This is a genomic window from candidate division WOR-3 bacterium (assembly GCA_029858255.1).
Taxonomy (GTDB): Bacteria; Hydrothermota; Tepidihabitantia; order SM23-42; family SM23-42; genus SM23-42.
The window spans coordinates 1-57,671 of record JAOUFJ010000013.1 but is presented as its reverse complement, the minus strand read 5'-3'; the positions used below and the strand labels follow the sequence as shown (position 1 = coordinate 57,671).

Genomic DNA, 57,671 nt, shown 5'->3' with positions numbered 1-57,671 from the left:
TTGATTGCGGGCTTATGGAAACCAGTAGTTCGATCATCATCTTCCGGGCACTGACCACTCGTTTCGTATTAGTGCGAACACGAAGACCTTCTTCAATCGGATACGTGCAAGAACTGACAAGTTTACTGTTTTCGCCAGTGCCTATTTCGACGAGGCACAAGCGACAACCGCCATAAGGTTTCAAACCTTCGTTGTAGCAAAGGGTGGGTATTTCAATGCCATAGAACCTGCACGCCTCCAAAATTGTCGACCCTTCCTCGGTCTGCACCTCGAGTCCATTCAAAATGAAGCTTATCATGATTGCTCCTTTTCATCTTCTTCTTTTACTTCCAGATCGCATCGCAAACAGCGTTTCGCTTCTTTTATTGCTGAGCTTCTGTTTAAACCGAGATCAACTTCGGCAAAGTTCTTGCGACGGGCTGCAGATTTTGTTTTCCTGGAGTCTTGTCTGGTGCTTTCAAGTGTCTCTGCAACCGTCAATTTTACGGGCTCGACGTATACTGTTGGTCTTGTTACCTTATACTCTAACCTTATCGGTCTGTTCTTCAAATATTGATCGATGGTCTCGGCAACTCTTTTGCCGTCAGCCATCGCTTCGATTACTGAGCTTGGTCCGCGTATCGCATCACCACCTGCAAAAATACCCAGGACATTTGTTGACAGCGATTCCTTTTCAACAACGAAAGTATTCCATCCCGAGATTTCAAAATCGTGTTCTTCTTCAAGGAATGACAAGTCAGGTTGTTCGCTTATGGCTGATATGAGAGTGTCGAGTTCGACAACAAACTCCGAATCCTTTATTGGTATGGGTCGGCGCCTTCCACTCTGGTCTACAGTGCCGAGCTGCATTCTTGTGCATTTGATTCTGGTGACGTGTCCGTCCTTCACGATGATTTCGGTCGGCGCGGTCAGGAACTGGATATCGATGCCTTCTTCCAGCGCGCTTTCGATTTCTTCCGCGTATGCCGGCATTTCGTTGCGTGTTCGACGGTAAATGATCGTAACCTGGGTGACTCCTGGCAACCGGTTGGCTACACGGGCAGCATCAACTGCGGAATTACCGCCACCGATTATGCCCACTCGACTGCCGAGCGTGACTTTCCTGCCGAGGCTGACGTCGGTAAGAAAACGCATTGCCGGGATCACGCCACTTGCTTCTTCATTCGGTATTCCTAGTTTTATGCTCTTGTGCGCACCGATTGCTATGTATACTGCCTTGTATCCCTGCTGAAGCAACTTGTCCAGGGTGAAATCTCTGCCCAGTTTTTGTTCCGTTTTTATATCGACGCCGGCATTGAGCACTCGTTTTATGTCCTCCTTGAGGGCTTTGCTGGGTAATCTGTATTCAGGGATGCCGACCGCGAGCATGCCGCCGACTATGGGTAGGGCCTCGAAAATAGTTGGAGCATAGCCCTTGTGCGCGAGCGCGTGTGCGGCCATCAGTCCGGAAGGTCCAGAACCGATGATCGCGACCTTATCGCCGGATGGGGTTTTTGTTTTCGGACGTCTCCTCCCATCGCTGTGCTCGATTGCTGCCCGTTTTAGTTCACGGATGGCAATCGGTTTGCCGCCTTGACCAGCCCGGCACTTTGTCTCACACGGATGATGACATACACGTGCGCAGACATTTAGCAGGGGATTGTCCTTGAGAATAATCTCATAGGCTTTGTCAAAATCACCGTGCGCGATATAGGCTATATATTGTGGCGCTTCGGTTTCAATCGGACACGTATGCTGGCAGGGTGAGGAGATAATACTTTTGCACACTACGGCGGGGCACTTCTTGTATTTTATATGCGCCTCGTACTCATCCATGAAATAGTTGAGCGTGCTGAGTACCGGGTTTGCCGCGGTCTGTCCGAGCCCGCACATCGAAGCGTCTTTGGTAGCCTGGGCAAGCTCTTGGAGCAGGCCGATGTCGTCCTGCGTGCCTTTGCCTTTTGTGATTCGTTCGAGTATTTCCCATATCCTTTGTGTACCCTCGCGACATGAAAGGCACTTTCCGCAGGATTCATCGCGCAGGAAGTTCATGAAATACTTGGCTACGTCAACCATGCAGGTATCCTCATCCATCACAATCATACCGCCGGACCCCATCATCGACCCGGCTTTTCGTAGACTTTCGTAGTCAATCGGAAGGTCGAGCATGTTCCTGGGTATGCAACCGCCCGAAGGGCCGCCGGTCTGCACGGCTTTTATCTGTTTGTTATGAGGTATACCGCCGCCAATTTCATATATGATATCTTTCATGGTGATGCCCATTGGTACCTCGACAAGCCCGGTGTTGTTTATCTTGCCCACGAGCGAAAAGATCTTGGTTCCCTTACTTCCTTCGGTTCCTATCTCCGAATACCATTTTGCGCCGCGCAGTATGATGTGAGGTACATTTGCCCATGTCTCAACGTTGTTAATATTTGTCGGTTTTCTCCAGAGGCCTTTTTGCACGGGATACGGCGGGCGTTGTTTTGGAATACCTATTTTCCCTTCGATTGCTGCCAGCAGGGATGTTTCTTCGCCCGAGACGAAGGCTCCTGCACCACGTTTGACTTCGATGGAGAAATCGAAACCAGTACCCAATATGTCTTTGCCGAGCAATCCGTACTTTTCTGCGTGCTCTATAGCTATCCTTATTCGTTGCAGGGCGAGCGGATATTCGGTACGAACGTAGATAAAGCCTTTCGTCGCACCGATTGCCCTGGCGCCGATGATCATGCCTTCGAGCACGGCATGTGGATCTGCCTCCAGTATGCTACGGTCCATGAATGCTCCCGGGTCACCTTCATCGGCATTACATACTACGTATTTGTCGTCACCGGGTGTTCTACGGCATAGTTCCCATTTTAACCCAGTAGGAAAGCCGGCGCCGCCGCGTCCCCTGAGACCTGCTTCTTTGATCTCTTTTATGATCTCTTCGGGATTCATTTCGGTCAGTGATTTTTCGAGTGCCTGGTATCCTTCAAACGCTATGTACTCGTCGATGTTCTCGGGATCAATGCGGCCGCGGTTCTTTAGCACGATCAGCCTTTGATGGCTGAAAAAGCCAATATCCATCATTTTTGGCACGGGTTTTTCTCCGGCCGGCGGAACATACATTAGATTTTTGACGGGTCGTCCTTTGAGCAGATGTTCCTCCACGAGGTGAGGGATATCTTTGAGCTTGAGCTTCTGGTAGAATATGCCATCTGGTTGAACAACAACGATCGGCCCCCGTTCACAGAAACCGTTGCAGCCAGTAGCGATCACTCTTACCTCATTATGCAGTTTTCTTTTCAGTATTTCTTTCTCCAGTGTTTTCTTGATATCGTATGACCCTGCTGCTACACATCCTGTTCCAGCGCACACCAGCAAATGTGTTCGAAATTCTTTCAAACTAACCTCCTTATCGGCCGCAGGTTAATGCGTTCTCTCGCTGCCAACAGCAAGTGCGTATTCGTTGACGATGGTACCCTTTATGATATGCTGGTTCAATATTTTCCTCATTTTTTCGGTCGTCAGGTCCACATACTTAACCGGCGGCTTGCCCGTGACCTCTACCGTTGCCATTGGCTCGCGACTGCACAGCCCGGCACATCCTGATGTTGTGACGATCAAGTCATCGAGTTTCTTTTTCCGGATGTCCTCGAGTAGATTCGAGAGTATCTCGCGTGCACCTGCTGCTATGCCGCAAGTTCCCATGTGTACCGTGATTTTCGCCCGCGCTTTGCCTTGCCGTAGCACCGCGGTCTTTCTGACTTTGTCGCGGATCTTGGCTAAATCGCCGATCTTCAATTTTTTCATTTTCTGCTCCTTTCAGAAATCTCATTCAAACCGCCCTGAATGTAATCCTTCAGAAATGCAATTACTTCGGGGTTATTAATTGCCACACCTTCAAGTATTTTTTTGACTTCTATCGAGCTGAAGACGAATTCGTTGCCGTTCTTGTGGTGCCGGTAGATCAGGTCAACTTCCGTACCGCTACCGACGATGAACGCCGAAATCGTCTCTGCCATATTGCCAAGTGGTTTTCGGTCAATATGATCGTATACAAAAATAGCACTGATGTTTGTGCCTTTGCCGAGTTCGGAATCTATCTTGAAACTGCCTCCGGCTTCTTTCGCGGCCTGCGCCAGCATGGACAGACCAAGTCCGACTCTCCTGACAGTTTTTTTAGTGTAAAATGGGTCGAGTACTTTTGTCAATGTTTCTTTGTCCATACCTTTACCATCATCCTTTATCTGTATGATAAGGCGATTCTTTCCTGTCTCTTCTCTGACCTCAAGACCGATCATCTTTGCACCCGCGGTTACAGAATTTTCCATGATATCCAGAATGTGTAGAGAAAGGTCGTCCAATATCAATTCTCCAGTACAATACCGCGTCCTTCCCTTTTCTGAAAAGCGTTTCTTATCTCATCTATCGTTGGCTTTTCTATCCAGAATCTTGTTGTTCTCTGGCCGATGTCCTCGAGGTTGTGAGCGTCGGAAGATGTTACTACGGGGTAGTGTGTAAGTTGGGGTATTCTGCGGGCAGCCTCATCATATGTAACCAGTGACGATATCTCAAGGGCATCAAGATCCAATCCGTCTGGGATGAAGCCCAATTGTCCGATTATACTATATACTTCCCGGTCGACATGTGACGCTATGGCTAAGCCTTGGAGATCGTGAATTTCCTGTACGACCTCTTCGATCGAGAAGTTAGTAGCGCCAATCAACAGCCTGTGGTTATAACCTTCGACTTCGTCAATTTCATTAGCGATTATCTGTTCGCCGAAGAGGTCCTCTTTGTTCTCCCCCGGCGTGAGCCTGGCGTAAACCGATTCCTGTATGGACAAGATCGCATCATAACTCGGGAATATGCCAATGACATGTACTTCTTCGACAGTGGTGATCTCCATCCCAGGAAGTACTGTCAGTACGGTGTTGTGTGCAACTTTCAGAGCGGCGCTAATATTTTCTGCGGAGTTATGGTCGCATATGGCGATCATATCCAGACCTTTTTTGACGGCCATTTCAACAATTCTCTTGGGTGACATCATCAGGTCGGCGCATGGTGATAAACAGGAATGGATATGGAGGTCGGCGTCCAAACATTTGAGCATCAGAGCGTTCCACGCAAGCCCATACCATAGAGATGACCGATAAGGTCGAAAGCCGATGACTCGCTTGTCAGGAGAGGAACGTTCTCGGATTGAGCCTTATTGATCGTCTCCTCATCAGGTTTGCGTCCGTTTACCAGCACGATGGCAGACAGTTCCTTGAGCACCGCCACGGCGATGATGTTGGGATGTGCCTGCAGAGTGATCCAGATATTTCCTTTTTTGCTATGAGCCATCACGTCGCTCAGGAGGTCACTGGAATAGCCCCCAGTTACCTCGCGGTCAAGCGATGTCTCTCCGGATCCTAATTTCAAATTGCATTGCTTAACGATTTCTGCGAGCTTCATTTTTATCTCCGGTACTATTTTTGTCCTTCATCACAATTTTATTATAATGAATACAATCCTCAAGTTTTGCTTCACCCCTTACGATATCCTCGGCCAGCGTTTGGCAGTCCGGTGCACCACATACACCGCAGTCGGTGCCAGGGAGTTGCTTTATTAATCTCTCTTTATCCTTCAATTTCTTGATCGCTTTATCGCGGTCTTTGTCAAGCGGTGGAAATGACTTTGGCTCGACCGCCCACTTGAAGGAAAAGAAATTCTCCTTGTACAGTTTTCGTACCATTTCAGTATTTACCCTCTTCTTACCACCGAAATGTCTGATGAGTCTCAAGACATTGCTCTTCGCGATGAATCTATTCTCGACGGTCAGCGGTCCTCCGATACATCCATCGGGGCATATCAAGCATTCGAGGTACTCGATGTTCTTAAGCCGACCCGACTCAACATCTTCGAGGATTCGTATTGTGTTGAGAACTCCTGATACCGAGACCGAATTTGTGTATTTGAGTCCCCGAATCTCGCCACCTTCAAATGCCCAGCCAATACCGATGCCGCTGATACGATTTTGCGTCTGCATCATAGTCATTGGCAGATTCCGTTTCAGTTTCATCATGACTTTGTTGTATATTTCCTTTATCGATATCGCGCCGTCGAGGTTTGATTTTTCCATGGTCTCAGGTCTGGTTATCGAGACCATTTTCGCAGAGCATGGGGTGATGTCAATAATTCCGATCTCTTCAGGTGCGTAACCCTTTTCTCTATTTACTTCAATGCGAAGGTTCTTGGCCGCGATTTCACGCGGTGGTTCAAGGGGCAAAATATTCTTACACAGACTGGGGAAGAGTCTCTGGATGAGCCTCACAACGACCGGACATGTGGAAGATATTATCGGACGCGGTGATTTGTTTTCGTCGAGATATTCTTCGATTGCTACACTGATCATTTCACAAACCAACGCTTCATCATAGACGTGGTCAAAACCTATTTCACTGATTATTGTCAGGATTTCGTTGGGCATTACCTGTTCACCAAATTGAGTATAGATCACTGGTGAGGGTAGTGCGATCTTGAATTTGAACCGATCGAGGTCAGAAGATGCGGTTGTGATAGGTATTATGGCTCCATACGGGCAGACACGCAGACATGCTCCGCAATCGATGCACTTCTCAAAGTTGATACGTGCTTTTTCCCGGCGTATTCTTATTGCTTTGGTGGGGCAGGTCTTCATGCATGCAACACAGCCTATGCATTTTTCCTCGTCGACCTTTATTGAGTGAATGAAGATCTGTTCAGGCATTGTTCCCGTTGAGAAATATTTTAATCTCTATCCTCGTGCCCTTGCCGACGCGAGAGGTTATTTTGAAGACATCAGCATTCTTCTTCATGTTGGGAAGACCCATACCAGCGCCAAAACCCATCTCCCGCATTTCTTCGGTTGCCGTCGAATAGCCTGGTTGCATGGCAAGGTCGATGTTTTCGATCCCTGGGCCTTTGTCATCGATAATCAGTAAGATATTGTCCCGGCATACATTCACCTGCATTGTACCCCGACGGGCGTACATTACTACATTCATTTCAGCCTCGTATGCCGCGATCGCCACGCGTCTCACAAGATCACTCTCGATACCGATCTCGCGCAGTGTATTCCTGACCTTACAGGATGATTCACCTGCATTGACGAAATCCCCGCCTTCGATCTTGAACTCCTGTTTCAATAGTACCTCGGATCGCATCTTATTTGTTCTCAAAGGCATCCGGGGTAGCGCCGATGATGCCTTCTGTGTACAGAATGCCGCAGGCTTCAAACATCTTCAGTTTGGTGGTAAGCAGTGGAATGTTGCACTGCTCGGCAAGTTCTATTGTTTCCTCTGTAGGGTTCTTACCACGGACGAATATGATTGCTCCAACACCTGCGATCTCACAAGTTCTGACCACTTGCTTGTTGGTCAGTCCAGTTACGAGGAGTGTATTTCGTTCAGAATATGGTTTCGAGAAAGCAAGAACATCGCTCATAAGGTCTGATGCTTTGGCGTATTTTATATCAAGATGTTGGGCTGTTTGTCCGGATATGAATTCTGCATTCAACAGTATCTGTATTTGGGAAAGGATCATGTGCTACTTTTTTCTTTTCCTTGTTGTTGATTTTTTCCTGGGTTTCTTTTTGTACTTTTCAAGGATTTGATCGACCTTCTTGATTGTGGTCTGGCCGTGATAGTTACCATCGACGACCACGATCGGTGCTAATGCACATGCCCCAAGGCAGTTTACATTCTCCAGAGTGAATCTCCTGTCAGGCGTGGTGCAGCCGGGGTCGATTTTAAGTAGATTTTTCAGCCGGTCCTGGACAAGGGGTGCCCCACGTACATGACAAGCCGTGCCCAGGCATACGGTCACAACGTGCTCACCCCGTGGTGTTAGGCTGAAAGCACGGTAGAAGGTCGCAACACTGTAGACATCGATGAGCGGGACGTTGAGTTTATCGGCGACGAATTGGAGGGTTTCGGGGGGCAGCCAGTGATACTTTTCTTGAACATCCTGCAGGACGGCAATCAGAGATGCTTTTTCTGCGTGATATTTGTCAACTATAGTTGATAGTTCTTTCGTGTTGATTTTCATATCACTCCTTTCTCGGGCTATTATTATACTTAGTTTTCGTCGATAGTCAACATGTTGTTGCCATATGCACTATTGCAGAATGCAGTTGTTTGAGAGCGGTTTTCTGCTGTCCGTATGTTGATATTCTGAGTTGAATGTGATAACAAAAAAGCCGGGTTCTGAAGAACCCGGCTTTATCAAGCTACTGGAAGGACTAATTTCGACCGATCTTTCCGAACAGTCTGATCGAATCAGCGACTCTTTGAACGGCAAGGATGTATGCAGCGTGCCGCGTGTTTGTTTTGTGCTTGTCAGAGACACGCACAACATCCCAGAACGCTTTCTGCATCATTCTCCAGCACCGGTTCTTGACTTCTTCTTCGCTAAAGAAGCACTTTTGAAGGTCCTGTATCCATTCCAGGTATGATACCGTAACGCCACCGGCGTTGGCGAGGATATCAGGGAGCATGAAGACATCTTTTTCAGCCAGTATCTCATCGGCATCGGCAGTAGTGGGTCCATTTGCGCCTTCACATATTATCTTAGCCTTGATCTTGTGGGCATTTTTCTCATTTATCATGCCTTCGATCGCGCATGGGAGGAGGATATCGCAGTTGAGCGCCAGTAACTCTTCATTTGTGATCGAATCGTATTTCTTGAATCCTTTGACAGTTTTTGTTTGGTTGACGTGTTCACACAGACCAGGGATGTCGATTCCATTTTTGTTATGGATGCCGCCGTACATATCGGTTATTGCGATGATTTTGCAGCCATACGGGTGGAGCAATTCTGCTATGGAGCTGCCAACGTTACCGTAACCGATAATGGCAACACGTTTTCCCTCGAGCGGATATTCAAGGTGCTTTGAGGCCTCAAGCAGGGAGAAATACATACCAAGACCTGTGGCTCCAGCCCGTCCGAGAGAGCCCCCGATTTCCAGTGGTTTTCCCGTAACCACGGCTGGTTCAAAGTGACCGACATAGCGACTATATGCATCGCATATCCAGGCCATGGTTCGGGCATTGGTCCAGACATCTGGTGCCGGGATGTCCCGGTTCGGTCCAATGATCTCTTTTATGGAATATGTGTATTCTTTCGTGAGTTTTTCCAGCTCACTTTCGGTCATCTCCGGGGGATTGCAGATCACCGCGCCCTTAGCACCGCCAAGTGGCAGGTCCATAACGGCTGTCTTCCAGGTCATCCACGCGGCGAGCGCCTTGCACTCGCTGAGCGACGCGTCTGGACTGTAACGAATACCGCCCTTACCCGGACCACGCACCGTGCAATGCTGTACTCGGTAGCCGGTATAGGTTTCGACATTGCCATCGTCACGAGTGATGGTCATATGCACGGTCAGTTCTTTCTCCGGGAACTTGAGCCGGTTATATATCCATGGCTCAAGATCCAGGGAGTATGCCGCCCTTTCGTATTGCATCGTTGCTTCTATGAAAGGGTCATATTTTTTCTCTCTAATCTTTGTCTCATTTATTTTTACCATCAATAACCTCCATTGAAGAAATGTATATGCAATAAGTGTGCCTGGGAATTATGTTGAAATTATGAGACTTCTATTCTGGAGGTGAATCTTTATGCTATTAAGCATAGCATAATGCTATAGTGCAAAAAGAACTTGCCATTTTTGGATGCAGTTTATGCTGAATAACCTACTTGCTTTTCTTGATTTTTCTGAACAAAGATGTTGGATGTATGCCCAATATTCTAGCTGCGCGGGTTTTGTTCCCACCGGTATAGTTGAGCACTTCTTTTATGTATTTTTCCTCGAGTTCTTCAATAGTGACGAAAGTCTTCTTGTCGATCTGGTCCTTGATGACCGGTTCTATTGCCCTGGTAACGGTTATCTCTGCCGGTAAATACTGGATATCTATTTCTTCAACCTGATACAAGGCCATGACTCTTTCGATAATATTACGTAGCTCGCGGACATTACCCGGCCATTTATGATTGACCAGCGCGCTTGCAGCTTGTTCCGATATACCCCTGAATGATCTATGGAGTTCAACATTGAAGTCCTTCATGAATGCGAGTGCCAGGGGTATGACATCTTCTTCTCTCTCACGAAGTGGAGGAATTGCGATCGGTACGACGTTAAGACGGTAGAACAAGTCCTCCCTGAAATTATCTTGTTCCATCTCAGCCTGCAGGTTTTTATTGGTGGCGGCGAGGATACGCACGTCTACGGTTATCTGTGTTGTACCGCCAAGACGGGTGAAAGACTGTTCTTCAAGTACCTTGAGGATTTTCGCCTGAAGGGGAAGCGGCATATCAGCTATCTCATCGAGGAAGAAAGTCCCGTGATCGGCCTTTTCCAACAGGCCTATCTTGCGACGGCGCGCATCAGTAAAAGCACCTGGTTCATAACCAAAGAGTTCGCTCTCCATGAGGTTGTCCGGCACAGCTGCACAGTTGAGCTCGATGAACTGTTCCTCGGCGCGGCCGCTATTGTAATGAATCGCACGGGCGAGGAGTCCTTTGCCAACGCCGCTCTCTCCAGTAAGGAGGATTGTTGTTTTCTCAAGCGGCGCAACGCGGCGTGCAGTTCTCACGGCTTCGATCATTTTTTTGCTTTGGGCGATTATGCGGTCAAAGTAGTATTTCCCTTTTTCAGTTTCAACGGTATCTGAGACCCTGACCCTTAACGATTGGAGTTCCAGTGCCCGCGCGATGCTGGCTTTCAGCTCGGTTATCTTGAACGGTTTCATCAGGTAATCATATGCACCCAGTTTCATAGCTTCAATCGCTTTTTCAATTATCTCGTAGGCGGTTATCATGATTACCGCAGTAGTGGCTTCCGAACTTTTTACTTGTTTGAGGACTTCGATGCCATCGATACCAGGTAGCATCAGGTCAGCAAGCACTATGTTGGGCCGATGCCTTCTGAAGATCTCTAAGCCGGTTTCACCCGAGTCTGCGACCAGCACCTCATAACCTTCCTTTATTAGTGCCCGCTTCAAGTTATTTAAAGTCAACACTTCATCATCGATTATCAGTACGGACGCTGCCATTATTCCAATACCTCAGTTTTGGTTCTCGTTTCTTGCCTTATGGGAAGCATTAATGCTACTTCCGTGCCCTTGCCTGGACTACTGCTTATCGCGATCTGCCCTTTGTGGCTTTTGACATAACTGTAGCTTATGCTCAGACCCAGTCCTGTGCCCTCGCCTTTTTTTGTGGTGAAAAAAGGATCGAATACGCGCTTTAAGTCTTCATCTGAAATGCCCACTCCGGTATCGTTTATTCTGATCTCTATCTGCTCTTCGAATTTGACCTTGTTGGTCATTACTGCTATGATGCCGCCTTCAGGCATGGCCTGGCCAGCGTTGAGAAAAATATTCAGCAGTACCTGGCGGACTTGATTGGCATCTGCGGTGATATGGGGCAGGGAATCAGCGAGCTGCTTCTGAAATTTGATTTTCCTGAACAGCGGCTGGTGATTGAGAAAGGAAATTGTTTCGGAGATCAATTTGTTGATGTTGATCTTGGTGAACGAAGGCGGCGAAGGTCTTGCAAAGTTTAGAAGTCCCTTGATCGTTTCAGAAATGCGGTACGCACTGTCCAGAACCTGCTTGGCCTGTGTTCTTCTCTCCACATCCTTCTCTTCTTCGATCAACAGTTCAATATATGACGTGATGCCAAGCAGAGGATTATTTATTTCGTGCGCCGCGCCGAGGGCAACCTGGCTCAGCGCCGATAGTTTTTCATAATCCGCCATCTGGGCCTGCATCTTCACTTCTTTTGTGATGTCATTCATCAGAAGTGTTGCCCCGGAAATATCGGTCTCATGCCTTATCGGGAATCCGGATATGCTGAAGATATAATCACGGTCGTCACTTGAGACCGATGTTTTCATAATATAAAAAGGTTCCTTGTGGGTGAATATGTCGTCTATTGCCTTGGTGATGACGTCATTCTTCAACAGTGGCAGGGCCTCATAAAGGTTTGTATTTATCTCTATGTCTTTCATACCGGACAATGTTCGCACGAAATCATTGTAATAGGTTATCCTGAGTTCTCGGTCAAAAGCGACTACACCGCTCGATATACTGTTTATGATATTCTTGATGTATTCTTCTGAAACGCGTAACTGCTTGCTCAGAGATTCACAATCGCGCAGACGCTTGCGTAGTTCAGCGTTTATTGTATCGATTGTTGTTTTCTTCTGATGGGCATCGTCGAGTGCTGACTTCAACGCTCCGGTCAGATTTTTCAACACATTGGTTACTTGCCGGGAGAAGAATACCGACGAGAAAACCAGGAAACCTCCAAATATCAAGAATATATAGAAAATAACGCTCTTCAGCCGCGCTACCGGTGCGAGTGCCTCGTCGACATCCATCTCTGACACGAGGTACCCGTGGAATTCCTCGAAGCTTCGGTAGGCGCAGATTACATTCTCGCCGCGATAATCACGATGAATGAGCACTCCGCCGCCGTCGGCATGGGGGTTCGCGTCTTTGCTGTAATATCCGTATTCCTTGAGTACCGTGCCGCCGAGCCTGGAAGGGGAGAGGAAAATACCATTCTCGTCTACCAGGAAGATTTCGCTCGTCCGGCCGATGCGCAGGTCCAGAATAAGGTCGTAGAGCGCCTTCAACGAAATGGATGCGAGTATGACGCCGATCTGCCGGTCATTGCGATTGTAGAGCGGTGTAGAAATTATCATCGCTGATGTATCGAGGATGTCCGAGTAGAATATGCCGCTGTTGTAGAACTCACCGGTCATCGATTTTCTGAAATATATGCGTTTGTCTACCGTGCCTCGCAGATCATTGGTTGAGAAGATCATTTTTCCGGACGGGTCTGCAGCAGCGATGAAGTCGAATGATGGCTTTTCCTTCAAGAATCTCTGCAGGAATGTTCTTCTGGTACGGACATCGGTTATCTCGGCTACATCCATAGTAGCGATAGAGAGGAGATCATGTTTACGTTCTTCGAGGAAGGTCTTTATTGCCCGGGCGTTTACCTCAACAGAGTAGCTCAGTTGCTGCTTTACCAGATCTTCGAAGTGCCTTGACGTCTCAAAATTGAGAATGTAGAAGAAGATGACGAAGGGGAGCAGGAACAGACCTAGGGTGATGAGTGTGTTACGGAGTTGGAGTCCCCTGTAATAATCATGATATAATTCTTCGCCACATTTGACACAATGTGTTGTGCCCTCAGAGTTTTCAGTGCCGCACTTCTCGCAGATTACGATTTTTGGGATTCCTTTGTTCATTCTCTTGATAATTCTAGATAGATTGCATTTTTTGTCAATGATATGATGTATTATCGATACTCTCTCTCTGGAGGCGCGGTCACCATTATGTGAGGGTGGTGTAGACGTACGTGGTAGAGTGACTACTCAAAATAGATATCCGCTCTCCGGTCACCGAAAAGGTCATTGTGCATGTTCATCTTCTTGTCGAGTGCCAGATCTGGCTCGATGTCGACGATCCTCACACAGATTTCCTCTCCCGCACGGACCAATATGTCGCCGTTTGGGGCGACGACCTGGCTTTTGCCGATGAAGTGGAATTTTTTATCACCCCGCGCTTCGTTGCCGACACGGTCCGCAGTAATGATGAAAACACGATTCTCAATAGCCCGTGTCTTCATAGCGTCGGGACAGTATGGTGTCACAAGATTCGCGGCATGGAGAATTATCTGCGCTCCCTTTAGCGCCAGCGTTCTCATGGCTTCCGGGTAGATCCAGTCCCAGCATATGAGCATGCCGAATTTTACGCCGCTGTATTCGAAGATGGTGAAACCGGTATCGCCAGGTTTGAACAAGAATTTTTCTTCGAAAAAAAGATGTGATTTTCGATAAGTGGCGATAATTCCTGTCGGGGTGACAAAAGACATGGAGTTGTAAAGAGAATCATCCACTATTTCAGCAAAACCATATGCAAACGAACAGTTTGCGTCATGTGCCAGTTTCTGCATGAAACGGCTCGTTTCTCCATCGGCGGGTTCGGCCAGTTCCATCAATTCCTTTTTATCTAAAAATGCATAGCCCGTGTTGAACAGTTCGGGGAGTACTACAATGTCCGCGGTCGTGCCTCTCAACAGTGCCTTGACATCTTCGAAGTTTTTTTTCTTGTTGCCGAATGACGGATTGAATTGTAGAAAACCGACCTTCATACTAGTAACCCAGAATCTCATTAACGAGAATGACCTTGATATTCGTTTGCCATGGTCGGTATTGCATTATCGTCGTGACCCGGCATATCCTGCCCGGCGCATTGCAGTTAACACAATTGCCTGTCTCGGCACATGGTGTCTTGGCGCCGACTCTCTTTGCATTGATGACTCCAGCGATTTCTCTGCTGCGTCTGACTCCAGAGTCGATATCGGGAACGATCTTGTTGTATCCGGCAACGATAATGACATTGTCAGGACCGTAGATCATGTGGGCGACACGGTTCCCTATGCCATCGATATTGATTACATCACCTTGCTCGGTTATCGCGTTGGCACTCGTCAGATAATAATCCGCCGTTCCTTCTTTTTTTCTTATTTCACGGTTTGTTTCTTTCGTGGCCTCGGGCTTCCAGTGGTGGGTGACTTCGTTGCCGCGTTTCTCGAGTTGCCCGATGATACGGAGTTCGCGTACGGTAACCGAACCACCGATACCAACGGTTGCTTTTTCCGGTATAACCTTCAGCAACGCTTCATTCGCACCAGCAGCATCAGGGAAATATTCGGCATCGAAATCCCTCTTTTTCAGTGCCTTGACAACCTGCATAAGCGCATTTTCGCTGTGCCATATTCTGAAATCATTGAATTCGGATGTCATTTCAAACCACCTTTTTTCAGCTCGTCCCAGCTCGCGTAAGCCCTGCGGAGATGAGGTATCGTTATCGAACCGCCGGCAATGAGCCCGACCGTCATGGTTTCTGCGAGTTCTTCATCACTGACTCCGTTTTTATGGCAATTCACCAAATGATAATCTATGCAGTCCTCGCAGCGCAGGACGAGCGAGGCGACCAGGCCCAGCAATTCTTTGGTTTTCGCGGGCAAGGCGCCAGCCTCGTAGATCTGTGAATCAAGATGAAAGAATCGCTTTGCATTTTGCCCGCAGTATCTGGACATGTTCTCGATCAATTCATCGCGTTCCCGGACAAAATCCTCGATTTTTCTCCTGGACATATTTTGACCTCCTTAGATTTTCTAAAATGGCAAGGTTCTTTTAATTGTCTCCCGCAGATTATAGCGTGATTGTTGTTCGTGTCAATGAAGATAGGCTGAAAAAGTGAGCAAATCATTGGTGTATTTTTGTTTCAAGAAAAAAAGGGCCGGCGCAGGCCGACCCTTTTCGTCTGTTTTGATCTTTTGGTTTCCTACGCGAGTTTTTCTGGTGTGATATAATCGCCGTGTTTCTTTTGTGCCTCCAACAATCTTTTGCGCTGTTCTTCGAGAACGTCGAATAGGATTTTTGGTGTATCATTGACCTTGGTTTCGTAGATCTCCTTGATGCGGTCGATCTTAGCGAGGCTCTCGGGCACACGTACCGTAAACTGCTTCCTGTAATCTTCCTCGGTGTAGTCTTTGTTCAGAACTTCCTTGAAGAGTTTCTTGAGGTCTTCGTATTTGGGGATGCGGCCTGTTGGTGTATCGATCGCTCCGACATCTTTGTGAGCTCGAAGTTCCATCCACTTATACCATACTTTCTTATCGGTTTTTGCATTGAGGAAATTACCTTCTTTATCTTTAAGGAAATAATTCACCGAGAAAATGAGCGGTGTCGTTTTCAGACCTTTGGAAAAATCCAGGTTGTTTTGAATGTACTGCCCGACCGGGATCGACAAGAAGTCGAGATTCGACATGAGGTTGAATTTTCTCACACCGGCCTGACCCAGGGTTGCGGCGGTCGTTTCTGATTCAAGGGAGGCACCTTTTGTAATTATGCCGTGCGCCCAGTCGAATGATTCTTCGACTGGTACCCAGGTGTCCGAATCACGTCCGCCATAGACCATGCCACCGACTACGACTCCCTTAGGGTCGTGGAGGGTCTTATCGAGGTTTTCAAGATTCTCGAGTGAAAGCGTGAACCTTGCATTGGGATGCGAAGGGGGAATCTCATTGCCTTTTGCATCCTTCTTGCCCGGGGTCCAATCACCCGCATGATTACAGCCTTTAGGCGGTAGGTCGCCGTCTTTGCCGATCCAGTGCACGTCTTTTTCAGGTGTTACTAACACATTGGAAAATATGAGTTCACCTGGAGTATGCAAAGCCTTCCACTGGATTGGATCATCTTCAGAGTTGATCCCCTGGATAATACCGAACATACCTTTTTCAACGTTTACCGCACGGACCTCGCCGTCTTTCTTTCTCAGATAGGCGATGTCATCACCGACGATTGTCTCGCTGTCGAGCATGGCCGTTGACGTTTTGCCGCAGAGAGAAGGAAACGCACCAGTGAAATATGTGACACGATTTTGTGGACCATGAATGCCCATGACGAGCATATGTTCAGTGAGCCATCCTTCTTCTGATCCTCTCTTTATCGCTAATCGCATCGATAATTTTTTCAGGCCGATTGTATTACCACCATACTGTGTGTTGCAGCTGTAAACAAGATTCTCGAGGAGGTCAATGTAAACACGCCGTTTGTCGAGGTTCTTGCAGGTCTTTCGCTCGTCCAGCTCACCTGCGGAATGCACTACTTTGAAGAACTTGGCGTTTTTCCCCTGGCGCACGAATTCCTCAAATCCCTGACGGTACAGGATATCTTCACTGTGAGCGACATATGCGGAATCAGTTATTTGAACGCTCGGGAGAGAGAACTCAGAATTGGTGGGGCCGAGGCAGAAGAATCGGACGTATGCTTCACGGCCTTTCATGATATCCTTCATTATTTCATGCACTTCCTTGAGGCACTCGTCGCGGTTTCCTGTTTTGATCGTTGCTCCCAGGTCAGTACCCTTCGGTACAAGAATTAGCGTATGCTCTTTGTCGCGGGCCTGGTCTTTGGAGTTGTCAAAGTGAATTGTATGACCCTCGGTGGCAAGTGGTTCTTCCTCACCGTTCTTGAGCGCCGCTTCTCTCACGTATTTGAGGTCGGCAGGGTCATCTGTACAGATGAATACCTTATCCGGATTGCAGTGCTCTACATACTTGGCAACGAATGCATGCAGACCAGGATTGTCAATTCGTGATAGCTTTCCATAGCCCTCATCCCCTAACCGTTGTTTTAGAAAATCACTGACTTTTGCGTCCATCTTATTAGCCTCCTTAAAAGTCTCATCCCTTAATACAAACTAGTGTCTTTGAACTCTCATTTGAATCATGTGTAAAGAATGATTGATCTGGCAATTATACACACTTTTGATTTGAATGCAAGAGAATAGTGCTGTTCCAAGTCGAGGACCGTCTCAGCCGTTACGCTATTGGGTCTTTCTCGTCAACACTTGCTGACCTTGGTTCCCGTGTGAAAGAAAGCATTTCTACGCATTTTTATGCATTTGTCTGCTTCGATGCCGATGAGATTACCGCATCGGCATAAGACCTCACTTCCTTCACGTATGCTGTAATCTCTCGAAATCCGGGACTTATAACAGCGGAGCACGTGGCCCTTGCCGACCTTCAGATACCGGAAAATCTTCCCTTTACATCTGGCGCACTTTATGGTTAGCACGACGGACCCGTTATCCCCGCTCAGTCAATAACGACGATCTTGCACGGACGCATCTCTTGATTTTCCGCAATCATAAAATAGACGCCACGTTGCAGATCGCGTAAATCAACCGTTTCGCGTTGATTCACGAGTTCCAAACTCATGATCAATCGGCCTGAAATATCATACAGTTTGATTTGCGCTGGTGTCATTTTCGTCGTGATATGCATTGTGCCGCGGGTTGGGTTTGGCCGTATGATGAACGCCGGATTCATCCAACTGACGATTTGTGATATCCCTGTTTCCACACCGAAGAACGTTGTGCCGGGCATACCGGGTTGACCATTACCCCAACCCCCTATTCCGCCCTCACCGCCCCCATATGTGATCTGTAGATCCGATGTATCCAGAAAAGAATGGTAGAACACCTTGAGGCGTCCTCCTCCAGCGCCACCGCCTCCGTAGCCGCCGTATTCGTCAGTGTCGCCACCCGGACCGCCTTCAATGGCAAAGGTGTCTGCTCTGAGCGCTACACTATCAGCCCTTATCATGATTCCGCCGCCTGATCCGCCACCGCCGGCCGCGATGACCGCATCGTATCCGGCCGCTCCCATTGAGGTGATCGATGAGGAGTCTATACGCACACTATTCGCTGTTATAAGTACACTGGCGCCACCGTTGCCGCCGAAGCCTTCCACACCACCGAGTCGCCCGGCACCTCCTCCAGAGCCGATCAGTGTGATGGTATCATCGCTGGTGCCGTAGGAGATACCGCCATAGCCGGGAATGCCGCCACCATTGCCGCCTGTGCCTCCGTAGCCAGCGCCGCCGCCACCACCGCCGCCAAGGTTTCCAGCCCCTCCGTATCCTTGACCATAGCCATCTGCATGGGCATCGGTGCCTCCCCAGTAGCCTGCTCCGTCTGCTGTGATCATTGACAAACCTGTGATATGGATGTCTGGAGCATTGAGTACAAGCCAGCCTGTGGAATCTGCACTGCCGGTCCAGGACGTGATAAACAACCTGGCAGTGTCTGCAGCGTGTATCTTGATGTTGTAAGTATGTTGGCCGCAGATGTTAAGCGTGTCGTTGTATACAATGAGGCTGTCGCTATCTTCGTAAATATATCCGAGGATAAGCGATATATACAATAAAATATTCATCTTTTCCTCCGCAGTAAGTATAGTCGCACACCAGACGTAGTCAATAATTGATTAGGTTGACAATAATAGCTAATTAAATATAATTTGACCGTGTTACAGGATTTAAAAGAATTGAGCGAATTGAATGGCGTGAGCGGCGACGAGATCAGGGTCAGAGAGTACATAAAGAAAAGAGTCAAAAAGCATGCCACTCAAATATCTGAGGATCCGTACGGCAACCTGATAGTCAGAAAAGGACCTGAGAAGGGACCCAGAATAATGCTTGCCGCGCACATGGATGAGGTTGGCCTCATGATAACCGGAATCGAGAAGAGTGGTTTGCTGAGATTCCATGCGATCGGCATGATGCCCAACGTCCTGATGGCAAAACGTGTCTTCATCGGCAAAGACAAGGTCCTCGGTGTCATGGGCCATAAACCGATCCATCTGGCAAAGGAAGAAGAATTAAAGAAAATGCCAAAGACGAAGGATCTTTTTATCGACATTGGCATGTCGTCCAAGGAGGATGCCAGCAAGGTCGTTCAGGTAGGGGATTATGCAAGTTTCGGTACCGAATACAGGGAGAATGGTGATTCTGTTCAGGGCAAGGCGTTCGATAACAGAATTGGCTGTTTCATCTTGCTCCGAATGATAATGGAATCTGACCTACCTGCATTTTATTCATTTACGGTGCAGGAAGAGGTCGGCCTGAGGGGTGCACGTATTGCTGCTAATCGAGTTAAGCCGGATGTTGCGATCGCAGTTGATACAACTTCGTCGGGCGAGTGGCCCGACGATGGCGACACTCCCCAGTATCCGGCATTGGGAGCGGGTGCGGTTGTGACCACGGCCGATCGTTCGGTGATATGTGATGAGAAGCTTGTCAGGACAATACGTGAAACCGCTGAGCGGGAGAAGATTCCTTATCAGGACAAGAGACCGATGATCGGGGGCACAGACGCCGGGTCCATGCACGTGGCAGGGCCCGGGGTCCGGAGCGCGGTGATCAGTGTACCGGCACGATACATACATTCGCCGCTCTCTTTTGCGTCCAGAGGAGATATTTTAGCTGTTGAGAAGTTACTGAGGTGCAGCATAAACAACATCATGGGAAAGGAACGGGAATGGGTTTGATCGAAGTATTATGTAACGCGTACGGTCCGACAGGTCGCGAACATCGCGTTCGGGGAATAATAGAAAAAGAACTCAAAGGTCTTTGTTCCGACGTTTACACCGACCGATTGGGTAATTTGATCGCACACCGACCAGCAAAATCCAAACGCGGGCAGAAGATCATGCTCTGCGCGCACATGGATGAAATAGGGTTGATCGTTACATACATAGACAAAAACGGATTTCTGAGATTTACGAATGTCGGAGGGGTGTTCGCCGAGCGGGTGCCTTATCAGCGAGTTGTTTTTGAGAACGGGACGACCGGTATTGTCGGAATCGAACCCTCAAAAGATGAATCCAAATCTTCGGGACGGCCGAAATTCGAATCGATGTTCATAGATGTCGGCGCGCGCGACCGGGAGAGTGTCCAGAGAAAGGTGCGGGTAGGCGACATAGCATCTTTCAGCCAGCAGTTGGTATTCATCAATAAGAAGTGCATCGCGGGCAAGGCGATTGACGACCGAATTGGATGCTACTGCCTGATCGAGGTGGCCAAGCGACTGAAGAAGAGTATTCACGACATCTATTTCGTTTTCTCGGTACAGGAAGAGGTTGGCGGGCGCGGCGCAAGAACCGGTGCTTATGCGATTGAACCAGCCTACGCGCTTGCAGTCGATGTCACCGACACCGGCGACACCCCTGAGGCATATAAGATGCAGGTGAGCGTCGGCAAGGGGGTGGCGATAAAGGTAAAAGACAGTGGTTTCATAACGAATCCGATTATCATGGATAAACTCGCTGAATACGCGCGAACCCTTTCAATACCTCACCAATTCGAAATTCTTGAGCACGGTAGCACTGATGCTGCATTCATACAGCTGGTGAAAGGTGGGGTCATGAGTGGGGTGCTGTCAATACCAACCAGGTACATACACAGCACGAGTGAAGTCTGTGACCTGGACGATGTCAATGGTACGGTAGAGCTCCTCGCGCACGTCTGTGAAAAGGGTTTGGATTAGGCAATGAAAAAAGGCTACTCAATCCTCGTTGTCTCGGATGATTCGAGCCGTTCAAGGAACTACTTCTTATCCAGGAATTTCCTTATCATTGCCGGAGCGATTGTTGCTGCGGTCCTGCTTGTTGCGATCATTGCCGGGTTGAACTACGCTGCAGTCTATGTCCGCGCCATGGAGGTGGAGATGCTGAGACGTCGCAATGCGCAGCTTGAAAGGGAATTTACAAAGATCGAGGAGATCAAAGAGAACTTGCAGGTCGCGGAAGCTAACAACCGTAAGATCAAAGTCATGCTGGGTATAGAAAAGACACCCGAGCCAGTTGAACCCAGTATCGTAGAAATAAGTCCGAACTACACGGATATTGAGGTTCTTAAGGACATGCCCGAGAACATTCCGGCGCTCCTGCCGACAATGGGGCAGATATCCAGAGAATTCCATCTTGGGCATAATGGTCTCGATATTGCAGCGCCGCAATTTTCGCCGGTCATTGCCTCTGCTTCTGGTATTGTGGAAGGCACTGGATGGGATTCACTTTACGGTAACTATGTCGTGATCGAACATAATAAGAATTATTCCACTTTTTATGGACATCTCAATTCTATTGATGTTCTCAACGGAAGTCGAGTTAGTGGAGGTCAAGTCATTGGAACGGTCGGTTCCACTGGCAAATCGACATCTCCGCATCTTCACTATGAAGTGAGGTTTCGGGGCGAGCCAGTTGACCCGATTGGCTATCTTCCCTTTTTTGTTAAATTTTAAGGAGAGCATATGAGGATACTAATAACCGGCATATCGGGGTTCGCGGGTAGTCATCTCGCAGACTATTTCCTTGCTGAGGGTAAACATGAGATCTTCGGCACGATCAAATGGCGTTCAAGGCGTGAGAATATTCTGCACATGGAAAAAAAGGTGAGCCTCGTCGAGTGTGATATCACAGACGCGTTTGCGGTGAAGTCTGTTCTCGAGAAGAGCAAACCGGATTTGGTTTTTCATCTGGCCGCTCAGAGTTTTGTACCTTTTTCCTGGCACGCTCCAAAGGCCACATTGGAGACGAACATTATCGGAGAGTTGAATCTCTTCGAGTGCGTGCGTGAGCTCAAGTTGGATCCGATGATACACATAGCCGGATCAAGCGAAGAATATGGCATGGTGCATCCAGATGAGATACCGATAACTGAAGGCAATCCGCTGCGTCCCTTGAGTCCCTACGCGGTCAGCAAAGTAGCCCAGGATTTTCTGGGTTATCAGTATTTCAAGAGCTATGGTCTGAGGATTGTCCGCACCCGTGCTTTCAATCACACCGGACCAAGGCGCGGTGAGGTATTCGTGACATCGACTTTCGCGAGGCAGCTGATTGAGATCGAACTTGGTCAAAAAGAGCCTGTGTTACGTGTGGGGAATTTGAACGCAGTGCGCGATTTTTCGGATGTCAGGGACGTCGTGCGCGCCTACGCATTCGCCCTTGAAAAGGGCACACCAGGTGAGGTTTATAATATTGCATCAGGCGAAGGCACGAAGGTCGGAGATCTGCTCGATAGATTGGTTGCATTGACAAAGGCCAACATAAAGGTTGAACAGGATCCTGCCCGGATGCGTCCGTCAGATGTCGAATTACTCATTGGATCTGCCGAAAAATTCAAAAAAGCTACCGGGTGGAAGCCTGAGATCCCATTCGATAAGACACTCAGCGATTTGATGGATTACTGGCGCAGCGTAGTTAAATGAAGACGGTTCTTGTGACGGGCAGTGAGGGTTTTGTCGGCTCTCACTTGATCAAGGCGTTGGATGAATCGAAGTATGATGTAGTCGGGACATGCTTACCGCAACTGCTTCCGAAAAAAGGAAAATACGTAGCGCTGGATATCTTGAATCTGGACCTCACGGTCGAGATATTCAAACAATATGATCCTGATATCGTTTTTCATCTTGCTGCGATAAGTTCGGTGGCGAAATCCTTCCGCGATCGCCCGATTGCCTACAGCACCAATATCGTAGGTACGGCAAATCTGCTCGAGGCGGCGAAATCACTGAATAAGGAAATGCAATTCTACTTTGCCTCGACCTGCGAGGTATACGGTGGCGGCGAATGTTTGTCCGAAGATGCATCCATCGTTCTAAAGAACCCCTATGCCATAAGCAAATATGCGGCAGAACTGATTTGCGCTGATTATCAAAGCGATGGTATGGATTGCATCATTCTGAGACCCTTCACGCACACAGGTCCTGGACAGGCCGAGAGTTTTGTTTTGCCAACGATTGCCAAACAGATAAGTGAAATTGAAAAAGGCAAGAGGGCGCCCTTGATCGAACTTGGCAATATTGAAGCCAAGCGTGAGTTTCTGAACATCAATGATATCGTTGGTGCTTATGTTTTGACCCTTGAAAAATGCGTCGGTAAGGAGACATATAACATTGCTAGTGGCATTGGCTATACGATATCAGAATTGGTCGGGGTCTTTGCGGCTCTTTCAAAGAAAAATTTCAAGCTCAAAGTAAATCCGACAAAAATTAGAAAGAACGATATTCCCATTCTGTTAGGTGATGGAGCCAAATTCTCCCGACTCACTGGTTGGTCTCCTAAGGTGAAAATAGAGAAGACTATCGAGGATATCCTCAATTACTGGCGCGCCAAGGTGTAGCGTCTCAGTATATGAATATCCTTGTCGTTAATTGGCAAGACTGGGCGAATCCTTTTGCTGGCGGCGCTGAGGTCTATCTGTACGAAATTTTCTCGCGCATAGTAAAAAGCGGAAATAGAATCATATTACTTTGTAGTCGAGGTAGAGGACAGAGTCGTCATGAATTCATCGATGGCTTTGAGATCTTCAGGGTTGGTGGCCGGGCGAATTTCAATTTCGTTGCTCCTTTCGCGTTACGGTCAATATTGCGGCACCGGCCTATTGATGTCGTGGTGGATGATCTCAACAAGATCCCTTTCTTTTCAACGCTCGTAACACGGAAAAGGGTTTTGCCTACGTTGATGCATCTTTTTCGTTCGACAATATTCCGAGAGACCAATCCTATTTTCGCTAGTTACGTTTACGTCGCCGAAAGGCTGATTGGCATATTCTACCGCCGGGTCAATTTTGTGGCAATTTCGAAGAGCACCGCGCGGGATTTAAGAGATATTGGCATAAGGCGCTGCATCCATGTTGTATACAGCGGTATCCCCCAGCGCCGGGGTAGTGGTTTCAGAAATCGAGAAAATGACCTTGTCGCATACGTGGGTCGTGTGAAGGCTTACAAGTCGATCGATCATTTCATCCGAGCCGTGGCGATAGTGAAGAAACGCAGAAACATCAGGGCGAAGATCGTGGGGGACGGGGATGCATTGGATGATCTGAAGTCTCTGGCAAGAGAACACGGCGTGGATATTGAATTTACCGGTTTCGTTTCCGAGGATGAAAAGTATCGGGTCTACCGTTCTGCGCGCATAGTTGTACAGCCGTCGATAAAGGAAGGTTGGGGTCTGACGGCGATTGAAGCTCAGTCGTGCAGCACGCCGGTCGTGAGTGCGAATTCACCTGGTTTGCGCGAGGTCGTGGTTCACGGGCAGACCGGCTTTCTCTATGAATACGGTGATATCGCGGAGATGGCTGAGCGCATAATCGAATTGCTGGATGATAAGAAAAAGTGGACCCGTTATTCCTCTGCGGCCAAACATTGGGCACGCCAGTTCTCTTGGGAGAAGTCGGCAAGAATGTTTGAAGAGGTACTGAGAAAGGAAATCGATTTCAATGAAGGTTGATCATATCGCCTTTGGGATATTACTGTGCGTTCTTGTCATGACAAACATATATGCCGCCGGAAGTAGGGAGTTCGACCTTGCGGTGGATGCATACAAACGGGGCGACTATGCCATTGCACGTATCTATTTCGAAAATCTCCTTGATGATGGCGGCAACCGTGAATTCTTTCCCGATGCTGTATATTATTTGTTCATGATTCATAACCGCGAAGGGGATTTTGTTGGATTTCTGTCGTCTGCCAGCCGTTTTCTGGAGAGATATAGTTACGATTCGCGGGCAAATGAGGTTATCACACTGCTCGTGCGCGAACTGGTCGAGAGAAGTGCCTACCTCGTTGCATATGAATACGTTCTTAAATACGATTTTCTGATAAGCGATCTTCCTGCTCTGGAAGAATTAGGTCGGCGTCTTTTGGACCACGGGGAACCTGCATCGGCTGGCTATATCCTTTCTTTCTGTGGTCAGACTGATACAATAAAGATTCTTCGTGCGATGGCGAAGAGTGATCTCCATGAGCGCGTTAAGATACTGGAATCTTTGGATGGTATGACTCGTGATCTGTATCTGACGGAGAATCTTCTACTCATGGGCGATACGGTGAATGCCTTCCTTTCCTTTCGAAAGATATCTGGAGACCGATTCCAGGGTGATGCTTTTTACCGCTACACTAAGATTGCGCTGCTCTTTGCCGGCAGTGATATTTCACGCCATATCAAAAGACTCGGGACGATGAATGGATTTGACCGTAAGGCTGACCTCTTATATGCATTGGTCCGTGTGCAACCGCTACCACGGTTTCTGCCTGAAGATGATGATGAGCGCTCGCTCTTTGTGCAGATATTCAGCCTTGACACGATATCGCGAGCACCACCCCAGGATGTTCCCGTCGATTCAATCCTACAGTATGCCGAGGATACACTGTCGCGAATCAGAGAACTCAGAGGAAAATTCAGGAACAACTATTATTTGGATTCGTTGTATTGCCAGCATTTGATGGCGCGCGGTGAATACGAGCAGGCGAAAAAGGTAATTGCGGGTTATTTGAGGTACAAGAATGCCGAGCCTTACGCGCGAAAGGTAATGGGATTCCATCAGTTTGCGGAGGGAGATTATGAGTCAGCGGCCAAGAACATTATTCTATCCAACTACAGAAGCCCTGCGGTAACGTATGTCCTTGCAGAATGTTTGAGGTTCATGGGTCAGGGTGTTACGGATCTCTATGCTGATATAGCGACTCAGACCGCAGATTCTCTGCTCCTGAGAAAAGCCGTCAGGGGCTATTTATTGGAGAGTTATCGCGCCGAGTCTTATGGGGACATTCTTTCGGTCGATATCACCGAATTAGCGGGTGACACTGCTCTTGTTCGAATCTATGCGCGGAGTTTGGCTCGTTCTGGCAACATGGCTCGTGCCGATTCTCTATTCCACGCGTATCTTCAGGAAACCGATGATCAATTGTTGAACCTCTATGGTGAATATCTTATCAGTGCCAAGCAATACCGCCGGGCGAGAGCATATTACGATTCCATAATTCAGCATACAGCGACGGAGCCAGTTGAAGGTTTATACTACAATTGGGCGATGACTTCATTTTTGAACAACGAGATGGATACTGCTCTTTACAGGTTTAGATATTATGTCTCTAATTTTCGCCGGGGCGATCATTTCTATGATGCGTTGTTTAAGATCGCAACGTTGAATTATCTGAAGGAGGAATATGATTCGGCAGGCCACTATTATGGCCTGGCGTGTGAAGATGTTGCATTGACGTCAGACGCAATGCAGAATCAATTGATCAGTTACAAGAAGGCCGGCAACTGGCGTATGGTGATCAATACCGGTGAAAAGATGTTGGCCATGGTCTCTGATGAAGAACAGGCTGATGTTCATTTTGAGATCGGTTATGCTTTCTTGCGGGCAGGAAGGCCTCACGAGGCGATCGAGAATCTCAAGGTCGCGGTGAGGGCGAAGGCAGAACCATCATACTATTACTGGCTGGGTGAGGCATACCTTGGAAAGGGTGATTTTACACGTGCGTTCCATAGTTATCAGAAAATTGCTGATATCTTTCCTGATGATGAGATGTGGGCGCCTACGGCACGGTACAAGACCGGTATCACTCTGGAACTTCTGGATGAAATTGAAGCAGCGAAGAAAGTCTATGAACAGATCATACGTGAGCGAGGCATCAGTGATCCGATCGCCGCAGAGGCTAATTTGCGGCTCGAGCATCTCGAACCATAGAATTGGAGAACAAGCATGCGCATTGGAAAGGTTTATGATATGATTTTAATCAAGAAATCTGTAGCAACGGTCTGCCTGGTATCTGCGATTTTGATGCTCTCCTGCTGCGGATATTCAACACGCTCATTGATGCCTGGATACATGCAGAAAATATACATAGGTATCCTGGAAAACCGAACACTCAAGCCTGGTCTTGATGAATTGGCAACGAATACTGTGATCGAGGCTTTTCGTAGCGGCTCGAGTCTGCGTATCGTCGATGAGGGTAGCGCCGATCTCGTGCTTGAGGGGAGTGTATCGGGTTTTTCAAAAGACCCCTATACGTATACTTCTGACCAGACGATCCTTCAATACAAGATCACGGTCAGATACTCGATGCGCTGTGTCGATAAGGTCAGAAATGAAGTTTTCTGGGAGGGCGATGTATCAGACTGGGCTCTCTACGATACCGATGAAGAGCAGGGCATCAGGGAGGCCGCAAAAAAGGCCGCAGAAAGGCTCGTCACCAATATTCTTACCAACTGGTAGATGAAATTAAGTTCATTTTCCACAATTGACCTACCGCATCATGATGAGGAAGCGTTCAGCAGGATATTACTCGGAAACGGTCAACACCGGAAGATATTACAAGAACGAGATCCTGATGATGGAGCCCCGGGCTCTGTAGTTCAGCAACTGCTGCTCAGAGCCCACGACTGCTATTTTCGTGGGTTCTACGAGGATGGGCTGGCGTGCTACGCTCGGGTACTCTTTCATGATGAGCATAACCTCGATGCGTGGATCGGGCAGATACGGATTCTTGTCGATGTAGGAAGACATGAGGCAGCAACATACTGGTCGGACGAGGCTGCGAAAAGGCTGGGATGGGGCGACCTTCTACGGAATGCCAAGGCATTTGCTCTCGCCAGTGGCGGGATGATCGGTGAGGCGAAGGAGATTATCAATGTTCCGGTTGGAACTGATGAAACACCTATGATCTGGCTTTTGCGCGGCGAGGTTTTTCTGAAGATCAAGATAAATTTTTTCCAGAGATTGTTCACACCATACAAAGGAATCGGCAGGATGGGTGCTTTTTTTTGTTTTCTAAAAGCATTGAGTCCGGCCCCGAACGATTCTTTTCTTAATCAACGAGTAGGACTGGCGTACCTGCTGACGGGCGATGCAGTGCGGGGATCTGAACACTTGAGGTTTTCTTTGAACATGACGCCTGAAAACCCGTTGACTCTCTGCGGACTTGCGCAGTGCAGCAGGATGAACCATGACTATGAGCATGCCCTGTTCTACGTCAAGCGGGCAATTGCCGGCAATCCCAAATTGGATTGTGCATTCGAAATATTGCAGTGGCTCCACAAGCCACGTGTGACAAACATCAAAAAATTCATTGGCATAAAAGGAAAGAGGGACAAATGAGAAGAAAACATGTGGCAATCAGTGATCTGTACAGGATTGATTTCCTGAGGGAAATTGCCCTGTCACCCGATGGTAAAAAGGTTGCATACACGGTAGAGTGGATGGAAAGAAAGGATAATAAATACTACACAAATCTCTACGTGGTTAATGATAAGGGTAAGGTTCGCCATTTTGTCCGTGGGAAAAAAGATATCAAGAAAGTACGATGGTCCCCAGATGGAAAACTGATTTCGTTCATTCGAACTGATAAACAGAAACAGAATCTATGGGCGATTCCCTCGGACGGTGGTGAGGCTTACGCTATTACTGATGCAGAAGGGTTCTTTGGCAATTACGGATGGACTCCAGACAGCAAGAATATCGTTTGCGGGTTCACGGTCAAGAAAGAGGACAAAGACAGGGTACCGGATAAGGATAAACCGCCTCTATATCATCACATAAAGAGTATGTGGTATAAACTGGATGGGATGGGCATGTTGCCTCAGGAGAAACAACATGTCTGGAAGGTTAGTGTGCGCTCAGGTAAGATGAAACAACTGACACGGGGGCGTAATGGTGATGATTTTTCAGATATTTCACCCGATGGCAGGTATGTAGCATTCAGTTCAAACCGTAACGAGCATTTTGAGGAAAAATTCCAGTACTATGATATCTATCTTGTGGACATGAATACCGGAAGAGAAAGAAAGATCCAGACACCGGCCGGACCAAAATGGTCGCCCGTTTTTTCACCGGATGGTAAATATCTGGCATACCGGGGCAGGTTGTATCCGGAGGAATGGGTTGGCTGGCGCAATATTAACCAATGGTTGGTTGCGGTCAAGGGCGGCAAGGCAGTTAACCTGACAAAATCGTTCGACAACACTTTTGAGGCACTGATGGTTGACGATTTAGGAAACTATGCGTCCAACCGTCCTGTTTTTTCGAGTGATGGCAGGTTTCTGTACGATATAACGGTAGATCACGGCGATTATTGCGTCTATCGTATCGACATAAAGAATAAGAAAGCCAGCAAAGTGATGGGAGTCAATGAATGCATTTACGCCTTTGATCATGACGGAGTCGGTACCTGGGTACTGGCGATCAGCAATCCGGTTGATCCCGGCAACCTCTATATCTGCCGGGATGGTGTCCGTCAAAAGCTCACGCATTTAAACCGGGATTATCTGAGGGCACACAAGCTTGCCGTGCCAGAAGAGATCAGATGGAAGGGTCATGGCGGTGATGAAATACAAGGGTGGTTACTGAAACCTCCTGATTTCAGGCCGGGCAGGAAATATCCGCTCATCGTCCAGATCCATGGTGGTCCACACGCTGCATACGGTAATTCTCTGTTCCACGAATTCCAGGTGCTTGCGGCGAATCGGTATGTGGTGTTCTACTCGAACCCGCACGGCAGTGTCGGATATGGCGAGAAATTCGCCAAAGACCTGCACAACCGCTGGGGCATACCGGATACGCGGGATATCATCAAGGGTTTGAACGTGATAACGAGAAGGAAATACGTGGATCGCAAGAGAATGGGTGTTATGGGCGGCAGTTATGGGGGATTCATGACCAACTGGATCATCGGTCATACAGATCTATTCAAGGTTGCCGTGACTATGCGCAGCGTAGTTAACATGTTATCCTTCTGGTCATCGGATTTTGGCTTTGCGATGTCCAGAGAATTCAAGGGTCATTGGTGGGACAAAAGAAATTTTCAGTTCTACTGGAGCATGTCTCCAATTAAATATGTAAGAAGGATGAAGACCCCGTTACTGATAATACATAGTGAGCAGGACCATCGATGCCCGATCACCCAGGCTGAGGAGTTATATGCTGCACTCAAACTACTCGGAAGGGATGTGGAAATGGTACATTTCCCAGGCGAGCCGCACGGGCTTTCCAGGCATGGTTCGCCGCGGAGGCGCGAGAAGAGGTTGGAGTTTATTCTGAAATTCATCAAGCCCTATCTTAAGAAACAATAATCTTCGTTCCTTGGGGAAATGATACAACTCCTGGCAATATTTCTCATTGTTTTCGTTATCTACGTGTTGTGGAAATACTGGGCACTATCCGTCGGCGCAGGTTTTGACCCTGCACCCATGGATAAGGTGTATAAGATGCTGAGAATCGCCAAGGTTGGTAACGATGACATTGTGTTCGATCTTGGTTGTGGTGATGGACGTGTCTTGATTGCGGCCGCAAAACGTTTCGGCGCGCGCGGAGTCGGGATCGAGATCGACCCTTTCAGATTTATATTTGCATGGTTTATGACGATTATTTCGGGGCAGTCCAGAAGGGTTAGTATCATATTCGGCAATTTTTTCAAAAGAGATATTGGCGACGCGACGGCTGTAATGCTTTTCTTATACGGACCAACTAACAACCGACTCAAGGAAAAATTCAAACGCGAGCTAAAACCTGGTACGCGCATTGTTTCTTATGTCTGGGAATTTGACGGTTGGCAAATGGTTGACTGCCTACCCGAGGATAGAATATATATGTACGAAATATGATTGCATGCTACATTATTGACTTTGTCATTGGTTGACCTATAATTCCATGATGAAGAAGGACCTTTCCATTATCATTGTCAATTATAATGTCAAAGCGTTTCTCGAGCAGTGTCTTATTGCCATTGGTCGCGCACGCGGGGATTTGAATATCGAGATATTTATTGTTGATAATGCATCGGTGGATGGCAGCCAGGCCATGGTCAGGAAAAAATTCCCGGATGTCAATCTCATTGAGAACAACACCAATGTTGGATTTTCCACGGCGAACAATCAAGCGATCAGGGTCGCGCAGGGCGAATATATCCTCATTCTCAATCCTGATACATTGATCCAGGAAGATGCGTTGGCCGTACTCAAAAAGTACCTCGACGAGCGTCAGGATGTCGGAGCTGTTGGGTGCAAATTGCTCAATCCGGATGGCTCTTTTCAAATAGCAAGCCGCAGGAGTTTTCCAACCCCCTGGGTGGCCTTTTGCAGGATAATCGGATTGAGCCGCGTTTTCCCGAAGAGTCGTTTATTCGGGCAATATAACGTAACCTATCTTGATCCGGACGCGGAGGCCGAGGTGGATGTTCTTTCCGGCTCTCTGATGATGCTCAGAAAGAGCGTGCTTGATCGGGTCGGCTATTTTGATGAAGACTATTTCATGTACGGCGAGGACATCGATCTTTCCTACCGGATAAAGAAGGCCGGCTGGAAAATCATGTATACTCCTCTGACCAAGGCGATACACTACAAAGGGGAGAGCAGCAAGAAGAGCGATTTTTCGATCATCGCCAAGTTCTATTCGACAATGCTGATATTCGTGGGAAAACATTTTGAGGGACGTTATTCATTCCTGCTGAGGATATTGCTCACCGCCGGTATTTACGCGAGGGCAACGATGGCTTTTTTGTTGCAGACGGTAAAGAACCTTGCGCCACCGCTCCTGGATCTCTTTATCGTTTTGGCGAGTCTGATCCTGTCAATGCGGATAAGGTTTCCTCATTATCCGCTGGCGAGGTTCAATGTTGTGCTGCCGATATACACGGTGGTTTGGATGACAAGCATTTATTTGTTCGGCGCGTATCAGCGCAGGGGCAATTATCATTTGAAGCCTGTAGTCTGGGGTACGATGTTCGGTTTACTGACTAATTCGACGTTCACGTACTTCTTCAAGCAATTCGCGTATTCGCGTATCATCGTTTTGATATCATTTTCATTGATACTAATACTCGCTTCGCTATGGCGCGTAGCTTACAGAATTGCAGGGCCCGGAGCCAGGCGCGCACCGCTATCAAGGTTGCGACGTGCGATAATAGTCGGGGCAGGCCATGAGGGAAAGAGGATTCTCAAACAGATACGTGCGCGACCCGATATGCATTATGAGATATGTGGTTTCGTCGATTTCGACCCAAAGACCGTTGGCAGGGCAATAGACGGCCTCGAAGTGCTGGCGACCATCGAAAATGTAAAAGATTTGATCCGGGTGGAAAAGATAAATGATGTTATTTTCTCTTCGGATCGTCTAACCAACGCCCAGATTCTACAGACCATTGTCCGGGCAAGGGGCACGGGCGTGAATTTCCGTATTGTACCACACGAGGTGGAATACATTGTGGCAAAATCCACGGTTGATGAGATAGATTCGGTCCCGATGCTTGATATTACTGCATTTGCAGGTCCACTTGATCTGATGGTAAAAAGGTTGTTCGATATTATTGCTTCGGCCATTATTATCATTCTTAGTGCACCATTTTTTCTTTTGAATTTCATTGCTGGTGCACGGTTTCGAACGAAGAAGATAATAGATGCCAACGGAAAAGGGGTGAGCGTATGCTATTTCGACGGCGGTTTTGGTTTCATGAAACGCGTTCCGCTGTATTTCTCAATACTCGTTGGACGTCTGAGCATTGTTGGTTCGGAGATAATAGAGTGTACTGCAGACAATTTCCATCCCATTTACAAACCCGGCTTGACTGGGTTGGTCCAGCTAAAATCAAGAGAGAAAAAACACGAATTGACAGATAAAGAAAAGGATTACTATAATCTATACTACATAAAAAACCAGTCCATCGTCACTGATCTCCAAATAATCATCAAGTCAATATTCTAGAAAACGTCGATCGGATCAACATCGATCTCGATCTGGCATTTACCTGTCCTGTATTCCTGTAGAAATCTTAGTTTGCGGTGAGGATAATTTTTGCCTAGTTTAAGAACAATGAATACCCGGAATTGCTTTCTAATTTTATAATAGAAGGAACGATTCGGTCCGAATATTTCGAAGCCGCCGGTCTTCTGCAGTAATGAGTGTATTCTGTTCGCTTCTTTCCAGATACCCTTTTCGTCCGTTCCTTTGAGCCTTATGAGAATAAGTCTTGAGAATGGGGGGAAGCCTAATTCTTTGCGGCTCGATAACTCGTTCTTATAGAACTTCCCGTAATCCTGCAACTGGCCGAAGATTGTTGCATACTGTTCAGGGTGGTAGGTCTGGATAAGGACCTTTCCTGGTTTCTTGCCCCGGCCAGAGCGTCCGGCAACCTGGGTGAGCACCTGAAAAGTTTTTTCTCCGCTCCGGAAATCTGGTAGGTGAAGGATGATATCTGCGTTGACGATGCCAACGAGCGTGACATCGTGGAAATCGAACCCTTTCGTAACTAACTGGGTTCCCAGGAGTATTTTTGCAGTTCCGTTTTCAAAGGCTTTCAGAATGCTGTGCATTTTGCCCTTTGGCCGAACCGAATCCCGGTCGAGGCGCACGATCAGTGAACGGTCTTCGGGGCCGGCGATTTCCAAATCTTTTATTGTCTTTCTTAGTAGTTCTTCGATACGCTGGGTTCCAGCACCGCGATATAGAAGCGTGCCCCGACGGCATTTGGGGCAAGTGCTTCGCAAGGGGGACTTGTATTCGCAGATGTGACATGAGAGTGATGCCGAGTCATCCTTCTCGGGTTTATGGTAGACGAGTGGGAGGTTACAGAAAGGACACCTGGCGGTGAATCCACAGTGCGGGCACATGAGGCTGGCCGCGAAGCCCCGCCGATTAAGAAAGATAATCACCTGCTCACCGGTTCTGACCGTCTGCTCGATCCTGGATTGCAGCTCTGGTGATATATATGGTTTCGCTTCTTGTCTGATATCCACTATCTCGATCTCTGGAAGTGGCCGGGAATCGATACGTTCTTTGAGGTCGAGCAACCGGTACTTGCCGATCTCCGTGTTGTAGTAAGATTCGACCTGGGGAGTGGCGCTTCCCAGTACGGCAACAATATTCTCAAATTGACAGCGCGCGACAGCTACATCACGTGCATTGTAATGAGGCATACGTGTATGTTCTTTGTAGGATTGATCATGCTCCTCGTCGACGATGATGATCTTTAGGCCCGGCATTGGAATGAAAACGGTTGAGCGAGGCCCGATGACAACGCGGTACCTCCCATCCTTGACGGCATGCCATATCTGCCGGCGGTCCTTATCCGACAACGTTGAGTGAATAGTGACTACTTCGTTATGGAATCGTTCCTCGAATCTTTCAAATAGCAGGGGCGTCATCGATATTTCAGGTGCGAGAACGAGTGCCCGGCCTCCCTTTTTGATCGCTTTTTCAATACACCTTATATAGACTTCGGTCTTGCCGCTTCCAGTTATTCCGTGCAACAAGAAAGTTGCGTAAATATTTGCATCCAGCGCTTCGGTGATTTGCCTGATCGCGAAATTCTGATAATAATTAGGCGTTGGTGCCCGGACTTTTGCAGGTTCACCTCTACTTATCTCAACGAACTCGTATTTTTTCAAGATCTTGGATGGTAAAGCGACCTTCAGAACTTCTCCAAGAGGTGTTAGATAATAGTCTGCCAACCACCGGTACAAGGTCAGCAGATTTTGTGGAATGAATTCTCTGTGGAGAATTTCTTCGATATCCCTCATGCCCGAAACATCCCTTTGCGAGTTTTTATTGATGACAATGCCGAATTTCGTTTTCTTCCTGACCGGGACGAGTACAAGATCACCGGGATTTAGGTCATCGGACGTATTGTAAGTGAGGAAATCCACTCTTGTTTTGGGAATAGCAACGTCGACCTTCACGGTTCATTATAATAGCCTGCGTGATGGGTGTCAACATCATGGAGATCGTCCTACGTTGGTTGGTTGCGAAGAGCGATGCGTTTTCGAAAGATGGTTTTGATGATCGACGCCGTTATCCGTTTCGCTTTTCGAAATCGTCAAACGAATGGCGATGTGTGAAACATCGTTCTATGTATGGCGTTTGAAACAATGCTTGACAACTTAGAAGTTGTCAGTTATAGTTTTATTGTGCGAGGGAAGGAACCTGGTATAATTTTACTTAGTAAACTGCAGCCTCCGGAAATAAAGACAAAAACCCTAAGGCGTCAGCGTTTGCTGCATATCATGTCGAGAAATCTCGATAAGAAGGTCATACTTCTGTGCGCGGGTCATGGATATGGAAAGACTACATTACTGTCACATTTCATGTCGCAGAAGAACAGGCCGATTGTCTATTATCATCTCGAGAGAACGGATGCCGAGCCCGCGGTTTTCTTCTCCTATCTCGTTGCCGGGTTACAGAAACTGAAGCCATCCTTTGGCAGGAAGGTGGCTCATCTACGCCATCTTTTTAACCAGCCGTACCGTTATTCTGATATTATTGTTGGTACGTTCATAAACGAAGTCGTGGAATGCATAAAGGAAGACACGTACGTCATCCTGGAGGATTATCATGCCCTGCAGCCTTCCACGGCTGTCGACAAAACGCTCGACTTCTTGTTCAAACACATGCCGGCTAACCTGCATTTCATCATTACGTCGCGTTCAGAACCAGACCTCTATTTTGCGCTGATGACAGCCAGAGATGAATTCTTTGAATTGACCAGTCAGCAGCTGCGATTCACCAAGGGCGAGATCAGCAAGCTTTTCAAGAAGACGTATTCGATTCCGCTGAAGTCACGGGATCTCGAATGGGTGGAGAAATACTCTGAAGGGTGGCCAGTGAGTCTGCGGTTAATGATTCAATCGACAAGTTATCTTGAAGGAATTACATCGTCTGAGCATACCAGAACACTGGTCAGCGGATATTTGCAGTCACAGGCAGGTCTCTTCAACTACTTCGCTCAGGAAATCTACTTTCAGGAAACGGCTCGTATGCGCAGATTTCTGCTCGAATGTTCGTTATTTGAGTTGCTGAATCCGGAGTTGTTTGACGCTGCCACAAGACGCAAGAATTCAAGTGTGTTGCTTTCTGAACTGGCAAGGCGCAATGCTTTTGTCGTTAAAATACCAGAGCATGGCTACCGCTTGCATAATCTATTCAGGGATTTTCTTTACAGTAAGTTCACCGATGCGAAGCTGAAGAGGGCAATACGCATGCGTGCTGCTGACTATCTCGCGAAGAAAGATAAGTATGACGAGGCACTTTCATTCTACGCGCAGGCAGGAGCATACAAGAGAATGATCGCCATAATAAACAGAATCGGTCCCCTCTATACGGGGGAGGGCAGGAGCGGAATGTTATGTAGCTATGTCGAGCAGATCCCGGCGAAGATCCGCATTCGCGATCACGATCTTCTCATTACATATTCCCGCGCATTAACCATCGTGGGAAGGCTTGTCGAGTCCCGCAAGAGTATACTGAGAGCTCGGGGGCTCTTGAAAAAGATGCCACGGGCAAAACGGAAGCATGCAGATGTTTTATACGCTCTGGGTGGCATCAGTTACACCGAGGGTAAATTCAAGTCCGCCATGCGTTACTACCGTGATGCACTTAAAGTATGTCCGCGAGGTTCGAGCCTGACGAGAGCTTCGATACTGAATTCACTCGGTTCGCTTCACACAGCACTCGGTGGAAGATATTCGCCTAAGGCCGTAAGCCTCTATGATAAGGCCTATACGATCGCACAGCACGGGGGATATGGAGATATTGAGGCGAGTATTCTCAACAACTGGGCAATGAGCGAATGGAAAATGGGTAATCTGAACACTGCCTATGCAAAACTTTCGAAAATAACTGGTATACTTGCCCATCATTTTTCGCCTGGTTGCGGGGCGGGTTTCTTTAATGCGGCCAGGTTTAGTATCTTGCTTGGCCACGCAGCAGAGGCGAAGTCGATCTTGGACATTGGTGTGAAGACGTGCAGTTCATATAATGATATGTGGTCAATGGTTGCGCTTTGGAGCGGTTACGGACTTTTGTATCAAGAAGCCGAGGAATTGGAAAAAGCGAAACAATATCTCAACAAGTCGCTACAAATGGCCGATAAACTTGGTGTCGAACGTTTGACGGTCATAGCTATGAATGAGATGTGCAAGATATGCCTGGCGGATGGAGATCTTATCGAAGCCGAGAAGTGTCTTTCGGCAATATGGACATTGAAGAAATCACGCGATGATGCGGAAGCAATACCTTATCTTGTGACAGAAGGGATGATAAGGATGGCGGAGGGTAAGTTCCGCGACGCAGAGGATATACTGATTGCGTCTATGCATCTCGCAGAGAAATTCAATGAAATCTTCCATCAATTCCTCATTGGTATGGAACTTAGCAGATTATTTTACCTTTTAAATGACACAACTCAGAGCTGCGATTTCCTGTGCAGGGCAACGCGGATAAGCCGCGAAAAGGGATATGACTATCTGCTATTGAAGAAATTACGGCAGAATGAATGGATGATGCAGGTGATCCGCTCGCACGACATCGAGCAGGGGTATGTGAAGGCGATCATAAAGAAGTCAAAGCTGGACATCCACTGGATCGATGGAAAATTCTTCGGCGTTCCAGAGGTTGTTATTGATGACCGGCCGATCGATGATGACCTGTGGCAGACATCAAAGACAAAAAGACTCTTCTTCTACCTGCTCCTGCACAAGGGTGAGAAAGTAAGCGGTGATATTCTCATCGATACCATGTGGCATGAAGTGTCCAGTAAAAAAGGAAGTATCAGCCTGCGCAAGGCAATGCAGTACATAAGGGAAATTACCAGGTCGACGCTTGGGATAAAAGAAGACCTGATATGTTCTGCCAAGGGTTCATACCAATTGGTTTCGGGCGTTTTGGTGAATCTTGATACCGATGAGTTCGAGGCTTTGTTGAAAAAGGCAAAAGAGACGGCTGATGAGGCAGAGAAAAGAAGGTTGCTCGACAAGATGAGCAGCGTATATAAAGAAGGTTTTGCATCTGGGTGGTATGATGATTGGGTAGAGCAGATGCGGCGGCACTATCAGTCCAGGTATGAAGAAGGTTTGGTCATGCTTTTTGAACAGTACGAGGGAGACGGGGAATACATCGGGGCGATGAACGTCAGCAAGAAACTGATATCATTGAACTTTCTTGACGAGAAGCATCATTGTAGATTGATGCGTGTACTTGCTCAATTGGGTAGATTTGGTGAAATTGAACAGGACTTTCAGGAACTAAAAAAGGCTCTCAGGAAAGAGCTTAAAACCGAGCCCCAAAAGGAGACCGTGGAGGTCTATGAGGCTCTTGCTAATGCACCCCCGGGTGGCTGAGCACTAAAATTCACAGATTTCTCACAGCCGCTTATTATGATTTGTTATAGAAGCGGCGCAAACGGTGATTGAGAGGAATCATGAGCAGGGCCACCGGAGTATTGGTATGAAAGGGAAATATCTTGTTCTTGAGTCACCCGAGAAGGGTCATCATATTCCTGGTGGTCCTGCTCATATGATCTGATGGTTTTGTAGCAGAAAGGGGAGGGATCATGAAGATCATATTTGTTTTGTTGAGCACGGCATTATGCGTCTTCGGCAGAACCGTAGTCACGACCACCACAGGCCGGGAGTTTCAGATCCTGAGGCATAACATAAACAACGTAGAATTGTGCGTCAGCAACTACGGCAAATTCGGACAGGACGAAACCGGGAACAATGCTGGCTGCTGGTGGCCGGTGGGTTCTGGTCAGAACTATATCTACGGTGCCGGAACGTGGGTCGGTGCAGTAGATACGGTCGAGAACGATACAATGGTGACCATCGGTTACATGCCGTCGGGCGGCGCGAGTGAGTACGCGCCTGGTCTCTGCGGCATGTCGGTCAGCGATCCCCAGGCGATAATATATTTCTATCCTAATCCATGGCCGCCGCCGGCCGCGACCTATCCAACCGCGCCTCAAAGATCACTCTCCCATCAGGATTCGTGGTGTGTATATAACGATGCTGATAGTCTTTATCATGTTGCAGGCGATACCAGACCCATTGGCTTTGAAGTCTACCAGAGTGTACATGTGTGGAGTTTGAATTTATTAATGGATGTTGCGTATTTAGTCTTTGAAATAAAGAATGTCTCGGGACAGAATATGACCGAGTTCTACCTTGGTATCTGTGCGGATAATGATATAGGCAACGAAGCAGGTACGGTAGCTAACGATCGTATTTCTGCTATTGTGGGCCAGTGGTATGTAATCAATGGAGATTCATTTTATATCGACAATCTGGCTTATCAATGGCAGGAAACAGAAGAGCCGGGGACACCTCCGTGGTACCCCGCTGCCATGGGCTATGATCTGGTCAGGACACCGTATGATCTGGTCGAGGGCGAGGACAAGGATGACGATGGTATTCTGGACCAGTACGAGAGGGACAGTGTTTATTTCGTAAACAACCTGCCTCCCGCGGCATGGGATGTTGACCATGATGGTTTGCAGGACTGGCGCGACCCGTCAGAGATCCCGCAGCTGGGTATGACCGCGTTCAAACGGTTCACCCTGAATCTGGAGCCGAATTATGATCGCGAGCGATACATGACACTCGCCGGATACAATTACCACACCGGTGCTTACGAACCGTACGATACAGTTCCTGTAGATCCCGATGACCAGCGCTGGCTGCAATCGAGCGGACCCTTCCAACTCATGCCCGATTCGACGGCTACACTCGTGCTTGCCCTGGTGTTCGCAAATTGGTATGGTTATTATATGAGGCCGGATACGGCACTGATTTTGGTTGATTACTGGGCGCAGTTCTGCCACGATATGAACTGGTTTATACCCGGACCGCCGCCATCACCTGGCCTGACCCTTATCCCCGGTGATGCAAAGATAACCCTGGTGTGGGATAACCTGCCCGAAGTGACCGGAGATCCGTGGTTTGATATTGTCGGTGACCCATATTCATTAAATTATGACCCGTTCTACCGCCAGTATGATTTCGAGGGATACCGTGTCTGGAAGAGCACGACCGGGCAGGTCGGTACATGGGAAATGCTGGCATCCTTCGATCTGAGCAATGATATTACCATTACGGATACTGCATTCGAACCCGAACCTTTGGCAGCGAGCAATACAGGTCTATCCCATATCTTTGTTGACGAAGACGTGCGCAATGGTTTTATGTATCACTATGCGGTGACTTCCTTCGATTACAATTACATCAGAGCGACTTACGATTCGATCTTTGTCATTGATTCTACCCCTTATGTTTACATAGATACGCTGGGTAATTATGATACTCTTTGGGTTTACCAGTATGATTCTGTAGAGGTGTACGGGCCGCGCGCGATCTGGTTTGAGAGTGGCTTGAGCAGTGACAGTGTTCGCGCCCGCCGTGATCCGGCGAACTACGTGCCGCCAAGTGATCCCATGATCGAGTTGGTGTCTGGTAATGAACAGATTGCCGAGTTGGTCGATGCTTCGGTCGCTTATCCGCAGGATATCGATGCGGATTATCGGCTGTATATCGAGTATTTGGCGCCGGATACGGCGACGGTTTTTTTCACGAACGAGCACGATCATCAGATACCGTATACGGGCGGCCGCTATACAGCATTGCTAAAGGATGACGCGAGAGTGTTGGATACGATCGATTATGTAGTGCGTATCGGTTCGGGATATGTGCCGCACGAGATTGCGCCTACTGTCAATGGGATGTTAATCAATCCAGACATCGGCACCCCGGAACTGCCGGCGACATTTGCGGTCTTTGATTCGATCGAGATCATGAGCGGCAGTTATCCGTCGCAGTATCTTGTTGCCAGCATACCAGTGCCCTTGCCTGCAGCAGAGGATAGTGCCGATACCGTGTACATGCATGGTCTTTGGGCGTGGCGGGGTAATGACTACGAGATTGTCTGGCGCCGCAAGAATCCGGGCGGTCCGGTGAATACGGTCGAGGTGACGGATCTGGTGACTGGTGAGGTAATTCCTTACCGGCAGTATCAGAATACGCCATTGACACGGCACCTAGCTGACGGTTGGTGTTTTACCTGGCATTCGCCACCTACGGCGTGGAGCAAACCCTCGCATGATACGATCCAGGTGGGTATTGGATTTCCGACTTCGGAGAGGACTCGTTATCTTTATATCAACGGCGGGATGATCGCGTTACGGAATAATTCGTACATGTACGATACGATTCTGCCTGAGGAAGATGAGACATGGGTCATTCGTGTGAATGAAGACTATCTGCCGCCTTCTGTGTATGGCGAAGTACAAATAACCGGCACACCGGGTGTGTTCACGGATAGTGCGATGCTCTTGAACGTCAAGGTAGTGCCGAATCCGTATATTATTCATAACGAATGGCAGACACGTTTTGTGCAGCGTCGGGTTAAATTCATCAACCTGCCCAACAGGTGTACGATCCGAATCTTCAATCTCAATGGTGAATTAGTGCGAACCTTGTTGCATCAGGAGACTTCGGCATCGGGTGTTTCTAACGACCTCGGCGGTGATGAGTGGTGGAATGTCCTGAATGACTACGACGAGCTCGTTTCAAGTGGCGTGTACATTTTCCATGTGGAATCAGATGTCGGCGAGCAGGTCGGCAAGTTCGTGATAATAAATTGAAATGACCGGAGGAAAGTGGGAACATGGTTACGTATATTATTAGTAGAAGAAAATTTTGTACAAAAATGTAGAGGAGGGAACATGAAGTCCATATTTATTTTGTGTGGTACGGCATTATGCCTGATTGGCTCGACTGCGGTTATGACGAATGCAAGCCGGGAATTTCAGATTGTCAGGCACAATGGAAACAACGTAGAATTGTGTGTCAGCAACTACGGCAAATTCGGGCAGGACGAAACGGGGAACAACGCTGGCTGCTGGTGGCCGATTGGTTCTGGTCATAATTATATTTACGGAGCCGGTATCTGGTTCGGCACGGTCGACATGTTAACAGGCGATACGCTCGTTACGATCGGGTATGGACCCCATGGGGGCGAGTCCGAATTCGCTCCCGGTCTTGCGGGCTGGCCGGTGAGTCATCCAGCTGCCATAATCTATATATATCCAGAGAACTGGCCTGCACCGCCAGATACTCTTCCCATGGCGCCTCAAGGCACGGTATCCCATGAGGATTCGTGGTGTTGTTTCAATGATTGTGATTCGGTCTATCACATCGCCGGCGACACGCGGCCGATCGGTATCGAGGTCTATCAGACGGTGTACGTCTGGGATTTTCCCTACTTGGAAGACATGATCTTTTTTACATATGATGTTAAGAACGTATCCGGTCACCTCCTGAATGACTGCTATATTGGCATCTGTGCTGACTGCGACATCGGCAATGAAGCTGGGACGAGTGCGAATGATCGATACTGTGGTATTGTTTACCAGGAGTATGTGATAGACGACGATACTATCATCGTGGACGACGTAGCTTATCAATGGCAGGAAGTTGAAGAACCGGGCGTACCGCCATGGAATCCTGGTGTTATCGGATTCGATCTATTGCAGACTCCTTTGGATCTTGTTGCCGGAATGGATAAGGATGGCGATGGCATTCTCGACGAGTACGAGCGAGATAGTGCATACTATGTCATAAATCTGCCCGCATCGATGTGGGATGCGGATAACGATGGTGTGCCGGACTGGCGCGATCCTTCTCAATGGCCTCAGGTCGGCATTTCTGCATTAAAAAGATTCACATTAGCGGTCGAACCGAATCTCGATGCTGAGCGGTATGCGACATTGGCCGGTTATAATTTCGTTACGGGTCTGTACGAACCTTTTGACACGGTGCCTCCTGACCCGGACGATCAACGGTTCCTGCTGGCGAGCGGTCCATTTGACCTGGAGCCTGATTCCATCGTCACATTGGTTTTTGCGTTGATATTTGCCGACTGGATAGGGATATATATGAGGCCTGATACCGCGCTTGCGCTGATCGACCAGTGGGCTGAGGACTACTACAACATGTATTGGTATCTGTACACAGGGATAGAAGAGGATTGCGAACTTCGGATTGCGAATTGCGAAATGCGAATTTTGCCGAATCCGATTTCAAATACCGGGTTGATTTCTTTCTCATTACCTGCTGCGACCGGTGTTTCATTGAAGTTGTACAACACACTGGGCCAGTTGGTGGAAACGGTGTACGATGGTTTCAAACCTGCGGGTGTGCATGAATTCGTTGTTAACACCCACGGATTGCCGCAGGGAACGTATTTCTTGGTATTGGAAGCAGGGGATTTCAAGATATCTCGTTCGATAGTCGTTCTGAGGTGAACGACAGGATTGCTCTGACATGATAAAACTCGTGATGTTGCTTCTCGTTGTGGTAGCGTTGTACCCCATGAATGCCTTGGCTACCGGGCGAGAGTTTCAGATACTGCGGCACGACACTAACCGGGTGGAGATGTGTATCTCTAACTACGGCAAATTCGGTCAGGATGAAACGGGAAATAATTATGGCTGCTGGTGGCCTGCAGAATTGCACCACAATTACATCTATGGGGCAGGTCTGTGGTTCGGTACGATTGACTCACTGACCGGCGACACACTAGTAACGATCGGTTTTAGTGCACACGGCGGTGCGGCTGAATTCGCTCCCGGCCTTTCGGGTTGGTCTCCAAGTCATCCGGCTGCGATCATCTACACGCACCCGGATAACTGGCCGGCACCGCCAGATACGCTGCCAATGGCACCGCAAGATACGGTATCACATGAGGATTCATGGTGTTGCTTCAATGACTCTGATGTGGTCTACCATATCCCCGGCGATACGAGACCGATCGGCATAGAGGTTTATCAGACCGTGTATGCCTGGGATATACCGTGCGTTGAAGATATGATATTCTTCATTTACGATGTTAAGAATGTCTCCGGGCATACCCTTCATAACTGCTATTCTGGACTTCTCACGAATTGCGACATTGGTGATGAGGATGGAACTTCTTCGAATGACAGGTATAGTGGCATTGTATATCGAGAATATGTCGTTGATGGAGATACGATTGTTGTGGATAACGTTGCCTACCAGTGGCAGGAAGTGATTGAGTCTGGCTCACCTCCATGGTATCCAGGCACGATCGGCTTTGACCTGCTGCAGACACCGTTCGATCTGGTTGAAGGAATGGATAAGGACGGCGATGGTATTCTCGACCAGTACGAGAGAGATAGCGTATATTATGTAAATATCCTACCGTCTTCAATGTGGGACGTTGATCTTGACGGCGTACCAGACTGGCGCGACCCTTCGCAGTGGCCACAATTAGGTATGACCGCGCTTAAAAGATACTCTCTAAATATAGAGCCGAACATCGACTCTGATCGCTACGAGTCCCTTGCTGGATACAATTTCCAGACCGGTGTGTATGAGCCGTATGATACAATCCCACCGGCGCCTGACGACCAGCGATTCCTTCTCTCGAGCGGTCCTTTTGACCTGGAACCTGATTCTGTTGTTACACTGGTCTTCGCGGTCATGTTTGCCGATTGGATGAACATATATGCAAGGCCTGATACAGCACTCGCGCTGATCGACCAGTATGCCGAGGATTACTATAACATGTACTGGTACTTGTATACAGGGATAGAGGAGAATAAAGAATTGCGGATTGCGAAATGCGAAATGCGAATTTCGCCGAATCCGATTTCAAATAACGGGGTGATTTCTTTTTCGCTGCCCGCTGCGACCAGTGTTTCACTGAAATTGTACAATTCGCTGGGCCAGTTGGTGGAAACGGTATTTGATGGTTTCAAAACCGCGGGTGTGCATGAATCAATTCTCAACACCGGGGAACTGCCGCAGGGGACTTATTTCCTGGTATTGGAGACGGGTGAATTAAAGATATCTCGTTCCATCGTTATCTTGAGGTGAACATCTTGAAAGGAGTTGGCGGGATGATACAGGTGATGTGTGTTCTTCTCTTGGGATTCGTGAGTGCTGAAAGTATGGGGCGAGATTTTCAGATATTACGCCATGACACAAACCGGGTCGAGATGTGTATCTCCAACTACGGCATGTTTGGCTTGACTGAGTACGGTACACCAGGCTGCTGGTGGCCTGTAGGCTCAGGCCACAATTACATCTACGGAGCAGGTAGTTGGTTCGGTACTATCGATTCTCTGACCGGTGACACGCTCGTGACGACTTGGTGGTGGTCCTCTGAATTCGCTCCCGGTCTGGACGGTATGTCGGTGAGCCATCCTTGTGCGATCATATATATGTATCCGTATAATTGGCCGCCGCCAGTGGATACATTTCCCATGGCACCCCAGGAAGCGGTATCTCATCAGGATTCATGGTGCTGTTTCAATGATTGTGATTCTGCGTACCATACGCAGGGTGGAAGGCCGATCGGAATAGAGTTTTATCAGACTGTCTACGTGTGGGATCTTCCATTTTTACAGGATATGATTTTCTTTGTCGATGAAATAAAGAATGTATCTTGCCATACACTATTTCACTGCTACATTGGTTTATATATGAATGGCGAAATCGGTGAGTGGATGAACGCTGATGAACGATTTAGCGGAATTATCGATCACAAGTACTTCATCGAGCCGGATACAATAGCAGTTGATAACGTCGCGTACCAGTGGGATTTGACCGAAGAACCGGGTACACCGCCGTGGGAACCGGGTGTTGTTGGACTAGATCTATTGCAGACACCATATGACCTCATTGTGGGCATGGATAAGGATGGTGACGGCATTCTCGATCAATACGAGCGAGATAGCGTATATTATGTTAATAATCTTCCGCAATACTTGTGGGATGCGGACAATGACGGCGTTCCTGACTGGCGCGATCCATCGCAATGGCCGCAGAGAGGCATGACAGCATTGAAGAAGTTCTTTTTTCCCTACCCAGAGACAGACCCGGAGCGATACGCTGTGCTGGCAGGATACGATTATTTAACTGGTGCGTACGAACCGCTTGACACAATCCCCGGGGACCCTGATGATCAAAGCTTTGTTGTCTCCACTGGTCCATTCAACGTGTCACCTGATTCAACTGTCACTTTGATATTCGCGGTCATGTTCGCCGACATCGTGTACGGATATCCGTTTCATCGGCCTGATACAGCGATCGCGCTGATCGACCAGTATGCTGAGGATTACTACAACATGTTCTGGTACTTGTACACTGGTGTAGAGGAGAATAAAGAATTGCGGATTGCGAAATGCGAAATGCGAGTTTTGCCGAATCCTGTTTCACATACGGGACTGATCTCTTTCTCATTACCTACCGCGACACATATTTCACTGAAGTTGTACAACACGGTAGGCCAGTTGGTGGAAACGGTGTACGATGGTTTCAAGCCCGCAGGTGTCCATGAATCAATTCTCAACACAAGGAACCTCCCGCAGGGTACTTACTTTCTGGTGCTGGAGACGCCAGAGGTTAGACATGAAAGATCATTCGTATTAGTCAGGTGAGGTAGGAGCGTTACTTCTTAGATACTCTGAGGAATTTGTGTTTGCCGGCGCGCAGTACAACGGGTTGCTTTAACTCTACGCTATAATTAATGTCATCGACTCGCACACCGTCGACATCGATTGCCCCTTCGCGAATTTTTCTTTTTGCCTCGCTGCGAGAGCCCATTAATTTGGATTCGACCAGCAGGTCGATTATGTTGTTATTTATTTTTGTTGCTTTGTATTCATCTATCTTCTCGGGTAGTTCCCGTTGCGTGAAGACACGCTGGAAATCTTCTGCGGTTTTCTGCGCGGCTTGCGCCGAGTGATACATCCGCACCAGCGTCTTTGCCAAGTCGATTTTTGCATCGCGCGGGTTCATCGAACAGTCCTCCAAAGCCATGCGGTATTCCTCGATGCGGTGGGGGAAAGCGTCGGTGGCCAAACGCCAGTATTTTATGATAAGTTCATCGGGCAAAGACATGATCTTGCCCAGCATCTGCTTGGGTGATTCGGTAATGCCTATGTAGTTGTTGAAACTCTTGCTCATCTTTCTCACACCGTCGGTGCCCTCGAGGATCGGCATCATCAAGACCACCTGCGGTTCCATACTAGACTCACGCATGAGTTCCCGTCCCACGAGGAGGTTGAATTTCTGATCGGTACCGCCGAGTTCTACATCTGCCCTGATCGCCACTGAATCGTATCCCTGGCACAGCGGATACAATATTTCATGCATGTAGACCGGCAGACCGTCTTTAAGACGCTGAGAAAAATCATCACGCTCGAGGATGCGGGCAACCGTGTATTTCGACGCCAGTTCCACAAGGTCATACATGGATAGCGCGCCCAGCCACTTACTGTTGTAGGTGAATTCCGTGCGTTTAGGATCGAGGATACGGAATATCTGCTCCTTGTATTTTGCCATGTTCTTTGCCACCTGCTTCTTTGTGAGTTTTGGCCGTGTCTTGGAAACACCGCTCGGGTCGCCGATCATCCCTGTGAAGTCGCCTACAACCATTACCGCTGTATGTCCGAGGTCCTGGAACTGCCTTAGCTTGCGCAGGACGACGCTGAAGCCGAGGTGGATTTCAGGACCCGAAGGGTCGATGCCGAGTTTGACCCGGAGTTTTCTTTTTGCTTTTAGTTTGTATAGTAGTTCTTCTTCGGATATCAATTCCGCGACATTGGTTCTTATTATCTCTAACTGCTTATCAGCGTCGAGCGCCATGTAAGTAGACATCCTCCCAGATGGGGGTCGTTCTTCTTTTGAGTTCTTTGTCATAATTATCCATCTTTTTTTCGTAGACCGGGTCTTTTATTATTTCTGCAGTTCCCTCGTCAGAGGGTATTGCCTTTGTATCCACGACAAACTTTTTAGCCATCCTGTAATGATCACGTATCGGGCACGGCCGAAGCAGGTCGCCCTCTTTCCAGTACTTGAACTGCCAGTCGCGGATGCGAGAGTACAATGGCAGGTTTATCAAGTCATTCAGATCGCCTCCGTTATCGTAAATCTCGTTCATCGTGGTTGCGGCGTATGGGAAGAAAACGCATGGATAGACCTTGGCCTGCCAATCAATATAGAAATAGCCACCCGGTCTCCCGGCCGATACGCAGCCATCGGACACTGGACCATGGTTCCAGAAATCGACGAACATGATCTTTCTCTTTTTCACGATCTCCCAGGATTTTTCCCACAGCATTATCCTCTGATCCGGGGTTGGAATGAGGTCTGGGTCAATATCCCTGCCGATTGGCATATAATGAAAAACCCATGCGTAACCGGCGCCGAGTTTATTAAAGTAGTAATCAATGAATTCATCGGACACTATTTCCTCGGCATTATGTTTGGTGACGGTGATTGACACACCGAACAAGACATGGTTTTTCTTCAGTGTTTTCATGGCTTGAGTTATCTTTTCGAAAACACCCTTGCCACGTCGTTGTTCTGTAATTCTCTGCATTCCCTCCACTGATATCGCCGGGGTGATATTGGCGAGATTGTAGAACTTCTGTGCCACTTCGTCATTTATCATCGTGCCGTTCGTATACATGAGAAACAAAGAATCAGGATGTTCTTTGTATATGTCCAAGATTCCTTTGCCGTTCCAGCGATACATCATCGGTTCGCCACCGGAGACGACAACGAAACGAGCCCCCCAGAATTGTCGCATTTCTTCTATCACTCTGGTGAAGATGTCATAGTCAAGTTGGTCTTTCTCCGACGCGGAATTTGCGTAACAGCCACGGCAACGGAGATTGCACCGTTTTGCCGGTGAGATGACCATGAAACCGGGCGGGTCAAAACCAAATTTCCCTCTGAATTCGATTTCCTTTTTCATCCGCAGGTTACTCAGCATTGCTTTGTTGACAACTGTAGTTGCGAACTTGGAAGAAAGTCCCATTTTCAGAGTTGAGTAAGCCATTGACCGTAGCATGTAGTACTTGTCGTCGAGCACGCCGGGCCAGGTAACAGGACCAGGGACACGTTCTACAGCGCTCCGTATACCCTTTTCTATGACAGGAAACAATATCTTTTTGAAAAACATAGTATCTGCGGTGGCAAAAGCAATTTTCAACAAATTTGATACGAGCAGGTTATTCAGTTTGATTTTGGATTCTTCTTTCATACTTTATTGATTATACCCATTATTGCTGGCAAGTCAACGGACAACCTCATTTTACTAAGTTTCTTTGCCCCGCCATTTAGCGTTTGTAACATATTGCTGTGCAATCCGGAGCACTTCACTCACATCGGCTCCCGATATTTGACGCAAATTCCTGTATTCTTTTTTATACGCGTTTTCCGGAACATATCGCTGTAAAAACCATCTTTTTGCTTCCTGGATGCGCTTCCCGATCTCCGCGATCGTTCGCGTGTTGATGATACGGGGCACGCAGGTTGTGCGGAATTCGTAGTCAGTTTGACCTCTCATCAGCATGCTAATAGACCGCTCTATGGCGGCAAGGTCGATCTTTCTGCCGGCGGCGCTGTCGTACCTGTCATCAAGCGGTGCTTTGATGTCCATTGCAACATAGTCGACCAGACCTTTCTCGATCATTTCGTGCAGGATTTCTGGATAGGCGCCATTTGTATCGATTTTCACGAGAAAACCCAATGCCTTGATTCTGCGGGTAATGTCAAAGACTTCTTTTGTTTGCGCAAGCGGTTCGCCGCCAGTGAGTACTACGCCGTCAATCCATGATTTCTTTGAAAGAAGAATGGTTTCGATCCGAGTCCACTCGATAACAGGGAATCTTTCCGGATGCAATATTAATTCCCAGTTCTGGCAGAACGGACACATGAAATTACACTTATCGAAGAAAAGCACGGTTGTCAGTTTGCCGTCCCAGTCTACAAGAGATGTTTCGATGATCGAACGTATCATGTTCTACTCTGTTTCTTTCCGACCAGTATCAATTGCGGTATTCATTTATTTCTTCCATAACTATCTGTGCTGCTTGTGTTATGCTTCTTGCCACTTCTTCGGTGCATTCTTCGCTGAATGAAGTATTGTCTGTGATTTCAATCGCGTAGATGTCTATTTGCACGGGCATCTTGAGTTTGAATTTTTCTCCGAACCTTAGTGCAGTGAGAAAATTGATGCCGTGGGAGGAAAATGATGCTGTATTTTCTTCAGAGGCATGTTTGATCTTGTAGATATCGCCAGGCTTTCCTTTGCCGGTTTTCACCGAGTCGATGAAGATCACTCTTTCGTAGCCAACGACTTCATCGAGTATGGCGACACCGTCGATGCTTCCCCATTTGACGTCAATGTCTGGATTCTTGATTTGCCTTGCGATTTCCTGCGCTACTCTGATACCAACCGCATCATCACAGCGATACGGATTGCCTATACCAAAAACAAGGCTACGTTTTGATATTCCCATGATCGTGACAGCGCAATCCTTCCTCAACGGCGACCATCACTCTGCAACCCGGACTGCGCGCTGCAGAATAGTCTTCCCCTCCGGATTTCGAGATACTGCTCTGTTATGTCAGTGTGTCTTTATAGATTTAACTACTCTTTGCTCGTTATCGTAAATGTTTATTTCGAGCGGCACACGGCCATCTACCGTGTGAGTGGCGCAAGCAAAGCATGGATCGTAAGCACGGAAAGCCATTTCAACCATATTGAGAAGGCCATCGTCGACTTTTCCACCTTTGATCAAACCGCGTGCGGCCTTTTCGACCGACATATTGATCGCTGCTGAATTGTTCACTGTCGCCACTATCAGGTTGGCTTTTGTCAGCCTGCCTCTTTCGTCGGTCTCATAATGATGGAACAACGTGCCCCTCGGCGCTTCGATAACACCGATTCCCTTCTTTGGGGTCTGAAAGTCCATGTTGCGGACATTGGGATCCAGTATTTCCGGGTCATTTATCAGTGCGACCATGCTTTCTGCAGCCTGCATCGCTTCGATCAACCGAGCCCAGTGTGTTGCTAGAGTATTGTGCACGGGTTTTCCGCCCAGAGTATCATAGAATCTCTGATAATGTTCCTGAGCAAGAGGTGTTGCCATACCGTCCGATACATTCAACCTGCCCAATGGTGCGACCCTGTAAACACCGCTTTCCTTGCCGTCAACAAAGCCCTTCCAACCGACGTTCTTCAGATAAGGGAATTTTATGTACGTCCATGATTCAACACCTTCGGCAATGTGATCCAGATAGTCCTGAGCCTTGAACTTTGCGAATTCCTTACCATCCGGGTCGACGACGCGGATCCAGCCGTCGTAGAAATTAACCCTGTTATTATCGTCAACCAAACCCATGTAGTAGGTTTGGTGCTTATAGATATCGCCGACTATCAGGTCCACGTATGCTTTGTTTTTTAAGACGATATCGTCAAACGCCTGCAGCGTGAATTTCGCGAATTCAACCGAGTCCTCAGCGGTTTTCTTGAATTCCTGCTGCATTTCTTTTGTCATGGGTTTGGAAACGCCGCCGGGCAAACAATGCACAGGATGTACGACCCTGCCACCCATGGTCTGGATGATGTTTCTCGCCCGTTTTCTTATGTCGATCACTTTCTTCCCGGCTTCGAGTCCGACCTTGCCGATGACTCCGACAATATTACGCTCGGCCTTTGGTGCGGCTGGGCCGACAATGAAGTCTGGCCCGCCAAGGAAATAGAAGTGCAGGTTGTGGTCCTCAAACATAAATGTGTTATAGACCATTTCCCGGATTTTTCTGGCCGCGGGTGGGGGTTCTACACCGTACAGATCATCGAGCGCTTTCCCCGAACACGTATGATGCGCGGTTGGACATACACCGCATATCGTTTCGGTGATGCGTGGCATTTCTTCGGCAAGACGGCCGATCGCGAACCGCTCGTATCCTCGCAATTCAGGGATTTGAATGCAGGCGTGGGCAACATCCCCCTTGTCGTCGAGGAAGATATCGATTTTTCCGTGACCCTCAAGACGGGTAACCGGATCTATTGTGATTTCTTTGTACATGCTAAACCCCCTGCTTTCGGTTGATTATTGAACTCGGCAAAGAATACATGTAGAACAAGCCGATTGGATCGATGACCGATTGGGCGATCTTTTCCACTTCAGCCTCATCATCGACATCGATAATCGATGCGAGACCGGACATGAATCTCGCACCCATGTCCTTGACTTCCCGGGTCGGACCAAAACAGCCGCGACATGGCATGTTGGCGTTTATGCAGCGCTCGCCGCAACCGCCGCGCGTAGCCGGTCCCAGGCAGATGATGCCATCGGCAAGGAAACACTTTTCAGGATCTGCGATAACGTGTGATATCCTTTTGATATCTTTGATTGCCAGCTTGTCCGGTTTCGTTTTGTTCCTCTCGCAGGTTTCACAAAGGGCTTTTTCAGAAGTTAGCACAGAACCTTTTGCCGGAAGATTGCCTTCCAGTATTGCCGTTATCGCTTTCATGACCAGGTCTGGTGGAGGTGCGCATCCGGGAAGATAATAGTCGACGTCGATCGTCTGGTCCAATGTCTGAACAGTATCGAATATCTCAGGTAAAGTCAATTTACCGTACTTGGTTTCGGTCACGGTCTGCGGATAAATTCCTTTGGGGTTGTAAGTGGATGGTGTATTCTTATAGGCGGTTTCAAAGATCTCTTTTCGATTTGCCACATTTGCTAATCCTGGAATGCCACCCAGATGTGCACAGGCACCATAAGCAACAACGAGCTGCGATTTCTTGCGAAGCAATTCCGCGAGGTGTTTCTGCTCTCCGGTGCGAATTGCGCCGTTGATAAAACTAACTGCAAGTCCTTTGTCCGGTAGTGCCTCAACGTCTGAGTATTTGAAATCCATGGCAACCGGGAAGAGCCTAAATTCTACTGCATCGACGACCTTCAGTATATCTTCAGCAAGATCAACGACCGATTCTTCGCAGCCACCGCAGGAGGCACACCAGTAAAATGCGACTAATGGCTTAGCCATTTATTTCCTCCTTTTTGCAAGACAGAAAATGACATATGCCTGATTATATAAATTTCTGTGAAATATGCAACATCCTTGTTCAGGCAATCCAGGATATGTAGGCATTCAAGTATTTTGTGTATTTCTTTTTTCACTCGTTCATTTCCTTCACGATTTCAACGAATTTTTGTGCTTCATCTTTGCCTATCCACTCGAGCCTTACGCGGTTCTCGTCCATTCCGAGTGAGGCTAAATTGAGCCGGAGAATTAACTCGCGAGCCCTAGCCCTGAAATTACCACGAGCGTAGTGGCAGGCATCTGGGTAACATCCACCGATCAGTACTCCTTTTGCTCCTCTGTTCAATGCCATCATGACGTGGGAGGGATCGACTGCACCGGTACAGGGGACACGGACTATCTTAACATTCTCGTGGTAGGTCAGCTTGTCCTGCGCAGCTCTTTCAGTTGCATTGTATGCCGACCAGCGGCATAGTATTGCCAGCAGGTCTCCTTCCTGAACAAGGGCACGTATTTGTGCATAGAGACCTTTGTTATTCCATCCTTCCAATTGGCTTGCATACGACGGGCAGGTAACAGAACAGGTCCCACAGCCCATGCATAATTCTTCATTGATTTTGATCTTGTCGTCGACGACTGAGATCGCATTGTAAGGGCAGGTGCCGATACACATACGGCAGAGGCTGCACATGTCATCGTCGATCGCCGCCTGGGGCAGTCTTGTTTCGATCTTATCTACTCGGAGGAGGCTAAGGGCCGAGTGTGATGCCTTGCGCGCGTCGATCAGTGTTTCCGCAACCCCAGACGGGAACGTGGCTGCTCCAGCAGTGAAGATACCCCTCGGCAAATCATGGGTGCCGAGCCCGGCATTTTCGAACAATACTGGGAAATCACCGTCGAGTTTCATGTTCAATTTTTCAAAGGTTTCCTTGTCGGCTACAAATCCTGAGCTCAAAACTACATTGTCTACCTCGATTTCAAGAAGTTCGTTTGTGTAGAGGTCTTCGGTTCGGACAACGAGACGGCCATCGCGCTGGAAGACCTCGGAGGGTTTGCCCTTGATGAATGATACGCCCTTCTCACGGAGTTTGTTGTAGAGATATTCAAATGTGCCGTAGCTTCTCATGTCCATCGCGATCACATAGACTTCTGTTTCCGGAAAACGGTCAGTGACTAATTTAGCCTCTTTCAGACCCAGAAGGCAGCATATCTTAGAACAATAGGGCAGATGCTTGGAGTCACGGGAACCCGCGCAGTAAATGATGGCGACTTTTTTTGGCCGCAACGCTCCTGATGCTACAGCACGTTCGAACTCAAGGGTCTTCATGACACCCGACAAACGACCGTAGCCGTATTCTTCCACCTTACTGACATCGTACCAGTTCAAACCGGTCGCTACGACAATTGCACCCGCATGCATATCTTTTTCTCTGCACTTCTCTTCGAGATCGACTTTACCGGGACAGACCTTGACACACTCGCCGCACTTAGTGCATGCGGCAAAATCAATTGCGTACATATCAGGATGAGTGGGAACGTAGTATATTGCTTTTCTTCTTTTTCCGTCATCGTTGATTTCGACCGGACAAACATCGACGCATTTTCCGCAATTGATGCACTCGGTCACGCCGCGGGGGCTTGTATTCAGTACGATCGCATATTCGCCGGGCCTGCCTTTTACGCTGGTGACTACCGTATTAACAAGGGGTTCTACATTTTTGCATGCATGTAATTTGTTTATCAAAGGCATGAGGGTATGGCTGTACGGCGTTCCCGCGGGGTAAAGGCGGTCAAGTTTAGCTACGGTTCCACCCAGGAATGGATCTTTTTCGACCAGCGTGACGTCTATGCCATTTCTGCTCAACTGGAAGGCAACTTCGATACCGGCTATTCCACCGCCTATAACAAGAGCTTTCTTGTGCTTGACCTCAAATACTTTCTTCTTGATCGGCTCGGTTTCTTTGATCTTTTCAACCGCCGCGATGATCATTTGTTCTGCTTTTTCGAAGGGGTGTCCGATTGACACAACGTGTTCGATTATGTTCACAAACTCGGCATTTATGTCAGGATATATTCCTTCAAGCAGGTTCGGACTGCACGCGGCGATCACGATTTTCTCTTCTGGGGAGATTTGCGGTTTAACATTACATAGATTGTCGTGCTGTTCTACTTCTATTCCCGGTCCAAGGTCTATCTTCGGCAGTTTAACCGAATTATGGCAGTTACATATCAGTACTCTGATTTTGTTATTCATTTATCTCACCGCGTCAGTTTATCTATGATGTTGTCGGGCTTGATCCTGTTGAACTTCAGACCGACGGCATTAGCATCGAGGCCAAGACTCAATCCGAGGAGTTGAGGGTAATATAGCACGGGAATTCCGTATTGTTTTTCAAACTGCGCCTCAGCTTTGCGCTGATTGTCTTCGTACATCACTGTGCAGAACGGACATATCGATACGATCGCATCGACGCCATTCTCTTTTGCGATACTGAGTTTGTGATTGGCCATCGTTATCGCTAGTTTTTCGTCGACGCCGAGTACAGAGCCACCGCAGCACATTTTCTTATCCGCGTAGTTAACAGACTCGGCACCGGTTACATTCACCAGCTCGTCCAGGGTGTGTGGTACCTCGACGTTGTCAAAGCCGTATAGAGTTGAAGGTCGCATGTAATGACATCCATAGTGTGGCATTATCTTTAGAGGTTTCAAGGATTTCTTCACAACTTTTCCTATCTTTTCGATTCCGATGTCCTCGTACAGCATGCGTACAAAGTGCCGTACCCTTACTTCGTGCGGGTACGACAGGCCGACTTGTTTGAATTTGCTGTGAAATTCTTCATTACTGAGTTGGGCTTGTGCGTCAGAAAGCATCGCGGTGCACGAATTGCACAGAGTGACGATGTCGGTTTTGAGACGGCTGGCAAGAGAAATGTTTCGCGCAGCAACAAGAAGCGCCGTCTCTGCATCGACCGCCTTCAAGGGAAAGCCACAACACGATGCACCGGACATTTCAACCAGCTCGATGCCGAGTTGCGTGGCGACATTGCGAGCACTGAGTTCATAGTGTTGTGCCCGGACAGGAACAGTGCAGCCCAGGAAGATAGCGTACTTGCTCATTTCTTCAAGACCTTGATGATGTTTGTGGCTGCCAATATCTTGGCGACATCAGGTATTGTTTTGTCAATCGGTGGTAGACCGAGACGTTGGCGTTTCTTCAGGTCAAAATCCTCTACTTCGTAGAGCCGGCCCATTTTCATCAGCAGGTCGAGCTGCATCTTGTATCCCTCAGGACAGTATCCCTGCTCTACCGCGTAGTTTTTTATCGCATTGATCAGTTCGGCAACTCTGATACCCTGCGGGCAGCGTTCTGTACAAGCATGGCAATGTGCGCAGAACCAAAGGAATGGTGATTTCAGGACCATATCCTTCATGCCCAGGAGAGTAAATCGGATTATCTTACGCGGGTTATAGCGCTCGTCAAAGTACCTGACCGGACAGCTGGCAGCGCAATCGCTGCATCCGAAGCATTTGAGCAGACCTTCGCCACCTTCTTTTTTGATAATCTCCCACTTGAACTGCGGGTCACTTTTTCTTAAATCTATCATTATAAAATTATCTCCTGTTATGGCAAAATGTCAGACTATTTTATTATTTGATAAGAATGAGGGGGTATTTATGAGCCTTAGTTGCCTTTGCATCCTGGATTGTTCTTCCGATCCCGACTCATTCAGATAATACAGTGGTTATTATATGCAAATATGCAATTCTGTCAATCATTACCGAGCACAGGAAGACATATGAACAGTGTTTCTCTTGCCGCCGGTTAGATGAAAAGACAGTCTTACGGGTTTGTTCTATTTCGCTTCAGTTATGGTCTTCGCGATATCCTCGGGTGCGACGCCCGGCGACTCGATCTTCTTCTTTTCGTAAGTTCGCGCGATTTCCCTCTTGATGACTTCTTCATCGAAATCCTTGTTTCTGAGCGCGTTCTCCACATCGCTCAGAGCTTCTTTAGGAAACAGATTGAAATCTCCGGAGACGACAATATCTCTGATCTTTTTCTTATTTTCGATCTCCTCAGCGCTTCTGATCAGGCCACCTCTCGCCTTGTACAGTCCGTAGAGTATTTCGATGCCCTCTTTGATCTTGACTCCTTGCGGAATGCGAGGGGTCTTTTTGTGCAGGAAAGAATCAGACATGAACCATTGCTCGATCTCTTTGATCTTCGAAATGGTTGTATTGTCGATCTCCACTGGTTCCAATCGTCCCATGATCTTCTCAAAATTTTCGATGAGTACCCGCTTGATATCGGTTCTTGAAGGGATAGTGCCGAGTTCACGTTTCATCGTTGTAAGATTCTCTTCCATGCTTTTGTATATTTTATCGCGGAATTTTTCGTCCGGAACTTTGAGGACGCGGCTCATGGTCTTGTAGTCAAAATCCATCAATATGCCGCCGACAAAAACCATTGAGTCACCGATATCGCCCCCGCCTTCGCCCGCGATCTTCTTGCCACTGTCAGTTACGATATCATTCTCGGCACGGAAACTTGCATTTATGCCAAACTTCCTGTATGTCCTGCAAGGAGGTACTGATAGATAGTGGAAGATTTCCTTTACGTTACGAGGGAATTTGACACTCTTGGCATTCCATATGACCTGATAGAAGATCTGGTCACCATCGAGATATGTGGCACCTCCGCCGACCTCCCTGCGCATTACGGAAATGTTCGTTTTATTGCAGTAATCCAGGTCGACTTCTTTTTCCGTATCCTGGAAGTAGCCAACGCTCACCAGTGGTTGGGCAGGTGACACGATCACCAATCCTTCATAGCCCAT

At 48.0% G+C, this 57,671-nt stretch carries 46 protein-coding genes and 1 pseudogene (1 of these 47 running past the window's edge); 17 read left to right on the top strand and 30 right to left on the bottom strand.

Annotated features, from left to right (window positions below):
• From OEV79_07200 to OEV79_07110, 19 genes and pseudogenes are all read right to left on the bottom strand, one after another.
• Positions 1-298 carry the beginning of a 2Fe-2S iron-sulfur cluster-binding protein gene (locus OEV79_07200; protein MDH4211220.1) on the bottom strand. It extends 404 nt beyond the left edge of the window, so 298 of the gene's 702 nt are visible here — the first part of the coding sequence; its start codon is at positions 296-298; its stop codon lies beyond the left edge, outside the window.
• Positions 295-3,369, bottom strand: coding sequence for an FAD-dependent oxidoreductase (locus tag OEV79_07195; GenBank protein ID MDH4211219.1), 3,075 nt, complete (start codon positions 3,367-3,369; stop codon positions 295-297). Before OEV79_07195 ends, OEV79_07200 begins: the two co-directional genes overlap by 4 nt.
• Positions 3,370-3,393: 24 nt before the next feature.
• A complete protein-coding gene (locus tag OEV79_07190) occupies positions 3,394-3,777 on the bottom strand; it encodes a (2Fe-2S) ferredoxin domain-containing protein (GenBank protein MDH4211218.1) in 384 nt (127 codons plus the stop codon).
• Positions 3,774-4,331 (bottom strand): ATP-binding protein, encoded by a 558-nt coding sequence (locus OEV79_07185; protein MDH4211217.1) that lies wholly within the window; start codon positions 4,329-4,331, stop codon positions 3,774-3,776. Before OEV79_07185 ends, OEV79_07190 begins: the two co-directional genes overlap by 4 nt.
• 2 nt (positions 4,332-4,333) lie before the next feature.
• Entirely contained in the window at positions 4,334-5,080 is a 747-nt protein-coding gene (locus OEV79_07180) for a PHP domain-containing protein (GenBank protein MDH4211216.1), read from the bottom strand.
• Positions 5,080-5,424 (bottom strand): DRTGG domain-containing protein, encoded by a 345-nt coding sequence (locus OEV79_07175; GenBank protein MDH4211215.1) that lies wholly within the window; start codon positions 5,422-5,424, stop codon positions 5,080-5,082. Before OEV79_07175 ends, OEV79_07180 begins: the two co-directional genes overlap by 1 nt.
• Positions 5,402-6,718 (bottom strand): 4Fe-4S dicluster domain-containing protein, encoded by a 1,317-nt coding sequence (locus OEV79_07170; GenBank protein MDH4211214.1) that lies wholly within the window; start codon positions 6,716-6,718, stop codon positions 5,402-5,404. Before OEV79_07170 ends, OEV79_07175 begins: the two co-directional genes overlap by 23 nt.
• The gene (locus tag OEV79_07165) at positions 6,711-7,175 is read right to left on the bottom strand and encodes an ATP-binding protein (GenBank protein MDH4211213.1); all 465 of its coding nucleotides are present in this window, start codon (positions 7,173-7,175) and stop codon (positions 6,711-6,713) included. Before OEV79_07165 ends, OEV79_07170 begins: the two co-directional genes overlap by 8 nt.
• Positions 7,156-7,533: a hypothetical protein gene (locus tag OEV79_07160; protein MDH4211212.1), complete on the bottom strand. Its 378-nt coding sequence runs from the start codon at positions 7,531-7,533 to the stop codon at positions 7,156-7,158. Before OEV79_07160 ends, OEV79_07165 begins: the two co-directional genes overlap by 20 nt.
• 3 nt (positions 7,534-7,536) lie before the next feature.
• Complete coding sequence (nuoE, locus tag OEV79_07155; GenBank protein MDH4211211.1) at positions 7,537-8,037, bottom strand: NADH-quinone oxidoreductase subunit NuoE; 501 nt, start codon at positions 8,035-8,037, stop codon at positions 7,537-7,539.
• Between the two features lie 193 nt (positions 8,038-8,230).
• Positions 8,231-9,514: a Glu/Leu/Phe/Val dehydrogenase gene (locus tag OEV79_07150; GenBank protein MDH4211210.1), complete on the bottom strand. Its 1,284-nt coding sequence runs from the start codon at positions 9,512-9,514 to the stop codon at positions 8,231-8,233.
• Between the two features lie 166 nt (positions 9,515-9,680).
• Positions 9,681-11,039, bottom strand: coding sequence for a sigma-54 dependent transcriptional regulator (locus tag OEV79_07145; protein MDH4211209.1), 1,359 nt, complete (start codon positions 11,037-11,039; stop codon positions 9,681-9,683).
• Positions 11,039-13,249, bottom strand: coding sequence for an ATP-binding protein (locus OEV79_07140; protein MDH4211208.1), 2,211 nt, complete (start codon positions 13,247-13,249; stop codon positions 11,039-11,041). Before OEV79_07140 ends, OEV79_07145 begins: the two co-directional genes overlap by 1 nt.
• Positions 13,250-13,371: 122 nt before the next feature.
• Complete coding sequence (locus OEV79_07135) at positions 13,372-14,175, bottom strand: hypothetical protein (GenBank protein ID MDH4211207.1); 804 nt, start codon at positions 14,173-14,175, stop codon at positions 13,372-13,374.
• Entirely contained in the window at positions 14,156-14,809 is a 654-nt protein-coding gene (locus OEV79_07130; protein ID MDH4211206.1) for a lactate utilization protein, read from the bottom strand. Before OEV79_07130 ends, OEV79_07135 begins: the two co-directional genes overlap by 20 nt.
• A pseudogene (locus OEV79_07125) lies at positions 14,806-15,078 on the bottom strand (carboxymuconolactone decarboxylase family protein). The gene OEV79_07130 and the pseudogene OEV79_07125 overlap by 4 nt, the downstream one beginning before the upstream one ends.
• Positions 15,079-15,353: 275 nt before the next feature.
• The gene (locus OEV79_07120; protein MDH4211205.1) at positions 15,354-17,234 is read right to left on the bottom strand and encodes a phosphoenolpyruvate carboxykinase (GTP); all 1,881 of its coding nucleotides are present in this window, start codon (positions 17,232-17,234) and stop codon (positions 15,354-15,356) included.
• Positions 17,235-17,416: 182 nt separating this feature from the next.
• Entirely contained in the window at positions 17,417-17,650 is a 234-nt protein-coding gene (locus OEV79_07115; protein ID MDH4211204.1) for a hypothetical protein, read from the bottom strand.
• Between the two features lie 20 nt (positions 17,651-17,670).
• A complete protein-coding gene (locus tag OEV79_07110) occupies positions 17,671-18,792 on the bottom strand; it encodes a T9SS type A sorting domain-containing protein (GenBank protein MDH4211203.1) in 1,122 nt (373 codons plus the stop codon).
• Between the two features lie 90 nt (positions 18,793-18,882).
• Between OEV79_07110 and OEV79_07105 the strand changes: the two genes are divergently transcribed.
• Genes OEV79_07105 through OEV79_07050 form a run of 12 tightly spaced genes read left to right on the top strand, consistent with a single transcriptional unit; the run spans position 18,883 to position 32,899 of the window.
• On the top strand, positions 18,883-19,905 hold the full coding sequence (locus OEV79_07105) for a M42 family metallopeptidase (protein MDH4211202.1): 1,023 nt from the start codon (positions 18,883-18,885) through the stop codon (positions 19,903-19,905).
• Positions 19,860-20,903: a M42 family metallopeptidase gene (locus OEV79_07100; protein MDH4211201.1), complete on the top strand. Its 1,044-nt coding sequence runs from the start codon at positions 19,860-19,862 to the stop codon at positions 20,901-20,903. The genes OEV79_07105 and OEV79_07100 overlap by 46 nt, the downstream gene beginning before the upstream one ends.
• Positions 20,904-20,906: 3 nt before the next feature.
• Positions 20,907-21,659: a M23 family metallopeptidase gene (locus OEV79_07095; GenBank protein ID MDH4211200.1), complete on the top strand. Its 753-nt coding sequence runs from the start codon at positions 20,907-20,909 to the stop codon at positions 21,657-21,659.
• A gap of 9 nt (positions 21,660-21,668) precedes the next feature.
• Positions 21,669-22,625, top strand: a complete 957-nt coding sequence (locus OEV79_07090) for a GDP-mannose 4,6-dehydratase (GenBank protein MDH4211199.1) — start codon at positions 21,669-21,671, stop codon at positions 22,623-22,625.
• Positions 22,622-23,539 carry a GDP-mannose 4,6-dehydratase gene (locus tag OEV79_07085; GenBank protein MDH4211198.1) on the top strand — a complete coding sequence of 306 codons (918 nt, stop codon included), beginning with the start codon at positions 22,622-22,624 and terminating at the stop codon, positions 23,537-23,539. Before OEV79_07090 ends, OEV79_07085 begins: the two co-directional genes overlap by 4 nt.
• 11 nt (positions 23,540-23,550) lie before the next feature.
• Positions 23,551-24,648, top strand: coding sequence for a glycosyltransferase family 4 protein (locus OEV79_07080; GenBank protein MDH4211197.1), 1,098 nt, complete (start codon positions 23,551-23,553; stop codon positions 24,646-24,648).
• The gene (locus OEV79_07075; GenBank protein MDH4211196.1) at positions 24,638-26,893 is read left to right on the top strand and encodes a tetratricopeptide repeat protein; all 2,256 of its coding nucleotides are present in this window, start codon (positions 24,638-24,640) and stop codon (positions 26,891-26,893) included. The genes OEV79_07080 and OEV79_07075 overlap by 11 nt, the downstream gene beginning before the upstream one ends.
• Positions 26,894-26,908: 15 nt before the next feature.
• Complete coding sequence (lptE, locus tag OEV79_07070; GenBank protein ID MDH4211195.1) at positions 26,909-27,421, top strand: LPS assembly lipoprotein LptE; 513 nt, start codon at positions 26,909-26,911, stop codon at positions 27,419-27,421.
• Positions 27,422-28,303 carry a hypothetical protein gene (locus OEV79_07065; GenBank protein ID MDH4211194.1) on the top strand — a complete coding sequence of 294 codons (882 nt, stop codon included), beginning with the start codon at positions 27,422-27,424 and terminating at the stop codon, positions 28,301-28,303.
• The gene (locus tag OEV79_07060; protein MDH4211193.1) at positions 28,300-30,273 is read left to right on the top strand and encodes a S9 family peptidase; all 1,974 of its coding nucleotides are present in this window, start codon (positions 28,300-28,302) and stop codon (positions 30,271-30,273) included. Before OEV79_07065 ends, OEV79_07060 begins: the two co-directional genes overlap by 4 nt.
• Before the next feature lie 18 nt (positions 30,274-30,291).
• Positions 30,292-30,804: an SAM-dependent methyltransferase gene (locus OEV79_07055; GenBank protein MDH4211192.1), complete on the top strand. Its 513-nt coding sequence runs from the start codon at positions 30,292-30,294 to the stop codon at positions 30,802-30,804.
• 49 nt (positions 30,805-30,853) lie between these two features.
• A complete protein-coding gene (locus tag OEV79_07050; GenBank protein MDH4211191.1) occupies positions 30,854-32,899 on the top strand; it encodes a glycosyltransferase in 2,046 nt (681 codons plus the stop codon).
• On the opposite strand, the gene priA is transcribed toward OEV79_07050, so the two are convergent.
• Positions 32,896-34,872, bottom strand: coding sequence for a primosomal protein N' (gene priA, locus OEV79_07045; GenBank protein MDH4211190.1), 1,977 nt, complete (start codon positions 34,870-34,872; stop codon positions 32,896-32,898). The two genes, OEV79_07050 and priA, sit on opposite strands and share 4 nt — an antisense overlap.
• Positions 34,873-35,100: 228 nt before the next feature.
• Between priA and OEV79_07040 the strand changes: the two genes are divergently transcribed.
• The 5 genes from OEV79_07040 (at position 35,101) to OEV79_07020 (ending at position 46,421) form a co-directional block, all read left to right on the top strand.
• Positions 35,101-38,307, top strand: coding sequence for a hypothetical protein (locus tag OEV79_07040; GenBank protein MDH4211189.1), 3,207 nt, complete (start codon positions 35,101-35,103; stop codon positions 38,305-38,307).
• A 212-nt stretch (positions 38,308-38,519) separates the two neighbouring features.
• Positions 38,520-41,600, top strand: a complete 3,081-nt coding sequence (locus OEV79_07035) for a T9SS type A sorting domain-containing protein (GenBank protein MDH4211188.1) — start codon at positions 38,520-38,522, stop codon at positions 41,598-41,600.
• An 81-nt stretch (positions 41,601-41,681) separates the two neighbouring features.
• A complete protein-coding gene (locus tag OEV79_07030; GenBank protein MDH4211187.1) occupies positions 41,682-43,262 on the top strand; it encodes a T9SS type A sorting domain-containing protein in 1,581 nt (526 codons plus the stop codon).
• A 19-nt stretch (positions 43,263-43,281) separates the two neighbouring features.
• Positions 43,282-44,856, top strand: coding sequence for a T9SS type A sorting domain-containing protein (locus OEV79_07025; GenBank protein MDH4211186.1), 1,575 nt, complete (start codon positions 43,282-43,284; stop codon positions 44,854-44,856).
• A 23-nt stretch (positions 44,857-44,879) separates the two neighbouring features.
• On the top strand, positions 44,880-46,421 hold the full coding sequence (locus OEV79_07020) for a T9SS type A sorting domain-containing protein (GenBank protein ID MDH4211185.1): 1,542 nt from the start codon (positions 44,880-44,882) through the stop codon (positions 46,419-46,421).
• A 10-nt stretch (positions 46,422-46,431) separates the two neighbouring features.
• Here the strand turns inward: OEV79_07020 and tyrS are convergent, their stop codons facing one another.
• The 10 genes from tyrS to OEV79_06970 all read right to left on the bottom strand — a co-directional run.
• Positions 46,432-47,643, bottom strand: a complete 1,212-nt coding sequence (gene tyrS / locus OEV79_07015; protein ID MDH4211184.1) for a tyrosine--tRNA ligase — start codon at positions 47,641-47,643, stop codon at positions 46,432-46,434.
• Positions 47,615-49,033: a radical SAM protein gene (locus OEV79_07010; GenBank protein ID MDH4211183.1), complete on the bottom strand. Its 1,419-nt coding sequence runs from the start codon at positions 49,031-49,033 to the stop codon at positions 47,615-47,617. Before OEV79_07010 ends, tyrS begins: the two co-directional genes overlap by 29 nt.
• A gap of 54 nt (positions 49,034-49,087) precedes the next feature.
• Positions 49,088-49,792 carry an anaerobic ribonucleoside-triphosphate reductase activating protein gene (locus OEV79_07005; GenBank protein MDH4211182.1) on the bottom strand — a complete coding sequence of 235 codons (705 nt, stop codon included), beginning with the start codon at positions 49,790-49,792 and terminating at the stop codon, positions 49,088-49,090.
• Between the two features lie 28 nt (positions 49,793-49,820).
• On the bottom strand, positions 49,821-50,294 hold the full coding sequence (locus OEV79_07000; protein ID MDH4211181.1) for a hydrogenase maturation protease: 474 nt from the start codon (positions 50,292-50,294) through the stop codon (positions 49,821-49,823).
• Between the two features lie 108 nt (positions 50,295-50,402).
• The gene (locus OEV79_06995) at positions 50,403-51,866 is read right to left on the bottom strand and encodes a Ni/Fe hydrogenase subunit alpha (GenBank protein ID MDH4211180.1); all 1,464 of its coding nucleotides are present in this window, start codon (positions 51,864-51,866) and stop codon (positions 50,403-50,405) included.
• A gap of 1 nt (position 51,867) precedes the next feature.
• Positions 51,868-52,833 carry an oxidoreductase gene (locus OEV79_06990; protein MDH4211179.1) on the bottom strand — a complete coding sequence of 322 codons (966 nt, stop codon included), beginning with the start codon at positions 52,831-52,833 and terminating at the stop codon, positions 51,868-51,870.
• 130 nt (positions 52,834-52,963) lie between these two features.
• Positions 52,964-55,084 carry an FAD-dependent oxidoreductase gene (locus OEV79_06985; protein MDH4211178.1) on the bottom strand — a complete coding sequence of 707 codons (2,121 nt, stop codon included), beginning with the start codon at positions 55,082-55,084 and terminating at the stop codon, positions 52,964-52,966.
• Between the two features lie 5 nt (positions 55,085-55,089).
• Positions 55,090-55,950, bottom strand: coding sequence for a CoB--CoM heterodisulfide reductase iron-sulfur subunit B family protein (locus OEV79_06980; protein ID MDH4211177.1), 861 nt, complete (start codon positions 55,948-55,950; stop codon positions 55,090-55,092).
• Positions 55,947-56,438: a 4Fe-4S dicluster domain-containing protein gene (locus OEV79_06975; protein ID MDH4211176.1), complete on the bottom strand. Its 492-nt coding sequence runs from the start codon at positions 56,436-56,438 to the stop codon at positions 55,947-55,949. Before OEV79_06975 ends, OEV79_06980 begins: the two co-directional genes overlap by 4 nt.
• Before the next feature lie 249 nt (positions 56,439-56,687).
• Positions 56,688-57,671, bottom strand: a 984-nt coding sequence (locus OEV79_06970; protein MDH4211175.1) for a lipoate--protein ligase family protein, incomplete at its 5' end; no start/stop codon positions are given.

Bases quoted from the DNA above. Each gene is read 5' to 3' on its own strand.
- OEV79_07145 (MDH4211209.1), bottom strand. From the start codon at position 11,039: ATGGCAGCGTCCGTACTGATAATCGATGATGAAGTGTTGACTTTAAAT.
- OEV79_06990 (MDH4211179.1), bottom strand. From the start codon at position 52,833: ATGGCTAAGCCATTAGTCGCATTTTACTGGTGTGCCTCCTGCGGTGGC.
- OEV79_07120 (MDH4211205.1), bottom strand. From the start codon at position 17,234: ATGGACGCAAAAGTCAGTGATTTTCTAAAACAACGGTTAGGGGATGAG.
- lptE (MDH4211195.1), top strand. From the start codon at position 26,909: ATGCGCATTGGAAAGGTTTATGATATGATTTTAATCAAGAAATCTGTA.
- OEV79_06995 (MDH4211180.1), bottom strand. From the start codon at position 51,866: ATGTACAAAGAAATCACAATAGATCCGGTTACCCGTCTTGAGGGTCAC.
- OEV79_07050 (MDH4211191.1), top strand. From the start codon at position 30,854: ATGAAGAAGGACCTTTCCATTATCATTGTCAATTATAATGTCAAAGCG.
- OEV79_07150 (MDH4211210.1), bottom strand. From the start codon at position 9,514: ATGGTAAAAATAAATGAGACAAAGATTAGAGAGAAAAAATATGACCCT.
- OEV79_07020 (MDH4211185.1), top strand. From the start codon at position 44,880: ATGATACAGGTGATGTGTGTTCTTCTCTTGGGATTCGTGAGTGCTGAA.
- OEV79_07090 (MDH4211199.1), top strand. From the start codon at position 21,669: ATGAGGATACTAATAACCGGCATATCGGGGTTCGCGGGTAGTCATCTC.
- OEV79_07140 (MDH4211208.1), bottom strand. From the start codon at position 13,249: ATGAACAAAGGAATCCCAAAAATCGTAATCTGCGAGAAGTGCGGCACT.
- OEV79_07025 (MDH4211186.1), top strand. From the start codon at position 43,282: ATGATAAAACTCGTGATGTTGCTTCTCGTTGTGGTAGCGTTGTACCCC.
- tyrS (MDH4211184.1), bottom strand. From the start codon at position 47,643: ATGTCTACTTACATGGCGCTCGACGCTGATAAGCAGTTAGAGATAATA.
- OEV79_06975 (MDH4211176.1), bottom strand. From the start codon at position 56,438: ATGATAGATTTAAGAAAAAGTGACCCGCAGTTCAAGTGGGAGATTATC.
- OEV79_07130 (MDH4211206.1), bottom strand. From the start codon at position 14,809: ATGACATCCGAATTCAATGATTTCAGAATATGGCACAGCGAAAATGCG.
- OEV79_07095 (MDH4211200.1), top strand. From the start codon at position 20,907: ATGAAAAAAGGCTACTCAATCCTCGTTGTCTCGGATGATTCGAGCCGT.
- OEV79_07005 (MDH4211182.1), bottom strand. From the start codon at position 49,792: ATGATACGTTCGATCATCGAAACATCTCTTGTAGACTGGGACGGCAAA.
- OEV79_07000 (MDH4211181.1), bottom strand. From the start codon at position 50,294: ATGGGAATATCAAAACGTAGCCTTGTTTTTGGTATAGGCAATCCGTAT.
- OEV79_07080 (MDH4211197.1), top strand. From the start codon at position 23,551: ATGAATATCCTTGTCGTTAATTGGCAAGACTGGGCGAATCCTTTTGCT.
- OEV79_07075 (MDH4211196.1), top strand. From the start codon at position 24,638: ATGAAGGTTGATCATATCGCCTTTGGGATATTACTGTGCGTTCTTGTC.
- nuoE (MDH4211211.1), bottom strand. From the start codon at position 8,037: ATGAAAATCAACACGAAAGAACTATCAACTATAGTTGACAAATATCAC.
- OEV79_07010 (MDH4211183.1), bottom strand. From the start codon at position 49,033: ATGAAAGAAGAATCCAAAATCAAACTGAATAACCTGCTCGTATCAAAT.
- OEV79_07135 (MDH4211207.1), bottom strand. From the start codon at position 14,175: ATGAGATTCTGGGTTACTAGTATGAAGGTCGGTTTTCTACAATTCAAT.
- OEV79_07085 (MDH4211198.1), top strand. From the start codon at position 22,622: ATGAAGACGGTTCTTGTGACGGGCAGTGAGGGTTTTGTCGGCTCTCAC.
- OEV79_06985 (MDH4211178.1), bottom strand. From the start codon at position 55,084: ATGAATAACAAAATCAGAGTACTGATATGTAACTGCCATAATTCGGTT.
- OEV79_07110 (MDH4211203.1), bottom strand. From the start codon at position 18,792: ATGAATATTTTATTGTATATATCGCTTATCCTCGGATATATTTACGAA.
- OEV79_07175 (MDH4211215.1), bottom strand. From the start codon at position 5,424: ATGAAGCTCGCAGAAATCGTTAAGCAATGCAATTTGAAATTAGGATCC.
- OEV79_07060 (MDH4211193.1), top strand. From the start codon at position 28,300: ATGAGAAGAAAACATGTGGCAATCAGTGATCTGTACAGGATTGATTTC.
- OEV79_07190 (MDH4211218.1), bottom strand. From the start codon at position 3,777: ATGAAAAAATTGAAGATCGGCGATTTAGCCAAGATCCGCGACAAAGTC.
- OEV79_07065 (MDH4211194.1), top strand. From the start codon at position 27,422: ATGAAATTAAGTTCATTTTCCACAATTGACCTACCGCATCATGATGAG.
- OEV79_07055 (MDH4211192.1), top strand. From the start codon at position 30,292: ATGATACAACTCCTGGCAATATTTCTCATTGTTTTCGTTATCTACGTG.
- OEV79_07180 (MDH4211216.1), bottom strand. From the start codon at position 5,080: ATGCTCAAATGTTTGGACGCCGACCTCCATATCCATTCCTGTTTATCA.
- OEV79_06980 (MDH4211177.1), bottom strand. From the start codon at position 55,950: ATGAGCAAGTACGCTATCTTCCTGGGCTGCACTGTTCCTGTCCGGGCA.
- OEV79_07035 (MDH4211188.1), top strand. From the start codon at position 38,520: ATGAAGATCATATTTGTTTTGTTGAGCACGGCATTATGCGTCTTCGGC.
- OEV79_07165 (MDH4211213.1), bottom strand. From the start codon at position 7,175: ATGCCTTTGAGAACAAATAAGATGCGATCCGAGGTACTATTGAAACAG.
- OEV79_07030 (MDH4211187.1), top strand. From the start codon at position 41,682: ATGAAGTCCATATTTATTTTGTGTGGTACGGCATTATGCCTGATTGGC.
- OEV79_07160 (MDH4211212.1), bottom strand. From the start codon at position 7,533: ATGATCCTTTCCCAAATACAGATACTGTTGAATGCAGAATTCATATCC.
- OEV79_07170 (MDH4211214.1), bottom strand. From the start codon at position 6,718: ATGCCTGAACAGATCTTCATTCACTCAATAAAGGTCGACGAGGAAAAA.